The organism is Sinomonas mesophila, from assembly GCF_001999765.1.
Lineage (GTDB): Bacteria > Actinomycetota > Actinomycetes > Actinomycetales > Micrococcaceae > Sinomonas > Sinomonas mesophila.
In genome coordinates this window covers 117,697-173,729 of the sequence record NZ_KV908325.1, presented here as the reverse complement: position 1 = coordinate 173,729, position 56,033 = coordinate 117,697, and the positions used below count along the sequence as shown (strand labels likewise).

The following is a 56,033-nucleotide window of genomic DNA, read 5'->3' as shown; positions in this document are numbered from 1 at the left end:
GCAGTACCCGGTCACGATGGCCGAGCTCGGCGTCCAGGCCATCGTGGACTACGCCAAGAACGGCACGAAGCCGAGCACGTCGGCGGGCCTGGAATTCTACGACACGGGGGTGAAGCTCGTGACCGACACCCCGGTCGAGGGCCTCAAGAGCATCGACACCGCCGCCGCCTCGCAGATCTGCTGGGGCAAGTGAGCGCCATGGTCCAGCAGACCGTCTCCGCTCCCCCCGGGAGCCACGTGGACCTGGGCGAGGAGTTCGCCCACCGGCGCCACCCGCTCGCGGCGATCCGCGACCTCCTCCACCGCTACCCGGCCCTGAGCCCGGCGATCGTGCTCGTCGTCGCCGTTGTCGTCTTCGGGCTGCTCAACGACCGCTTCCTGCGGCCCGAGAACCTCTCCCTCATCACCCAGCAGGTCGCCGTCGTCGGCACCCTCGCGGTCGCCCAGACGCTCATCATCCTCACGGCGGGCATCGACCTCTCGGTCGGCGCCGTCATGGTGCTCGCCTCGGTGGTCATCGCCAAGGCCGCGGTCGACGGCGGGCTGCCGGGCCCCGTGGCGCTGCTCGCCGGGCTCGCCGTCGGCCTCCTCGCCGGGGCCGCGAACGGGCTGCTCGTCACGAGGCTCAAGCTGCCGCCGTTCATCGTCACCCTCGGGACGCTCAACATCTTCATTGCCCTGACCCTGCTCTATTCGGGCGGCGCGACGGTGCGCGGCAGCGCGATGCCGGACCTCCTGCCGTGGCTCGGCGGGACGTTCAAGATCGGCACCGTCGGGGTGAGCTTCGGCGTCGTCGCGATGCTGCTGCTCTACGCGGCCGTGTGGTTCCTGCTCGGCAAGACGGCGTGGGGGCGCCACGTCTACGCGGTCGGGGACGACAAGGAGGCCGCCCGCCTTGCGGGCATCCGGGTGAACCGCGTGCTCATGAGCGTCTACCTCGCGGCGGGCGCGATCCTCGCCGTCGCGGCGTGGACCATCATCGGCCGGACCAACGCGGCGAGCCCCAACGCCGGCGCCGAGCTCAACCTCGACTCGATCACCGCCGTCGTCATCGGCGGCACGAGCCTCTTCGGCGGGCGCGGCTCGATCTGGGGCTCGCTCCTCGGCGCGCTCATCGTGGGCGTGTTCCGCAACGGCCTGGCCCTGGCCGGCCTAGATGTCCTCTACCAGACCCTCGCCGTCGGCATCCTCATCGTGGTGGCCGTCTCGGTGGACCAGTGGATCCGGAAGGTGAAGTCATGACAGCTCCCGCAGCCGAGGCACACGAGACTCACACAGCCTCCGCCTCCCGCACGCCCATCCTCCAGGCCAAGGGCCTCGTGAAGACCTTCGGCAAGGTCGTGGGCCTCGACGGCGCGGACCTCGAGCTCTACCCGGGCGAGGTCCTGGCCGTGATCGGGGACAACGGCGCCGGCAAGTCCACGCTCATCAAGTGCCTCACCGGGGCCGAGGTCCCGGACCGCGGCGAGATCTGGCTCGGCGGCGAGCGCATGGCCTTCCGCCGGCCGCAGGACGCGCGCCAGCACGGCATCGAGACGGTGTACCAGAATCTCGCGGTCTCCCCCGCGCTCGACGTCGCCGAGAACCTCTACCTCGGCCGCGAGGAGCGGAAGAAGGGCCCGCTCGGGTCCGTGTTCCGCGTCCTCGACCGCAAGGGCATGCGCGAGCGGGCCCGGGCCGAGCTGCGCAGCCTCGGCATCTCGACGCTGCAGGACGTGACCGTCCCCGTGGAGAACCTGTCGGGCGGGCAGCGCCAGGCCGTCGCGGTGGCGCGCGCCGCCGCGTTCGGCTCGCGCGTCGTCGTCCTCGACGAGCCGACCGCCGCGCTCGGGGTGCGGGAGTCCAACCAGGTGCTCCAGCTCGTGCGGGATCTGCGCGACCGGGGCCTGCCCGTGATCCTCATCAGCCACAACATGCCGCACGTGTTCGACGTCGCGGACCGGATCCACGTGCAGCGCCTCGGCAAGCGGGCCGCCGTCATCACGCCGCAGACGCACTCGATGACCGACGCCGTCGCGATCATGACCGGCGCGGCGACCGCCTGACCTTCGCGTCATGGGAGGGCGTCAGGTGACCCCTCAAGCCATGGGATGTGACCCCTCAACATTGAGGGGTCACATCCCCCCTCATGAGCGTGCTTGGATGGGGCCATGCCCGCTTCCCCGAGGGTCGCTGTCTGCGGCCCCGCCTCGTGGAACCACCTCATCCTCCTCGACCGCCTCCCGGAGCCCGTCCCGGACATGCAGTTCGCGCGGCGCTCCTGGTACACGGTCGGGGGCACCTCGGCGGGCAAGGCTCTGCACCTCGCGGATCTCGGCCTCGCCGCGCGCCTGTGCTCGCCCCTGGGGGCGGACGACGACGGCGGGCAGGTCCGCCGCGCCCTCACGACGGCCGGGGTCACCATCCAAGCACTGGCGTCTGAGCGCACCGAGCGCCACGTCAATCTCATGACCGACGACGGTGCTCGAGTGTCCCTGTACGTTTCGATGCCGTCGACGCCCGCGGCGGAGGACCTCGACTTAGCCGCGGCGGTCGTGGCCGCGGCGGATCTGGCTGTGATCGACCTGAGCGAGCTGGGCGTGCTCCTGCTGGAGCGCGAGGAGGTCCTGCGGACGCCCCTGTGGGTGGACCTGCACGACTACGACGGGTCGACGGCGTTCCACGAGCCGTTCCTGCGTGCGGCCGACGCCGTCTTCATGAACGACGACAGCACCGGCGATCCCTGGGAGCTCCTGCGCTCCTGCCTGGGCCGGGGGCCTCGCCTGGCGGTGTGCACCCGCGGGGCCGAGGGTGCGATCGCCCTGGAAGCGGACGGGACGCGGCATGAGGTTGCCGCAGTCCCCGCCGACGTCGTGGACACCAACGGCGCCGGCGATGCGTTCATGGCCGGCGCCGTGGCCGCGACCCTTCACGGTGCGCCGATTGCCGATGCCCTCCAGGCAGCGGCCGCGCAGGCCCGCCTTGCGCTCGAGAGTGAGCATCTCCATCCGGTGCTCGCGCGACGTCGGGGAAGACCCGCGTGAGGTGGCGCTCGCTGCGGTGGAAGATCAGTGCACCCTATCGTTGGTCGTCTGCGACCGCTTCTGCGTCGCGGCCCACGCTGCCAGAAGGCTGAGACCGTCAGCGCTGGGCGTCCCGGGATGTGCGGTGTAGGTGGTGATGGAGACCTGCGGGTCGCCCGGCAGCGCGAAGTCGTCATACGCAAGGTCCATCCGTCCGACGATCGGGTGGTTGATGACCTTGCGCCCGCGCAGGTGGCGGTGCACGTTGTGCTTGGCCCAGCGGGCGCTGAAATCGGCGCTGCGTGCGGAGAGCTCGCCGATGAGTTCGGTCACCTTCTGGTCCAGGGGGTCACGCCCGGCGGTCGCGCGGAGTACTGCGACCAAAAGGTCCCTCGCCTCCTCGATATCAGCGTAGAAATCCTCCGCACGCGGGTCGAGGAAGGCATACCTGGCGAAGTTCGGCGGCTGCTTGTCCATCTCGAACAGGTCGGCGTACAGGGCCCGGCCCAGGTCGTTGGCCGCGAGGACGTCGAGGCGGCCGTTCTGCACGACGGCGGGCACGCTCATGGAGTCGAGGACCTGCTGCACCGACGCGGTCATGGGCGAGGTTCGCGTGGGTCGCTTGCGGGGCGAACCGGGTGCGACGTTGCGCGCAAGGGCATGCAGGTGGGCGCGCTCGTCGTCGTCGAGCTGCAGCGCTCGGGCGATCGCGTCGAGGACGCTCTCGGATGCCCCGCCGAGGTTGCCGCGTTCCAAGCGCGTGTAGTACTCGACGCTGAGGCCAGCGAGCATGGCGACTTCCTCGCGCCGCAATCCCTGGACCCGACGGTTGCCTCCGACGTAGGGCAGCCCGGCCTGCTCAGGCGTGATCCTCGCCCTGCGGCTCATGAGGAAGTCCCTGATCTCCTGCTGAAGCTCCACGCCTTCAAGGGTAGGAGGCCTCTTTCCGCGGTGGGGGTCCCTGAGAGGGTCTGGCAGGTGTCGGCGAGGCGACGGACAGTGAAGAGGCACCGCGCTACCGCGGTCCTCTCTGTCCAGCTTTCGATGGGAGCACCATGAACCCCACTTACGACTTCCACGGTCAGGTCGCCTTCGTCACCGGCGCCTCCTCCGGCATGGGATGGGCCACCGCGCGCGCCTTCGCCGAAGCCGGTGCCGCCGTGGCCCTCGCCGACATCGACGAAGCCGCTGCGAAGGCCGCCGCGGAGCACCTCAACGACCAAGGCCACCGAGTCATCGCCGTCGGCTGCGACGTCGCCGACGAGGACCAGGTCGCCGCCGCCATCGACCGCACCGTCGAGACCTTCGGCCGCCTCGACATGGCCTACAACAACGCCGGCGTCCAGGTCCCGCCCTCCGACGCCGCCGATGAGGACGCCGAGATGTTCGACCGCGTCAACGCCGTCAACCTGCGGGGCATGTGGGCCTGCATGAAGCACGAACTGCGCCACATGCGCGCCCAGGGCAGCGGGGCGATCGTCAACTGTTCCTCCCTCGGCGGACTCGTCGGTCTGCCCGAACGCGCCTCCTACCACGCCTCCAAACACGGAGTGATCGGACTGACCAAGAGCGCTGCCGTCGAGTACGCCCCGCGAGGCATCCGCGTCAACGCCATCTGCCCCGGCGTCGTGGAGACCCCGATGGTCACCGGCATGCTCGAGGGCCAGCCTGAGGCAATGGCCGGCATCCTGCAGCAGCAGCCGATCGGTCGCCTCGGCACCGCCGACGAGATCGCCCAGACCGTCCTGTGGCTGTGCAGCCCCGGCGCCAGCTTCCTCATCGGGGTCGCCCTCCCAGTCGACGGGGGCTACACCGCCCACTAGCAACGTGCCGGGCAGGACGAGCGCCTCGGCGGCGCGGGCCGCGCGGCGGGACAGGCGAGTGCCCCCCATCGGGCCCGCCTTCCTCGGCCGCCCCCGCCGCCCCGGCTCTCTGGACGCGCTCCCCGCCCCGGCCCATCATGGAGGCAGGCGCGAGGCCGCGCGCCGGCTGCCCAGCAGTGCGGGCCTCGTGCATGGAGGCGTGGAGGCATGGCGAAGGACGCGGCGCCGGCGGGCAGGCCCGGAACGGCCGGGCCCGCCGAGGATCTCCGCGGCACCGAGGACAGGTTCCTCGCCGACTACTACGGGCACGTCGCGGCCGACGACCTCCTCGCCTACAGCTCCGACACCCTCGCCCGCTGGGCCGACGAGCACCGCTCGGCCGCGCGGATCCGGGCGCCCGGGCACGCCGTCGTCGAGGTCCGCAATGAGCCCGAGTCGACGATCGTCGCGATCGCCGCCGAAGACGTCCCGTACCTCCTGCAGTCCGTCACGGCCGAGCTCGCCCGGCAGGACGCCGTCATCCGCCTCCTCCTCTACCCGACCTTCGACGTCGAGCGGGAAGCCGGCTCGCACGAGCTCCTGAGCCTCCGTCCTGGTGCCGCGCGGGAGGGCCTCGCCGCCGCCTACCCCGGCCTGCAGCCCGCGGCGGCTGTCGCGGAGCCACGGGGGCCGGAGGAGCCCGAGGAACCGGAGCGGCCGGGCGGCACGGCGGGCGGCGCCGTCGTCCGCGGGTCGGCGGGGCACGCGCACGACGGCGGGGTGGTCACCGAGCAGTGGATCGCGGCGGAGATCGGCCGGCTCGCGAGCGCGGAGAGCGCCGCGAGGCTCCGACGCCGGCTCCGCCAGGTCGTGGCCGACGTCCTGACCGTGGCGAAGGACAGCACCGCGATCCAGCGCGACGTCACGCTCGCGGCGGAGCAGGTCGCGTCGCGATCCTCCGGCGGGCACGAGGCGCTCGAGATGCTGCGCTGGCTCGCCGCGGGGAACTTCATCTTCCTCGGCTCCCGCACTCTGGAGGTCAGCGGCTCCGCCGACCCCGCGACCGGGGGCGTGCCCCTCGTGCCGAGGGGCCGCTCGGGCCGAGGCCTGCTGAGGCAGGTGCACGGCGAGCCGACCCTGCGCTCGGTCGCGCCTGGCGCGCGCGCGCTCTCGGTCTACAAGTCGGACATCCGCTCGACGGTGCTGCGCTCCTCCTACCTCGACGAGATCAGTGTCCGCGTCCTCGACGCCGCCGGCGCCGTGACGACCGAGCGCCGGTTCGTCGGCTTCTTCGCCCAGACCTCCTCGGACGTGTCCGTGCTCGGCGTCCCCGTCCTGCGCGAGAAGGTCGCGCGGGTCCTCGCCGAGGTGGGCGCGGGCCCGGGGACGCCGGCCTGGGGCGAGACGCTGCGGGGCCTCGAGGAGCTCCCGCACGACGAGCTCTTCGAGATGGACACGGGCGAGCTGAGCCGGCTCGCGGGCCAGATCCAGCACCTCCAGGAGCGCCGGCACACGCGGCTGTTCCTGCGGCTCGACGCGCGCAACCGCTTCATGTCCGCCGTCCTGTTCCTGCCCCGCCAGCGGTACAGCACCGCGGTGCGGCTGCGCGTCGAGGCCGTCCTGAGGCGCGCGCTCGGGGCCGAGGACATCGAGTTCGATGTCCGCGTGGCCGAGGCCGCGATGGTGCGGGCGTTCTTCCGGATCCTTCTGCCAGAGGGCGGCCCGCCCGCAGGATTCGACGCCGAGGCGGTCGAGCGCCAGGTGGTCGCCGCGACCCGGACCTGGGAGGAGGGCATCGCCGAGGCACTGCGGGAGAACTACCCGACGCGGGAGGCCGCGCGCCTGTCCCGCCAGTGGGCGGCGGCGTTCCCCGCGAGCTACCGCGCCGACTACGACGCCGAGGACGCGATCAGGGACATCGCCCGCTTCGAGTCGCTCGGGCTCGATGACGGCGGCGACGAGGCGGACAAGACGTTCCTCAAGGTCTACGTCGGCTCCGAGCTCGCGCCGTGGCGCGGGGAGATCGCCCGCATCCGCGTCTATGTCACGACGCCGCGCAGCCTCACCCAGATCCTGCCCTTCTTCCACAACTTCGGCCTCGAGGTCCTCGACCAGCGGCCGTACGCGCTCGTGCGCCACTCCCCCACCGGCGCGCCCGGCCTCGGCGTCCGCGAGCTGTATCTCTACGACCTCGGCCTGCGCTACCCACCGCACGTCGACCCGTTGGCGACAAGCGGCCTCCTCGTCGACTCCCTGCGCGCGGCCCTGCGCGGCGACGCCGAGTCGGACCGCTTCGACGCCCTCGTGCTGCTCGAGGGCCTCGACTGGCGCCGCGTGACGATCCTGCGCGCCTATGCGAAGTACCTCCAGCAGCTCGGCACGACAATCTCCTACGGCTTCATGGCCGACGCGCTCCTCCAGAACCCCGAGGCCACGCAGGCGCTCCTGGAGCTGTTCGAGGCGCGGTTCGACCCGGACCTCGAGGGGGTCGGCGGCGATCCCCACAGCGTTCACGACGCCGTGCGGCAGCACCGCATCGCCGCCGCCCGGCGTCGTCTGTCCGCGGCGGTCGACGCCGTCCCCTCCCTCGACGCCGACCGCCTCCTGCGCATGGACGCGGCGCTCGTCGAGGCGACGCTGCGCACGAACTACTACCAGGGCAAGGGCCACCTGAGCCTCAAGCTCCATCCGTCCGCGCTGCCCTTCGCGCCCTCCCCCCGCCCGGCGTACGAGATCTGGGTGTATTCGCCGAGGGTCGAGGGCGTGCACCTGCGCTACGGCCCCGTGGCCCGGGGCGGGCTGCGCTGGTCCGACCGGCGCGAGGACTTCCGCACCGAGGTCCTCGGGCTCGTGCGCGCGCAGGCCGTCAAGAACGCCGTCATCGTGCCGACCGGCGCGAAGGGCGCCTTCTACCCCAAGCGGCTCCCCGACCCCGCCCTCGACCGCGCCGGCTGGCTCGAGGAGGGCCTGGAGGCCTACCGCACCTTCATCCGTGGGCTCCTCGACGTCACGGACAACCTCAGCCAGGCCGACCTCGCGCAGCAGGAGCCGGCCGCGCAGCCCAGACTCGCCATGCCGCTGGCACGCGTCGTCCCACCGGAGCGCGTCGTGAAGCACGACGGCGACGACTCCTACCTCGTCGTCGCGGCGGACAAGGGCACGGCGGCCTTCTCGGACACGGCCAACGCGATCGCGGCAGAGTACGGCTTCTGGCTCGGGGACGCGTTCGCCTCGGGCGGCTCGGTCGGGTACGACCACAAGCGCATGGGCATCACGGCGCGCGGGGCGTGGGAGTCCGTCAGGAGCCACTTCGCCGAGCTCGGCGTCGACGTCCAGCGCGAGGAGGTGACCGTCGTCGGAATCGGGGACATGAGCGGGGACGTCTTCGGCAACGGCATGCTCCTGTCCGAGCACCTGCGGCTCGTCGCCGCGTTCGACCACCGGAACATCTTCCTCGACCCGTCCCCCGACCCGCTGGTGTCGCACCGCGAGCGCCGCCGGCTCTTCGAGCTGCCGCGCTCGTCGTGGGAGGACTACAGCGAATCCCTGATCAGCGCCGGCGGCGGCGTGTACTCGCGCCGGGCCAAGTCCGTCGAGCTGAGCCCGCAGGCCCGCGCGGCCCTCGGGCTGCCGGAGTCCGCCGAGGCCCTGACACCGCCCGAGCTCATCCAGGCGATCCTCCGGGCGCCGGTCGACCTGCTCTACAACGGCGGCATCGGCACGTACGTCAAGGCAACATCGGAGACACACCTGGACGTCGGGGACAAGGCCAACGACGCGGTCCGGATCGACGCCCCCGAGCTGCGCGCGCGGGTCGTCGCCGAGGGCGGCAATCTGGGGCTGACCCCGCTCGCGCGCATCGAGGCGTCCCTCAACGGCGTGCTCGTGAACTCGGACGCGATCGACAATTCGGCGGGCGTCGACTGCTCCGACCACGAGGTCAACATCAAGGTCTTCACCGACCGGATGATCGCCGCCGGCCACCTCCGCGCGGACGAGCGGGCGCCCTTCCTGCACTCCCTCACCGACGAGGTCTCGCGCCTGGTCCTGGCGACGAATGCGCAGCAGAACGTGCTGCTCCTGAACGACCGGGCCCTCGTCAAGGAGTGGAGCCAGGGCTTCGAGCGGACCATGGACTGGCTTGGCGCCACGGCGGGGCTGGATCGGCGGCTCGAGGGGCTGCCGGACGACGACGCCCTGCACGCCCGGCTCCGGGACGGGCACGGCCTGACCTCGCCCGAGCTCGCGATCCTCGCCGCCTACGCCAAGATCGAGCTCGCGGACGAGCTGGCCGCGAGCGACCTCGCCGACGACCCATGGTTCGACCGGGTGCTGGCCTCGTACTTCCCCGCCGCACTCTCTCGGCGCTTCGCGGACGAGCTGCCCACGCACCCGCTGCGCCGCGAGATCATCGCGACCGTCATGGCGAACGAGATCATCAACCTCGGCGGGATCACCTTCGCGTTCCGCGTGCGCGAGGAGACCACGGCCACGGCCGCCGCGATGGCCAGGGCGTTCGTCGTCGTCCGCGATGCCTACGGCCTCGGCGAGCTCGCCGACGCCCTCGCCACGCTCCCGCCCGGCTTCCCCCGCGAACACAGCGCGGCCGCGGCCGTCCACCTGCGCCGGCTCCTCGACCGCGGCGTGCGCTGGTATGTCACCCACGACCACCGGGACCAGCCGGTCGAGCGGGCGTATGCGCGCGTCGCGCCGACGCTCGAGCTGCTGCGCGCCCACACGTCCGACTACCTGCGCGGCACCGACCTCGAGCGCGTGAACGGGCGGCTCGCGCACTGGCGGGAGGTCGGACTCCCCGACCCCATGGCCACGCGCGCGGCGGACTCGCTCGAGAGCTTCGGGCTCCTGGACATCTCCACGATCTCGGAGGCCGTGGATGAGCCCATCCCGACGATCGCCGACGTCTACTACGCCGTCTTCTACTGGATCGGCGCCGCGAGCCTCCTGCTGCGCATCACCGACCTCCCGCGGGAGAGCCACTGGGAGGCCCTCGCACGCGCGGCCCTGCGCGACGACGTCTATGCGGCGGTCACGGACATGACCACGAGAGTGCTCCAGTCGACCCTGCCGCGGGGCGCGGTGGGTGGCCGCGGGGCGACGGCGGAGGAGCGCATCGCCGAGTGGGAGTCGGGCTACGCCGAACAGCTGGGGCGGATCCGGGAGACGTTCGCCGAGGTCATGCGCGAGGGCAGCGTGGACATCGAGTCCATCTCGGTGGCGATCAAGCTCCTGCGGACGCTCCTGCGGAACTAGGTGGCTTCCGGGCCGGCGTCCCGCGCGTCGTCCACCGGGTGGATGTCCGAGGGGTGGTGCGCGAGCGGCGTGACCGAGATGTCCATGTACGGGAACAGCGGCAGCTTCGAGAGGATCTCGTGCAGCTCGTCGTTGCTCGCGACGTCGAAGACGGAGTAGTTCGCGTACTCCCCGGCGACGCGCCAGAGGTGGACCCAGCGCCCGTCGCGCTGGATCTTCTGCGAGTAGGCCTTCTCGCGGGACTTGATGAGGTCGGACTGCGCCGCGGGCATGGACGGCGGGAGGTGGACGTCCATGCGGACGAGGAAGAGCATCATGGTCTCCTGGGACTCGGGGCGGGCGGGGGACGGGACCGGTCAGTCCTGACGGTAGCGGGCGAGCTTGTCTGCGTCGACCACCGCGCCCAGCGACCGCGCCTCATGAGGTGGCGGAAACAGCCATTCGCGCGCGATGGAGACGCGGAGGCAATGTGTTCCTCAGGCCGCCCTGAGCAGCAGCATCCACAGGCCGACGATGATCAGGGGGCCGGTCGCGATGCCTGCGAGGACCTCGCCGAGCGTGTGCGCCCCGAGCGTCACCCTGGCCCAGCCGACGAGCGGCACGACGGCGAGGGCCGCCCACCATCCGGGGCCCAGGAGGAGGGGCAAGACGACGGCCGCCGCGGCAATGGAGGCCGAGTGCCCGCTGATCTTCCACCGCAGGCTCACGACGGCCATGACGGCCACGCCCGCGACGAGCGCCACGGTCATGGCGAGCACCGACGCCGGGGCGCCGAGCGCGGCCAGGAGCACGATGCCCGCCGTGATGCACGCGAGGGACATGACGAGTACCGGGGCGCGCTGGGCCCGCTCGCTGACGTGGTGGTCCACGACCCGCCCCGCCCGCACGAGGGCGAGCAGGATCCCGAAGGGCAGCACGCAGACGAAGAGAACAGCCAGCGCGCCATACCACCACGTCCCCGGCCAGCCGGGGCTCGCGGCCGGGCTCAGGAGGAGCATGGCGCCGACCGTGAAGGGCGGCTGGAACACCTCGCTGACCACACGGGCGACGGCGGTCCGCCCCGTCCGCGCGGGCGGCTCGGCGGGAGTGGGACCGGGGCCCGGGACGGTCGGGCCGGAACTGGCCAGACGGGGACCGATTGGACGGGAACCGCCAAAGCCGGATGTGCCAGGGCGGGAACTGGCAGGGCGGGAACTGGCAGGGCCGGAACTGCCAGGGTGAGGGCCTGGGTCGTTGGGATCCTGGAGAGCTCGCACGATCCCAGTCTGGCAGGAGACGCCCGATCGGGCCCCTCCCCGCACTACCGGACGAACCTCCCCAGCATTGGCCGCCGGACCTCCCCAGCTTTGGGCTTCAACCCGCGTCACGACTGGGCCCGCCCAGCCTGTCGAAGCGGTCGCCGCCCTCAAAGCTGGGGAGGTTCGTCCACGACACCTGAGAAAGAGGACCCATGACGCCTGACGACCTCCGGCCACAGGCACCGGTGGTGGCACGTGCAGGTTTCCCCAGAATGCGGCGGACCACAGGCCCGACACGCCCGCGCCCGGGCGGACACGCCGCACTAGGGGACGTGGTTCTGGGGAAACCTGCACGCCGCCACACGCCGCAATGGGAGTCGGCGATGGGGAACACTGTTGATCCAAGAAGGACGCATCTGGCTGACGCCAACGGCAGCCCTCGCCCAGGGGTCCGGGAAGCCAGCTCCCGTGCGAAGGTAGAGGCATGACCCGTGACCTTCACCTCACCGGCGACGACGCCGCAGACCGGCTCCTCTCCGAGGACGACTTCGCACTCCTGACCGGCATGCTCCTGGACCAGCAGGTGCCCATGGAGACCGCCTTCGCGGGGCCGGAGAAGCTCCGCGAGCGGCTCGGCGGCCTCGACGCCTCCACTGTCGCATCGATGGACCCCGAAGCATTCCAGGCCGCCTTCGCCGAGAGGCCGGCCGTCCACCGCTTCCCCGGCTCGATGGCGAAGCGCGTGCAGCAGCTCGCCTCTGTGATCGTGGACGAGTGGGACGGCGATGCCGGGGCGATCTGGCGGCAGGGCGACCCTGACGGCGCCGAGGTGCTGCGCCGGCTGCGGGGCCTCCCCGGGTTCGGCGAGCAGAAGGCGCGCATCTTCCTCGCCCTGCTGGGCAAGCAGGGCGGCTTCGACGGCGCGGGCTGGCGCGAGGTGGCGGGGCCGTACGGCGAGGAGGGCTGCAAGCGCTCGGTCGCGGACATCGTCGACGCCTCCTCGCTCCTCGAGGTGCGCGCCACGAAGCAGGCAGCCAAGCGCGCCGCCAAGAAGTGACGTCAACTGCTCCGTTGCCGTCGTTCTGACGCCTCAGGACGGCGGCAACGGAGCAGCCGATGAGCAAGCAGCGTCAGTCGAGCAGGAGCGCCGGCTCCTCCATGATCGCGGCGACGTCCGCCATGAAGCGCGCGGACAGGTCGCCGTCGACCACGCGGTGGTCGAAGGAGCCGCCGAGGGTCGTGATCCAGCGCGGGATGACCTCGCCCGAGACGACCCACGGCTTCTGCTTGATCGTGCCGAACGCGACGATGGCGACCTCGCCCGGGTTGATGATCGGCGTGCCGATGTCGATGCCGAGCGCGCCGATGTTCGTGATCGTCAGCGTGCCGTCCTGCATGTCGGCCGGCTTGGTCTTGCCAGCCCGCGCGGTGGTCGCGAGCTCGTTGAGCGCGATCGCGAGCTCCTTGAGCGAGAGGTCCTGCGCGTCCTTGATGTTCGGGACGAGCAGGCCGCGCGGGGTCGCGGCGGCGATGCCGAGGTTCATGAAGTGCTTGACGTGGATCTCGTCGCCGCCTGGCGCCGAGACCCACTGCGAGTTGACGCTCGGGTTCCGCGCGGCGGCCCAGATGACGGCCTTGGCGAGGATGAGCAGCGGCGAGACCTTGATCCCCTCGAAGTCCCGGGACTTCTTGAGCCGCTGGACGAACTCCATGGTCCGCGAGGCGTCGACGTCCACGAAGATGCTCACGTGCGGCGCCGAGAAGGCCGAGTCGACCATGGCCTTGGCCGTGGCCTTGCGGACGCCGCGCACGGGGATGACCTCGACGCGCTGCTGCTGGGCCTTCTTCGCCGGCTCCCAGAAGGTCGGGGCGGCATCCTGCTCGCGCTCACGCTGGGCCTGGTACGACTCGAGGTCCGCCCGCGTCACCTCGCCGCGCGCGCCGGTGGCGGGCACGTCCTCGAGGTTGATCCCGAGCTCCTTCGCGATCCGCCGCACGGGCGGCTTCGCGAGCACGCGGGAGAGCAAGCCGACGACGGCGTTCGGCGCCTGAGCGGGCGCCGTCACCTCCGCGGCGGGCTGGGTGGGGGCGACGGCGGCCGGGGCCTCGGGCTTGTTGAGCGGCGACCACACGGCCTCCGGCTCCCGGGCAGGGACCGGTGGCGGAACCTGCCGCGCGCTCGATGGCGCCGCCCTGCGCGGGCGGCGCTTGGCGGCGTCGGCCTTGGGGCCGGAGCCGACGAGCGGGCCGCTCTCGATGCCTGGCTCGTGCATGACGGGCACCGGGGAGTCCAGCGACTCACCCAGCGCAGAAGGCGACCCGACCACCGAGGCGCTGGAGGCAGCGCCGGAAGGCGCGCCAACGCCGTCGTCCGCGCCCTCGCCGATCGCGATGATCGGCGAGCCGACCTCGATGGTCTGGTGCTCGGGAGCCAGAAGGTCCAGGACCGTGCCCGCGTAGGGGCTGGGCAGCTCGACGAGGCTCTTGGCGGTCTCGATCTCGCAGATGATGTCGTTGATCGCGACCGTGTCCCCGGGCTTGACCTTCCAGGCGACGATCTCGGCCTCGGTCAGCCCCTCGCCGACGTCGGGGAGGGTGAAGATCTGCTTCGTCACGTCGTGCTCCTAGTACGAGAAGGCGCGGTCGAGGGCTTCGAGGATGCGGTCGATGTCCGGGAGGTAGTGCTCCTCGACCTTCGCGACGGGGTACGGCATGTGGAAGCCGCCCACGCGGATGACCGGCGCCTCGAGCGAGAGGAACGCCCGCTCGGAGACGCGCGAGGCGATCTCGCCGCCGATCCCGCCGAAGGTCGGGGCCTCGTGGGCCACGACGAGCCGGCCGGTCTTCTCGACCGAGGCGATGACCGTGTCGAAGTCGATCGGCGAGATCGAGCGCAGGTCGATCACCTCGACGCTTCGCCCGTCCTCGGCGGCGGCCTCGGCCGCGGCGAGCGCGACGGGGACGAGGGGCCCGTAGGCCACGACGGTCGCGTCGGTGCCCTCGCGCAGCACGTGCGCGCGGAACGGGTCGGCGCTCGTGCCCGGATCCTCCGTGTCGACCTCGCCCTTGAGCCAGTAGCGGCGCTTGGGCTCGAAGACGATCACGGGGTCCTCGCTCGCGATCGCCTGCTGGGTCATCCAGTACGCGTCGTGCGCGTTCGACGGCGTGATGATCCGCAGCCCCGCGGTGTGGGCGAAGAGCGCCTCGGGGGACTCGGAGTGGTGCTCGACCGAGCCGATGCCGCCGCCGTAGGGGATGCGGATCGTGACGGGGACCGTGAGCTGGCCCTTGCTGCGGGCGTGGAGCTTCGCGAGCTGGGTCGTGATCTGGTTGAAGCCGGGGAAGACGAACCCATCGAACTGGATCTCCGCGACGGGGCGGTAGCCGCGCAGGGACAGGCCGATGCTCGTGCCGATGATGCCGGACTCTGCGAGCGGGCTGTCGATCACGCGGTCGCCGCCGAACTCGGACTTGAGCCCCTCGGTCACGCGATACACGCCGCCGAGGGTGCCGATGTCCTCGCCCATGAGCAGGACGGACTCGTCGCCCGCGAGGGCGGTCCGCAGGCCGGCGTTGATGGCCTTCGCGATGGTCATCGTGGGCATCAGCGGCCGCCTTCCTGGGCGCGGTCGGCGTCGACTGCGCTCTCGGTGTCTGCGAATCCGGCCTCGTATTCGCGATGCCAGGCGAGCTCCTCCGCGACGAGGGGGTGGGGTTCGGCGTAGACGTTCGCGAAGGCGTCCTCGAGGCTCGGGGCCTCGAAGGAGAGGATGTCCGCGCGGGCCTTCGCGGCGAGCGCGTCTCCGGCGGCCGCGACGTCGGCGAAGAACGCGTCGTCGGCGATCCCCTCGGCGCGGAGGTAGGCCTCGAACCGCGACACCGGGTCCCGCTCGAGCCACATCCGCTCCTCGTCGCTGAGGCGGTACTTGGTGGGGTCGTCGGCCGTCGTGTGAGCGCCCTGGCGGTAGGTGTACGCCTCGATGAGCACGGGCCCCTTGCCGGCCCGCGCCCGGGCGAGCGCCCACTGCGTCACGGCGTAGACGGCGAGGACGTCGTTGCCGTCCACGCGCACGCCCGGGAAGCCGTAGCCCTTGGCGCGGTTGAACAGCGGGATGCGGGACTGGACCTCGGCGGGCACGGAGATGGCCCACTGGTTGTTCTGGCAGAAGAACACCACCGGGGCCTTGAAGCTCGCGGCGAAGACCATCGACTCGTGCACGTCGCCCTCGGAGCTTGCGCCATCGCCGAAGTAGGCGACGACGGCGCCCGGGTCGCCGGGATCCTCGCCGCGGGCCTCCGCGCGGGCGGCGTCGCGCTGGATCCCCATCGCGTAGCCGACGGCGTGCGGGACCTGGGCGGCCAGCACGAGCGTGTACAGGTGGAAGCCGGTCTCGCGCGGGTCCCACCCGCCGTTGGAGAGCCCGCGGAACAGGCGGAGGAGCTCGCCGAGCTCGACCCCGCGGGTCAGCGCGACGCCGTGTTCGCGATACGTCGGGAAGAGGTAGTCCTGGGGCTGCGTGGCGCGGCCGGACCCGATCTGCGCGGCCTCCTGGCCGCGCAGCGGGACCCACAGGGACAGCTGGCCCTGGCGCTGGAGGGCCGTGGCCTCGATGTCGAAGCGCCGGATCATCGCCATGTCGCGGTACATGGCGCGCAGGTCCTCGGGGTTCAGGGCGCGCACCGCGTCGGCGAGCTTCGAGCCGGCGGCGAAGCCGCCCTTCTCGTCCAGGAGCCGAACCACGGCGGAGTGGCCCTCCGCGGCCTCGTGGGCATGTGCCTCGAGCTCAAGCCAGAGCTCATCCGGGATGTCGCTGAATTCGGTAGTGGGTAGTTCGACTCCCATACCGCCTCCTCGCCTGCCGTCGGGTCACCGGCCCGGGGCCCCGGGCAGGGGGTTCCGCCTTGTATATTCCCGCCGGGGAATGCATTCCCCTTGCGGAATATAGCGGCGGCCCAGCAGCAACTCTACCCAGTCGCGCCCGGCCACCGCGCGGTGGATTACCTCAGGAAGCCCTGAGGGACCTTTGTGAATGTCCTACAGAGCTCGAGGAATCGCGTGTTGGCCTCGGGCTCGCCGATGCTCACGCGCACACCCTCCGCTCCGAAGGCTCGGACTGAGAGCGCCTTCGCCTGCGCATGGGCCGCGAAGTCGGACGCCGCGTCGCCGAGCGCGAGCCACACGAAGTTGCCCTGCGCGTCAGGGACGTCCCAGCCGAGCTCCCGCAGCCCGGCCGTGACGCGGTCCCGCTCGTCCACGAGGCTTTGTACCCTTCCTACAACCTCGTCGAAGTGGGCGAGGGATGCGATGGCAGCCGCCTCCGCGATGGATGAGACCGCGAACGGCACGGCCGCGACACGCAGGTATTGGGTGATCCCGGGCTGGGAGATCGAGTAGCCCACGCGGAGGCCGGCGAGGCCGTGCGCCTTCGAGAACGTGCGCAGCACCACGACGTTGGCGTGGTTCCGGTACATCTCGAGACCGTCCACGGCCTCAGGGTCGCGGACGAACTCCTGATAGGCCTCGTCGATGACCACGACGACGCCAGAAGGCACCGAGGCGATGAACCTCTCGACCTCGTCCCTGCGCAGCGCCGGGCCCGTGGGGTTGTTGGGCGTGCACAGGAGCACGACGGTAGTGCGGTCCGTGACGGCGGCCGCCATCGCGTCGAGGTCGTGGCGCCCGTCGGCCTTGACCGGGATCTGGATGCTCTTGGCCCCGGCGAGGCCGACCGAGATCGGGTAGGCCTCGAAGGAGCGCCAGGCGTAGACGACCTCGTCCTGCGTCCCGTCCTCACGGTGGCCGGCGAAGGCCGCGAGCAGCTGATTCAGCGCGCCGAGGCTCCCGGCGCCGGCCACGATGTCCTCCTCCGGCACGCCGAGGAAGCCACCGAGCGCCGCGCGCAGCCGGCCCGAGACCGGGTCGGGGTAGCGGTTGACGGCGGTCTCGCGGGCCATGGCCTCGAGCACGCCCGGGATCGGCGGGAGCGGGTTCTCGTTCGAGGAGAGCTTGTAGCTCGTGAGCCCCTCGACGGGCACCGGGGGCTTCCCGGCCGCGTACTTGGGGAGCCGGTCCACGACTGGGCGGGGGGTGACGCCTGCGGGGCCGGGGACGACGGCGGCGTCGTTGGCGCCGTCGTTCTGGTTCAGCGGTGAGGTCATGGGGTCTAGCGTAGCCGCGGGCCGCTGCACAGCTTGCTGTGCAAGCATGGCCCCATGAAGCAGTTCCTGCTCCGGGTCCTCGTCAACGCCCTTGCCCTGTGGGTGGCCGCATGGCTCCTTCCGGGCATGGATATCACCTCCACTGCAACCACCCAGGCGGCCGCGGAGGCCGGTGCGGGCGATGCGAGCGGGACGGTGGGGACTGTCCTTGCCTATCTGTTCGTCGGGATCATCTTCGGCCTCGTCAACGCCCTCATCCGGCCGATCGTCTCCCTCCTCTCGCTCCCGATCACGTGCCTCACGCTCGGGCTGTTCGCCCTTGTGATCAACGCGGCCATGCTCGCCCTCACGGCCTGGCTCTCGACCTACACGCCAGTGCAGCTGACCATCGACTCCTTCTTCTGGACAGCCATCCTGGGAGCTCTCATCACCTCGATCGTCGCCGCCCTCGCGGGCAAGATCGCCGGCGCGGACCGCTAGGCAGCCCGCCGGCACGACGACCGCCTCGGCTGGACGCGCCCCGTCTCGGCTGGACGCGCCCGTCTCGGCTGGATCAGCGGAGCCCATTGGCGTCCAGGCCTTGGCGCTCTCGCGCCCGCGGCTTCGTGGTGGTGTCCGAGGCCGTGTAGACGTATCGCTCCCGCGGCCCCGCCGCGGCGCCGCCGAGGAAGACTCCAAGGCCTGCTGCGTAGGCGATGACTGACGGATCGGTCGAGCGGTCCAAGGCGTTGGCGTCGATGGCGTACCGGTCGATGGCGTGGGCCTTGACGACCGTCTCGGGGATGGGCTGCCAGGGTTCGCGGTCTGCATGTGCGGGCGTCACGACGTCGACGATGTTGGGCCGCGGCGCGGGGACGTCCGCCGAGATCGAGGGCAGGACGTCGTCGACGTTGGAGATATGGAGCACCGCGATGTCGTCGGGCACGTCGAACTGCCGCGGTGCGCCGCCCAGGACCGTCACGGCCACGATCGGATAGCGGGCGCGGAATCCTTCGTCCTCGAGGAGCCCAAAGAGGTGCAGGGCGCCCTGGCTGTGGGCGTTGACGATGACGACGTCATCCTCGCCGAGCTCCTGGTCCGCGAGCGCACGTTCAATCAGCTGCCGCGCGTGGCTGTCGGCGCCCGCGAGCGCGTCCAGGTTCCCCTCCGAGTCGAAGACATTCCCTGACGTGTCATCCGGGTCCCACGACTGGGTTCCGGGCACGGTGAGCATGACGGCCGTGGATCCGTCCGGCCGCGGGACACGCTCGACGATGACCGACGAAGGCGGAACCCTCGTGCCATCCTCGAGGGGTGCGGTCCCCTGGGCCTGGCGCAGGCTCTCGCCGGCGTAGGAGAAGGTCGCAGGGTTTGCCGCTCCTGGCCGGACCGAGCTCCGCACGACACTCACTCGGTCAGTGGCCGATCCCGCGATGAGCCCCAGCGCGTCGCCCGCGTCACGGACCGCCCTCGACACGTCCCTGGCCGGGTTGCCCCGAAGGAACAAGGCCCATGCCTGCGGGGACGAAGCGAGAAGCACGGGCAGGCCGTTGAGCACCCCCAGCCCTGCGAGCTGCAGCCCTGCAGTTGCGGTAGCGCGCCAGGTCTCTTCCGCTTCGTAGGCCTCGCGGGCCCCGGCCGTGGCCTGTGCGATCTTGCTGGCCTCACGTCCAGCTCGGGCGGCCTCGCCCACGAGGCCCGCTGCATCCAGGTCGAAGCGGGCGGCCGCCGTCGAGGCCGCGCAGGCTCCACGCCACACGGCCCGCCGCGCCGACTCGAGCCGTGCCCGGGTGGACTCGATGTCCCTCGCCGCGGCTTCGAGCTCGCCCGTGGCAGCGTCCAGGGCCTCGGTGTTGACCGCGAAGGCCGCGCCTCCCGTCACGATGAACGTCGAAGGGTCACGCTCCTTCCGCCAATCATCGTCTGCACCGGCGGCTCTCACCGGCACGCCTCCCATGATGCGGGCGGTGCCCCAGAGGGCCCTGTGGGGACCGGCGTGGGGGCGATCCGCGCAAAGATCGGCGCCTGCGAGGCCAAGGGCAACAGCGGGGTGCTCCGGCCGGGCACCAGCGGCGTCGTCGGGTCGCGGAAGAGAGGCAGCGTCGGCGCCCCTGCCGCGGCGCCAGGGCAGGCCGAGGTCTCAGCCTGCATGTTCGACAACGTGATGGCGAGGCCGGCAAGACCGCCTGCGAGAAGGCCGAGCTGGAGCGTCAGGGCGAGGGTCGAGCGCCGAAAGGCAGCCGCCGCGGGACCGGACCAGGGGACACCATTGGCCCGGGCGATGGCCCTCTTGGCCCGCTCGACGTCCTCGCCCGCTGCCGAAACTTCGGTTGCCGCAACGCGGAGCGCGGTCTCGTCATGCCCGCAGCGCGGCCTCGGATCATCCAAGCTCGAAGAGCTGCCGTCCATGGTGTTCTCCCCCCTGAAGCGGGGTCCTCCGCCCCGCCTGCCACCACGCTAGGGGCGCCTCGAGCACCCACCGCGGCCGTCGCCGTCGTATGTGGACAACCCGGCCCAAGGGCGCCTGTGGAGGGAGAATGACAGGCCCGTGGAAGGCCGCCCTGAGGGCTCATGGAAGAATGGAGGCCATGGCTGACTCCCCTTCGCGCACCCCCTCCGGACGTCTGTCCCTCGCCGCCGCCGGCGCGGCCACCGGGCAGCACATCGCCCTCGGCCCGCTCGACGGCCGCTACCAGGCCGCGACCGCTCCCCTCGTCGACTACCTGTCCGAGGCGGCGCTCAACCGGGACCGCGTCGCCGTCGAGGTCGAGTGGCTCATCCATCTGACCCGCAACAGCGTCCTGCCGGGCGCCGGGCCGCTCACGGCGGAGCAAGAGGAGGGCCTGCGGAAGGTCGTCACGGAGTTCGACGCCGCCTCGGTAAAGGAACTTGCGGACATCGAGGCCGTCACGGTCCACGACGTCAAGGCCGTCGAGTACTACATCGGCCGCCGCCTCGAGTCCCTCGGCATTGCCAGCCTCACCGCGATGGTGCACTTCGGCTGCACGTCCGAGGACATCAACAACCTCTCGTACGCGCTCGGGGTCAAGGGCGCCGTCGAGGACGTGTGGCTGCCGGCGGCCCGCTCGCTCGTGGAGCAGGTCGCGGAGATGGCCCGCGCCAACAAGGACGTGCCGATGCTCTCCCGCACCCACGGCCAGCCCGCCACCCCGACCTCCCTCGGCAAGGAGCTCGCGGTCATCGCCCACCGCCTCGGCCGCCAGCTCGACCGGATCACGCGCACCGAGTACCTCGGCAAGATCAACGGCGCGACCGGCACCTACGCCGCCCACTACGCCTCGGTCCCCACGGCGGACTGGCAGGAGGTCTCCAAGACCTTCGTCGAGGGCCTCGGCCTCACGTGGAACCCGCTGACCACCCAGATCGAGAGCCACGACTGGCAGGCCGAGCTGTATGCCGACATCGCCCGCTTCAACCGGATCCTGCACAACGTGTGCACGGACATCTGGAGCTACATCTCGATCGGCTACTTCGCGCAGATCCCCGTCGCGGGCGCCACCGGCTCCTCGACCATGCCGCACAAGGTCAACCCGATCCGCTTCGAGAACGCCGAGGCCAACCTCGAAATCTCGGCGGCCCTGCTCGACACCCTCGGCGCGACGCTCGTGACCTCGCGCTGGCAGCGCGATCTCACGGACTCCTCGAGCCAGCGCAACATCGGCGTCGCCTTCGGCCACTCGCTCCTGGCCATCTCCAACGTCGCGAAGGGCCTCGAGCGGCTCGACGTCGCCGAGGACGTGCTCGCCGCCGACCTCGACGAGAACTGGGAGGTCCTCGCCGAGGCGATCCAGATGGTCATGCGCGCCGAGGCGATCGCGGGCGTGCCGGGCATGGACAACCCCTACGAGCGCCTCAAGGACCTCACCCGCGGCCACCGCGTGGACGCGGCCCGCATGAAGGAGTTCGTCTCGGGGCTCGGCCTCTCCGCCGAAGCGGAGGCGCGCCTCCTCGCCCTGACCCCGGGCAGCTACAACGGCATCGCGGGGCAGCTCGTCGACCACCTCGGCTGACGCCCATCTCGGCCGAGGCTGCTTGCCTGGCGTGCACCACGCACGACGGCGGGCCGGAACCAACGGGTTCCGGCCCGCCGTCCGCCTCTCACCAGCACCCCTTGGGCTGGTGAGACTCGCAGAACAGCTTGCGCTCCCAGTAGATGCACGGCTGGACACTGCCGGGGCGCACGCCTCGGCAGTGGGGAGGTTCGAGATCGCCGCGACGCGCGGCCGCAACAAAAAGCTCCTTGAAGGCGGGACGAATGTCGTAGACCCAGGCGAACACCTGGCACTCGCAGCAGCACGCGCCCAGATCCGAGAGCATCCGGCGGAGCCTCACGGCGTTCGGCGCCGCCATACGGCGCCAGTGGTCCGTGACGGTATGGCCCCGGCAGCCGTCGCCGACGATCCGCAGGAGGTAGCACGGCAGGCACTCCCCCGACCTCGGCGCCATCATCAGGTGAGAGAGCTCCCGCAGCTCGGCCTCGAGCGACTCCACGGTGCCCGGGCTCGTCGCGCAGTGGTCCATCGGTTCGTCCTTCCGTCGGCCAACGTGTCCCTCGCCCAGCCTTCCGGCGACGGGCCCACAGCGGCAGGCGGCGGAGGCGCCATGTGGAGGACACGCCGTCCTGCGTACCTGTGGAGGACCAACCGCCAGACCAGACGAGTCCCGATGGCACTGTTTGACGGGATTTGAGGCTGATTGGCGTCGGGAGCTCCGACCGTGTATCGTTGATCAAGCGCCGCGGGGTGGAGCAGTTCGGTAGCTCGCTGGGCTCATAACCCAGAGGTCGCAGGTTCAAATCCTGTCCCCGCAACCAAAGGCCCCGGGATCGAGTGGTTCTCCACCGGTCCCGGGGCTATCTCTTTGCCCGCATTCAGGGAGGCGTCCGGCTCAGATGACGGCGCCGCCCAGGAGGATGAGCCCGGTCGTGGTCCCCAGCAGGAGGGCGAGCGGCTTCCAGGGCACGGGGCGGTTCAGCGGCCATCGCTGGCTGAGCAGGAAGCCCAGCAGGACCCCGACGGCCGCGACCGCGTGGCCAAACAGGCTGTAGCCGTTCATGGTCCCTCCTCGCCCCTCGAGCCAGGTGACTCGCCGGTGGGTGGAACAGATGATCCACCCGAGGTCCGGATGAGGCAAGGGTGCTGCGCGATCGCGGCCGGAGGCGTATCATCTGCCCGCCGCCTACGCCCCCGAAACGCGAACCCGGCATACTGGTGGCATGGCCGGCTGCTGCGGACCCCAGGACCCCCCCGACGACTCCGACCCCGACCGCTACAACGCCATCTTCACCTCCCGCTTCTCGCGCAGCGTCTCGCGCAGGTATGAGCGGCGGGGACTCACGGGCGTCGAGCGGCGCCTCGTCGGCTTCCTCGAGGACCTGCCGGGCGGCCTCGCGGGCGCGAGCGTCCTCGAGGTCGGCGGCGGAGCGGGCGAGATCCAGCTCGAGCTCCTCGCCCGCGGCGCGGCGACCGCCACGAACCTCGAGCTCTCCCGCGCCTACGAGGCGGACGCCGCCCGCCTCATCGAGCGGGCGGGCCTCGTCGGCCGCGTCCGGCGGCGCCTCGGCGTGGATCTCGCGGCGGCGCCCGACGCCGTCGAGCCGGCCGACGCCGTCGTCCTCCACCGCGTCGTGTGCTGCTACCCGGACTACGAGGCGCTCCTCGGCGCCGCCGCCGACCACGCGCGGCGGGCCCTCGTGTTCAGCCACCCGCCGCGGAACCCGCCCACGCGGGCGATGGTCGGCCTCGGCAACCTGATCCTGAAGCTCCTGGGCCGCAGCTACCGCGGCTTCGTCCACCCGCCCGAGGCGATGCTCGCCGTCGTGCGCGCCCACGGCCTCGAGCCGGTCATTCTGCACCGCGGGCCCGCGTGGCACGTGGTCGGCGCGGTCCGGACCTGAGCCGCGCCGGGCGCGCTCCCGGACCTCGTCCCGCCTGTCCCAGCTCCCGGCAGCGGCGCATACTTGACGCATGTCCGGGTGCTGCAGCCCGGGGAACGCGCCCCGCGATCCCAGGGTTGACCTGTCGCGGTACAACGAGGTCTTCACCGCGCGGTTCGCGCACGGTGTCGCCGTCCGATACGAGCGGCGCGGCCTGACCAGGATCGAGGGGCGCCTCATCTCCTTCCTCGAGGACTCGCTCCCGGGCGGCCTCGAGCGCGTGAGCGTCCTGGAGATCGGCGGCGGCACAGGCGTGATCCAGCTCGAACTGCTCAAGCGCGGGGCGGCCCGCACGACCAACCTCGAGCTCTCCCCCGAATACGAGGCCGACGCGGCCCGGCTCATCGCGCAGGCCGGCGTCGGCGCACGGGTCCGGCGGCGCGTCGGCGTGAACATCGCCGAGGCGCCCGACGCCGTCGAGCCGGCCGACGTCGTCGTCCTCCACCAGGTGGTGTGCTGCTACCCCGACTACGAGGGACTGCTCAGCGCGGCCGCCGGGCATGCGCGCCGCGCGATCGTCTTCAGCTACCCGCCGCGGAACCTGCTCACGCGGCTCCTGCTGGCCTGGGACACCGCCAGCATGGTGCTCCAGAGGCGCGCCTTCCGCGGCTTCGTCCACCCGCCCGAGGCGATGGCCGACGTCGTGCGCCGCGAGGGCCTCACGCCCGTCTACCACAGCCCGGGCGCCGTGTGGAGCGTCCTCGGAGCCGTGCGCGTCACTTGACCGCCCCGCGCGTGACCCCGGAGATGACCCACCGCTGGGCGAAGACGTAGACGATGAGCAGCGGGGCCATGGCCATGAGGTAGGACGCGAAGGCCACCGTGTAATTGGTCTGGAACTGGGACTGGAAGACGTACTGGACCAGCGGGAGCGTGGCGCGCTCGGGGTCCGAGACGATCACGAGCGGGAGGAGGAAGTCGTTCCAGGCCCAGAGGCACGTCAGGATGCCGACGGTCGCGTTCATGGGCGTGAGCAGCGGGAACACGACGCGCCAGAACACGCCCCACGTGCCCGCGCCGTCCATCCGCGCAGCCTCCTCGAGCTCGATCGGGATGGAGCGGATGTACGCCGTGAAGATGAAGATGTTGAAGGACAGGCCGTACACGACGTACAGGAGGATCAGCCCGAGCTGGCTGTCCAGGCCGAGGATGGCCGTCTGCTTGGCCACCGGCAGCATGAGGATCGGGAACGGCACGAAGAGCGCCGAGATGAAGTAGAAGAAGAGGGCCTTGAACAGCCGCCGGTGCATGTTCCGCGCGATCGCGTAGGCGACCATCGAGTTCGTGAGGATGGTCAGCGCCACGGCGCCCACCGTGATGAGCGCGCTGTTGAGCGCCGCCCGCGGGAAGTTGGTGAGCGTCCAGGCGTCGGCGAAGTTCTCCCAGCGCACCTCCGTGGGCAGGTCGAAGCCGCTCCCGCCGAGCTGGTCCGGCGTCTTGAGGGCCGTGACCACGGTGAAGTAGAGCGGGATCAGGATGGTCAGGGACAGCACGAGCAGGAGGGCCGTGAGCCACCAGTTGACCCGGCGGTCCAACGGACGACGGCGGGCGGCACCCGGGCGGGCGGGCCCGGTCCGCGGGACCGGCTGGGACGTCACGCGGTCACCTCGTCACGCCTGAGGACCCGGAACTGGACCAGGGCGAACACGACGAGCACGACCATGAAGACGACCGCGTTGGCGATCTGGTAGCCGTACTCGCCGCCCTGGAAGCCGCCCCTGAAGATCACGAGGGAGACGGACTCGGTGGACGTGCCGGGACCGCCGTTGGTCATGACCACGATGTGGTCGAAGACCTGCAGGAAGTTCTTGAGTGACAGGACCATGTTCAGCGTGAAGAACGGCCCGATGAGCGGGAACGTGACGGACCAGAACCGGCGCCACGGCCCGCTGCCGTCGATGGCCGCGGCCTCGTAGAGCTCGGCCGGGATGGTCTGCAGACCGGCGATATAGATGATGATGTTGAACGCGACGGCCTGCCACACGGCCAGGACGACGACGCCGATCCACGCGAGCTCGGGGTCGGCGAGGATCGACCTGGACAGACGCTGGATGCCCAGGGCCGAGGCGATCTCGGGAAGCGAGTTGGTCAACAGGTAGTTGAACACGTAGCCGATCACGAGGACGGCCAAGACGTTCGGGACGAAGTAGAGGCCCCGGAGCGCGCTCCTGAACCTGATGCGCCCCGTGAGCCCGACGGCCAGGGCCAGCGCGAAGACGTTGACGAGGACCGTGGACACGATCGCGAACTGGAACGTGAACAGATAGGCCGAGCGGATGCGCTCGTCGGTGAACAGTGCCGCATAGTTGGACAGCCCCACGAAGCTCCAGTCGCCGTACCCGGGCGAGTCCGTGAGGCTGTAGAACATGCCCTGCAGGACGGGCAGCGTGTGGAACACGAAGAAGAGCCCCGCGGCCGGCAGGACCATCCAGTAGATGGCGCTCCCGCTCCGGGGCGGGCGCCGGCGTGCCCCCGCGGCCCGAGCGGCCGCCGCCTCCGGGGCGCCCCTGACTGTCCTCACGGCCATCAGGACTCCACCGCCCCGAGGCCCCACGTGCGGCGCCGGGCGATCTTGTCCCACGCGTCGTCGAGCGCCCGCGTGAACTTCAGCGTGCCCCGGTCGATGAGGAACTGCTGGAGCAGGGCCCCGAGCGGGATCGCCGGGATGAACTGGTGGTCGAAGAAGCCCACGATCCGCTCCTGGTCGAGGTACGGCTGCATCCCGGCCAGCGCCGGATCGTCGTTCGAGATGCCCTCGAGGGCGGGAACGGCCACCTGCGCGTCGGCGTAGGCGCGGACGGTCGCCGGCTGCATGAGGAAGTCGATGAAGCGGCGGACCTCCTCCGGGTGCCTGCCCTGGGCCCCGGCGGTGATGACGACGTCGACACCCGAGACGACCGTCGTCGCCTGCGGATCGTTGGTGGCCGGGAGCGCGAAGCTCCCGACCTCGAACGCTGGCTTGAACGAGCGGATCTGCGGCACGGCGTAGCTGCCCAGGAGCAGCATCGCCGACTCCCCCCGGGCGAACGCGGCCGTGCCGTCCTCGTAGCCGGTGGCGACGGGGTCCGGCTGGGTGTGCTCGAACAGCGCGGCGAGCTTGCCCGCCGCCTCCCGGAAGCCCTCCTCGAAGGTGGCCTCGCCGGCGAAGCGGCGGCGGAAGAAGTCCTCCGGAATGGTCTGGGACACGAGCGGCGAGAGCGCCGCCTGCGCCGTCCAGGCGTCGGCGAGCATGCCGTAAAACGGGGTGACGCCCGCGTCCTCGAAGGCGCGGGCCGCCGCGAGGAGCGCGTCCCACGTCTCGGGGACCGCCACGCCGTGGCGGGCGAAGAGCTCCTCGTTGTACAGGACCCCGCTCGTATTGGCCGCGAAGGGGACGCCGTTCACCGCGCCCGACGAGCCGGCCCCCAGCTCGCGGATGACGTCGACGTACGCCGGCTTCACGCCGTCGAGCACGGGCTCCTCGGCGAAGTCCGCGAAGACCCCGGCCGAGGCGAACTCCCCGAAGGTCCCGTTGGCATTGAGGGTCAGGACGTCGGGCATGTCGTCCTTGACGAGGCGCGTGCGCAGGGCCGTCTCGGGGTCCGGCACGGTGTCGACGACGATCCTGAGGTCCGGGTTGAGGGCCTCGAACTCGCGGGCCAGGCCCTGGAAGTGCTGCTTCGCTTCCGGCTTGAACTGGAAGAACGTCAGGGTGGTGCGGCCGTCCTCGTGGCCGCAGCCCCCGAGCGCCGCCGCGCCGAACGCAGCCCCGACGAGCTGAAGGACGGCGCGGCGGCTCGGCGTGCTCATCGTCACTCCTTCGGTCACAGTCCATCGTGCGACGGCGGGCCGCCCGTGGGAAGGACACGCCGGGGTGGCGAGGCAGCGACGGCGCCGGGCACGCGCCGTCGTGCCCCCGCCGCCCCGGGGCGTTACGCCGTCGTCCGCGTCCGCATTTCTGCGAGCACCTCCTCGGCCGCCTTCTGGCCGACGCGGAGGGCGCCGTCGACGTGCTGGTAGCCCTCGGCCGCGAGGTCGGAGCAGGCCCAGTGGATCGGGCCGACGGGCGTGCGCTGGTCCGCGCCGTAGCGGGAGAGGCCGCCGAGGTCGAAGCTCGCGGCGTAGGCGCCGCGGGTCCATTCCTCCGAGCCCCAGTCGGACTCGTAGTAGACCTCCGGCGCGAGGGCCTCGGGGCCGAGGTAGTCGGCGATCGAGGCGAGGATCTTCTCCTTTCGCTCCCCGGCGGGGAGGGCGAAGAGGGCGTCCGCCTTCTCGTCGGAGACGAAGCCGACGAGGGTGCCGCGCTCGTCGCCGTGGTTCGTGTTGTCGTAGACCTCCTGGACGAGCTGGCCGGCGCCGAAGCTCGTGCCGGAGAGGCCGGCCTCGCGCCAGAACGGGCGGTCGTAGACGGCGTGGACCTTGATCACGAAGCCCATCGAGAGGTGCTGGTGGAGCTGATGCTGGCGGCGCGGGAGCGGCGGCTCGTAGGAGATGCGCGAGTAGAGCGTCGGGGGCACGGCGAGGATGACGCGGCGGGCGGCGACGGTCACGCCGTCGGCCGTCACGCGGACTCCGTCCTCGCCCCATGCGATGGCGCGGACGGGCGCGCCGAGCTTCACGGCGGCGCCGAGCTCGGCGGCCATGGCCTCGCTCACGGACTGCATGCCGCCGACCACGCGGCGGTCGAGGATGAAGTCCTCGTCGAGGAGGTTGCTGAACGAGCCGGCCGAGGCGGCCATGAGCACGGCCTGCAGGGCCGAGAACGAGTGCGCGGGCTTGGTGAGCATGCCGCCGGCGATGAAGAGCCCGATGAGGTGGCAGGCCTCCTCGTCCGCGGACTGCGCGCGGAGCCACTGCTGGAAGGAGACCGTGTCGAGCTCGCGGGCCTGGGGGTGGGCCCACGGCTCCTCGGCGCCGATCTCGGCGGCGAGGCTGTCGAGGATCGCGGTGAGCCGATCGACCTCCGCCAGGGTGCCGGGCGCGACCGGGAAGTCCTCGCCCTCGTAGACGGTGCGGGTGCCGTCGGTCGCGATGTAGACCGAGGCGCCCTTGCGGTAGCGGGGGTAGGTCTCCTTGCCCAGCTCCTCGAGGAGGCCGAGCAGGGCCGTCTGGTCCGGGCTGACCCACTGGCCGCCGATCTCGAGGAAGGCGCCCTCGATCGTGTCGCTCCAGGTGCGGCCGCCGACGCGGTCGCGGGCCTCGAGGACCACGACCTTCTCGCCCGCGCGGGTGAGGGTGCGGGCGGCCATGAGGCCGGAGGGGCCGGCGCCGACGACGACGACGTCGACGTCGGCCTGGAGGGACTGCGGCGTCTGCTGCTCGCCTGACATGGGGTGTTCCTTTCGAAGGGTGTGGGGAGTCTCTAAAATGAATATAGTTCATTTACTGCGGCCGCGGAAACCCCCGGCCACGTTCCGGGGTCACCTCCCTGCGTTCCGGGGTCACCTCCCAGCATTCCGGGGTCACCTCCCAGCGATGCGGGGTCTCGAATCAGCCGCGGGCCGCAAGAGTGGCAGCCAGAGTGGCCCGGAGGCCCGCGATGAGGGAGTTGAGGCCGAGGGCGAAGGCGTCGTCGGCAGCGCTGGTCCCGCGGCCGTGCCGCGCGGCGACCGCGGCGGCGAAGGTCGGCGCAAGGTGCCCCTCGGCGCCGACGTCGAAGATCCACTCGGGGGCCGCGACGTCCATGGCGGAGCCGAGCACGAACGACTCGACCGCGACGATGGCGTCCACGACCAGGTCCTCCGGCCACCCGCCGCGGCGCAGGCCTTCCGCGACCGTGTCGTACATGGTGAGCGTGTGCGGCGCACCGGTGATCGGCAGGACGGCGATGACGGGGATGAGCGGCGCGTGCTCGGCGAAGGCGTCACGGTAGGAACGCGCCCAGCGCGCAATGGCCTGGTCCCACGGGTCGGTGGCGAAGCGCGAGACATCGATGGTCTGGTTGACGTCGTCCTGGACCCAGTTCAGGACCTCGTCCTTGGACTTCACGTGGTTGTAGAGGGCCGAGGGCGCCGTCTTGAGTTCGCGGGCGAGCGCCGCCATCGTGAGCCCGTCGTACCCGGCGCGGCCGATCACGGCGAGCGCCGCCGAGGTGATCTTCCCGCGCGACAGGAGGGGCGTCGTCGGCCGACCCCTGCGTCGCGGCTCTGGTGGCGTCACGGCCCCGCCTCTTTCCGCGGGGACCCTCGCCCCGACTCGCAGAAGTCTAGGCGCACGTGTGACCCCGGATCTCTAAGAGGTGACCCAGCAACGTTGAGAGGTGACCCCACATCGCAGGGACATGACCCCGCAACGCTGGGAGGTGACCCCGCATCTTGGGAGGCGGGGGTTGACCAGTGGCCTGCGCCACTGCTCTAATAAACGAACGTCATTCATTTATCACCAAAGGACTTCCCCATGCACGAGATCCTTGCCCTGCAGCCCCCGGTGTCGTGGGCCCGCACCGAGGAGAACGCCGACAGCGCAGCCCGCCGCGCCCCGCTGCGCGTCGCGCTCGTCCAGCACCGCTGGCACGAGGACCCGGCCGAGACCGAGGCCGAGCTCGAGGACGGCATCCGCCGGGCCGCCGAGCGCGGCGCGAAGGTCGTCTTCCTCCCCGAGCTCACGCTCTCCCGCTACCCCGCGGACACCCTCCCCGACTACACCCCGAGCAGCCTCGCCGAGGACCTCGAGACTGGCCGCACGCTCGCCTTCGCCCGCCGAACCGCGGCCGCGCACGGCCTCTGCGTCCACGCGAGCCTCTACCGCAAGGGCGAGGCCGGCGACGAGCTCGGCTACAACACCGCGATCCTCGTCGGGCCGGACGGCACGCTCCTCGCCGCGACGGACAAGCTGCACATCCCCGTCACCGAGGGCTACTACGAGGACAGGTTCTTCCGCCCCGGACCCCAACAGCCTGGCCCGCACCCGGCCACGCCGCAGATCGAGAACAACGGATACCTCGTCCACTCCCCCGCCGAGCTCGGAGGCGCCCGCATCGGCCTCCCGACCTGCTGGGACGAGTGGTTCCCCGAGCTCGCCCGCGTCTACTCGCTCGCCGGCGCCGAGATCCTCGCCTACCCCACGGCGATCGGCTCCGAGCCCGGCCACCCCGACTTCGACACCGAGCCGCTCTGGCGCCAGGTGATCGTGGGCAACGGGATCGCGAACGGGACCTTCATGGTCGTCCCGAACCGCTGGGGCTCCGAGGGCCTCGTGACCTTCTACGGCTCCTCGTTCATCTCCGACCCGTACGGCCGCATCCTCGCCCGCGCCCCGCGCGAAGGCTCGTGCGTGCTCGTCGCGGACCTCGACCTCGACGCGCGCCGCGACTGGCTCACGCTCTTCCCCTTCCTCACGACCCGCCGCCCCGAGACCTACGCCGCGCTCACCGCGCCCGTGGACCCGTCGCAGCCTTTCGGGACCGCCTCAGCTGTGCGGCACGAAGGTGAGGCGCGCGACGCCGGCCGCGCGCCGTCGTCGTCCGCCTCGCCGGGGGCAGCAGAGACACCAGCACAGGAGCCCGCGCTGGAAGGCGCGAGCGCATGAGCTGGCACATGCCCGCGGAGACGGACCCGCACGAGCGACTCTGGATGGCGTGGCCGTCCCAGGGCTACACGCTCGGCGAGACGGACGAGGACGCGCACGAGGCCCGCGCGGCCTGGGCCGCCGTCGCCCATGCGGCGCGCCGGTTCGAGCCGGTCACGATGGTGGTCCGGCGCGAGGACCGCGAGATCGCCCGGGCCTACCTCGACCCGCGCGTGGACCTGCTCGAGGCCGAGCTCGACGACGCGTGGATGCGGGACATCGGGCCGAGCTTCGTGCTGGGCACGGGCGAGGACGCGGCGGCCGACGGCGGCCCCGGGCTCGGCGCCGTCGACTGGGTCTTCAACGGCTGGGGCCAGCAGGACTGGGCCACGTGGGGGCACGACGCCGAGATCGGCCGGACGGTGTCCGAGGCCGCGGGCGCCGAGCACGTCCCGAGCCGGCTCGTGAACGAGGGCGGCGGCTTCCACGTCGACGGCCTCGGCACCGTGCTGCTGACCGAGACCGTCCAGCTGGACCCGGGCCGGAACCCCGGGATCACGAAGGCCGAGGTCGAGGCGGAGCTCGCCCTGACCATCGGGGCGCGCCACGCGATCTGGCTCCCCCGGGGCCTCACCCGCGACTCGCAGCGCTTCGGCACTCGCGGCCACGTCGACCTCGTCGCGGCGATCCCGCGGCCCGGCACGCTCCTGGTCCACGTCCAGCACCACCCCGAGCACCCGGACCACGAGGTCACGGGCGAGATCCTCGAGGCCCTGCACGCCTCGCGGACGGCGGACGGACGGCCGTGGGAGATCATCGAGGTCCCCGCCCCGGCCCAGCTGCACGACGGCGAGGACTGGGTGGACTGGAGCTACCTCAACCACGTCGCGGTGAACGGCGGCCTCGTGGCCTGCTCGTTCAACGACGCGCACGACGAGAAGGCGCTGCGCCTCCTCGCGGACGCCTACCGCGGGCGGCACGTGAGCGCCGTCGACGCCCGCGCCATCTTCTCCCGTGGGGGCGGGATCCACTGCATCACCCAGCAGCAGCCCCGCGCTGACGCGCGGGCTGTGGGAAGGATCTGACATGGCCCTGCACACTACGGATGTGACGGTCGGAAAACACGAGCTCGGGGGCAAGGGCCTCCGCGGCGGGCAGGTGGGCCTCCTGGCGATCATCGTCATGGGCGTCGCGACCGTCGCGCCGGCCTACGCCATCACCTCGAGCCTCGGCCCAACGGCCGGCTCGGTCGGCCCGCAGGTGCCGATCGTGCTCCTGCTCGGGTTCATCCCGATGTTCATGGTGGCCCTCGCCTACAAGAAGCTCAACGCGGCCCTTCCCGACTCGGGCACCACGTTCACGTGGGCGTCCAAGGCCTTCGGGCCGTGGGTCGGCTGGATGGGTGGCTGGGGCTTCCTCGCCGCGAACATCATCGTCCTGTCCAACCTGGCCGGCGTCGCGGTGGACTTCTTCTACCTCTTCCTCGCCGACGTCACGGGCGACGCGGCACTCGCGGACCTCGGCCAGGACAAGCTCGTGAACATCCTCACGTGCCTCGCGTTCATGGCGGTGGCCGTGTGGGTCAGCGCCCGCGGCCTCGAGACCGCGCGCAACGTCCAGATCGTGCTGCTCGTCTTCCAGGTCGGCGTCCTGCTGCTCTACTCGGGCATGGCGATCGCGAAGGCCACCGGCGGCGCGTCCGAGACGGCCATCCCGTTCGACTGGTCCTGGTTCGACGTCACCCAGATCCCCGACTTCGGCGCGTTCGCGGCCGGCATGAGCCTGTCCATCTTCCTCTTCTGGGGCTGGGACATGTGCCTGACCATGAACGAGGAGACGAAGGGCGGGCACCGCACGGCCGGCGTCGGCGCGACCGTCACCGCCGTCGCGATCCTCGTCATCTACCTCGCGACGTCGATCGCCTCGCTCATGTTCGCCGGCGTCGGCACCGAGGGCCTCGGCCTGGGCAACGAGGAGATCTCGGAGAATGTGCTGACCTCGCTCGCCGGCCCCGTCATGGGCCCGCTCGCGATCCTGCTCTCGCTCGCCGTCCTGACCTCCTCAGCGTCGTCGCTGCAGGCGACGATGATCGGACCGGCCCGCACCTTCCAGGCGATGAGCTTCTACGAGGCCCTGCCGGAGCCGCTGCGCCGCACCGACTCCAAGGGCGTCCCGCGCGTCGCGGTCCTGGCCGCGGGCGGCCTCTCGGCCGCGTTCTACGTGGCCATGCGGCTCCTGAGCGACAATGTGCTCAACGACACGATCATGGCCCTGGGCATGATGGTCTGCTTCTACTACTCCGTGACGGCGTTCGCCTGCGTGTGGTACTTCCGCCACACGTGGTTCGCCTCGGCGCGCCACACCGTCCTGCGCCTCGTCCTGCCGCTCCTGGGCGGGATCGGCCTCGCGGTCGTGTTCGTCCAGACCGCCGTGGACTCGATCGACCCGGCCTTCGGCTCCGGCTCCGAGATCGGCGGGGTGGGGCTCGTGTTCATCGTGGGCGTCGGCATCCTCGCCCTCGGCGTGGTGCTCATGCTCGCCTACCGTGCGAAGAACCCGGAGTTCTTCCGCGGCGCGACGGTCCCGGTGGCGGCGGCCGCGGACTGATTCGCCTCCCAACGCCGCATCGCGACACGCCGCTATTCGGTCCGGATAGCAGCGTGTCGCGATGCGGCGTTGCGGTGGGGGGCGCTGGGTAGGGTGGCCCCATGACTTCGCCCCGGACCGAGATCCTGCCGTACCGCCACCTCTTCGGGCCCGGGCCGGGCAACGCGTACCCAGAGGTCATGGCGGCGCTCTCGCATCCCGTCATCGGGCACCTCGACCCGGCGTTCATCGACCGGCTGGACCGCGTCTCGGACGGCCTGCGGCGGGTATGGGGCACCGCGAACGCGCGCACGTGGCCGGTCTCGGCGACGGGCTCGGGCGGCATGGAGGCCGCGTTCGTGAACATGGTCGACGACGGCGACGTCGCCGTCGTCGCGGTCAACGGCCTGTTCGGCGAGCGCATGTGCGAGGTCGCGCGGCGGTGCGGGGCCGACGTCGTGCGCGTGGACCACACGTGGGGCGAGCCGGTCGACGCCGAGCGGGTCCTCGCGGCGCATCCGCACCCCAAGGTCATCGCCGCGGTGCACGCCGAGACGTCCACGGGCGTGCGCTCGGACATCGCCGCGCTCGGCGCCGGCAAGGGCGACGCGCTCCTGCTCGTCGACGCCGTCACGAGCATCGGCGGGCTCGAGCTCCGGGCCGACGACTGGGGCATCGACGTCGGCTACGCCGGGACGCAGAAGTGCCTCGGCGTCCCGCCGGGGCTCGCGCCGTTCACGGTCTCGGAGCGGGCGTTCGCCCGGCGCGTCAGGGACCCGCGGTCCTGGTACTTCGACATCGGCCTGCTCGGCGGGTACGTCGGCGCGGCCGAGGGGCACACACGCACCTACCACCACACGGCGCCCGTGACGATGGTCGCGGGCCTCGAGGCAGGCCTCGGCCGGATCCTCGCCGAGGGGCTCGACGCCGTGTGGGCGCGGCACGAGGCGGCCGGCGCCGCGCTGCGGGACGGGCTCGAGGCGCTCGGGCTCGAGCTCTTCGCCGCGGACGGCCATCGCCTGCCGAGCCTCACCACCGTGAAGGTGCCCGACGGCGTCTCCTCCGCGCGTGTGCGCGAGCACCTCCTCGAGCGGTACGGGATCGAGATCGGCTCGGGCGTCGGCGCATTCTCGGACACCGTGTGGCGAATCGGGACCATGGGGCCGAACGCCTCCCCGGCGGCGGTCGCGCTCATCCTCGGCGCGCTCGAGGAGACGCTGAAGAAGGTCAGGTAGGGCCGCTACCTGACGGTGAGGCGCATTTCCCGGTCGGAGTCGGCGAACGTGAGGCGCACGTGCAGCGGGTGCGCGACGGCGGAGGTTGGCAGGGCGATGACGCTCGTCGTCGGCGCGAGGTCGTCCGTGCAGGGCCCGACTCCCGGGGTGTCGAGCAGGATCTCGAGGTCCCCCACGGGCCCCGTCTGGATGACGGCGGGCGTGTAGGGGCAGCTCGAGCTGCCGTACGTGACGAGGGACAGCTCCGAGGGGCCAGTCCACACGGCTACCGGCGTGAAGTCCGTGGGCGTGGCCCCGACGCCGGGAGGGGCGCCCCGGTAGGTCGTCACGAGACCGCCCGTCGGCGGGGCGCACCCCGACGACAGGAACGCTCCGACCACCAGCACCACCCCACAGGCCACCCGCCCCCACGACGCCATGGCACGGACGCTAGCGCCGCGAGGCGGCCGGGGCAAGCATGAGGGGATGCGGCGGGCACCCATGTCCCAGTACCTACCGACCGCCGATAGTGTCAACGCCGTATGGGCTGTCCTGCACCAGTTCGGGGGCGCCTCCCGGCCGGGGAACTCGGGACCCGGGGACCGCTTCGAGGAGCTCAAGCCGGTCCGGCTGCCGTAGTCCTCGAGTCTCGCGACGCACGACGGCGCAGACCGACTCCGGAGGTGAGCTCTCCTCCCGCCCCCGAGTCGAGGTCCTTCGAGTGCAGACCCCCTCCATGCCAGACGGGCCCGCCGCCGTTGGCGCCCGGCTTGCCTCCGAGTTCCTGTGTGATCTGACTGCCGTCAATCACATCATCCGAACCGGGCCTCCCAGAGCCTTAGCTCTGACTCGAAGTCACCGTGCAGTCCCGGTGTCAGTGGGAGAAGTCTGCTGAGATCTCGGCGAGGGTGCGCCCCTTCGTCTCAGGCGCGAGCCATTGCGAGAGGACTGCGCCGAGTAATGCGACGGCGGCGGCTACGACCATGCTTGGGCCCATGCCGATGTTGCTGATCGCCCATGGCAGGGCGAAGGTGCCGAGTGCGGCTCCGATGCGGCTGAAGGCCGCGGCGAAGCCCATGCCGATGCCGCGCAGGTGGCCGGGGAATACCTCGGCCGGATAGACCTGGGTCATCGTGGTGTAGCCGGCATTGAAGAAGGAGAAGGCGAGAAACAGGACGAGCACCAGGATCGCTGGTGCGTTCGCCCAGACTCCGATGATCAGCAGGATGCCTGCGCAGAGCCACTGCCCGGGCACGGTGAGGATTCGGCGGCCGAGCCTGTCAATCAGAAGCACGGTGGTGACAACGCCCGCGGCCGCAAGTGCGGACAGGCCGACTCCACCGGCCCAGCCGCCGCCGAAGCCGAATTGGTGGAGCACTTCGTCGGCGAAGGTCGCGATCGCGAAGTACGGAGTGACCGCGCAGAACCAAAAACCTGAGGTGAAGAGGGTGGTGCGCCAGTACTGCCTCGAGAACAGCATTCCGAAGGAGGCGCCCTTGATTTTGGTCCTACTCTGTGCGGCTTGGGCCTCCTGGAGCATCCTCAGATCGATCTCTTCGGTGATGCTCTTGTGCATCTGGGGCGATTCGACGTATCTGCGTGCGATCGCCAGTGCTTCCTCACCCCGTCCCTTCGTAATGAGCCAGCTCGGCGATTCCGGGAGGCCCAAGCGGGCGAGGAACAGGACGAATGCGATGATCGTGCTCGTGCCGATGACGAGGCGCCATGGGGTGCCGGCGTCGTGCAGGAGCGTGCCGATGATGAATGCCATCATGAAACCGACGTACCAGGCGATCAGAGTCAGCCCGAGCAATCGCCCGCGGAGCTTTGGAGGGGAGAACTCTGACAGCAATGGCCCACCGATTGAGTACTCGCCGCCGATCGCGACGCCCATGAAGAACCGGATGATGACCAGCTGGATCACGGCCCCGTCTCCGGAGGTTACGAAGAACTGGGCCGCTGAGGTGACCAGGAACAGGCCCATGTCCACGAGGAACATGGGCTTGCGTCCGAACTTGTCAGTAGCCCAGCCGGCCAGCGGGGAGCCGACGAAGATGCCAGCCAGCGGGCCTGCAGCGATCATGCCCAGAGATAGTGCGTCGAGCTGGAGATCTGACCGCATGAGACCAGTGACGGGGCCGATGATTCCGAGGATGTAGCCGTCGAGAAACATCCCGCCGATGAAGACAGCGACAAGCCGCACCATGAAGCGGCGTTTGAACTTGGAGCTGGTCTCTTCTGATATGGAGGTGTCGACGGCGGCCGTCGTCCTGGTCAATTGGATCATTGAGATTTGTTCCCTTCTGGCTTCAGCGCAAACCGCTCACGGCACCAGAGCGCCGTTTCCTAGACGCACGGACAGCCGCAGCCCTTAGCGACCGTAGACGATGCCGGCTGGCTCGATGCCAGCCGAAATGGCCGCGCAGGGCTCGCGAGATGATGTCGGCGTCGTCATGTATCACTGCTCTCCGAGATGGAACGGGAAGGCCTTCGCTTCCGGCACACTGGCGTCCACCCATCGAGAGCAAAACCTCGATTCGGGGCCGAATGTGACATATGACTCATATATCAGCACTCTAAGGGTGCGATCCATCCCGGTCAAGAGCTTGACAAGCGTCCATGGCCCCTGCCCAGGACGCTGCGTCGCAGTGACGAGCGCACCCCGGCACAGTGAGCCGACGGACATGAGCGTCGATTTCGGTGGGGCTGTTCCCGTAGGCGAAGCCCTCGGGTACGGGGACTGCGTCCTCACCGAACGCGAGGAGAAGGCCTTCGCATCTAGCGCAGGCTTCTCCGACTGGACCCACACCTTCACCGACCCCCGACTCAGCGCCGCCATCGTCGACCGCCTCACCTTGCAAGGCACCGTCATCGAAACCGGCACCGACTCCTACCGCCTCAACCACACCAGAGCCACAACCACCCGAAGGGCGAAAGGGGTGGGTTTCGTTTTGATTGCGAAGGTCGGTCCGGCCTAAGTTGACACAATCAGCGGTCGGCGGTTGGCCTCCTGGGTGCTGAAGCACTGGGTTAGCGGGGTTAGCGGACACCGGCCACTTGAGCAGGAAGGGTGGTCTGGCTGGAACCGGTGCCGGTGGATTTGTTGTGGATCGCAGCGCGAAGTGGCGCCGTTCTGTGATCGCTCAGTGGCGGTCTCGTCAGCCCGCTTGGTGATCCTCGTCCGGGCGGTGCACGGTGTAAGACGTTGGTGCTCTTGGTTTTGGAGGCATCTCGCTACCGCTAGACGCAGGCGGACCGATAGACCAAGGTGGCTGCTGGTGAGCACGAGGCGACTCCGCCGAACGTCTCGTTGCGTCCTTCTACGCCACTTCATCGGAGGCTTGCAGCATGACCTTGACCACGGCCGGCTCCATCGAGCTTCTCCTCTCAGCACAGAACGCTACGGGCGCCATTCCGGCGAGCCCGGTCCACGACGTCTACCAGTACGGCTGGCTGCGGGATGGCTCCTGGTGCGCCTATGCGCTGCAGCGCGCCGGGCAGGCAGATGCAGCGTCGCGTTGGCACCACTGGGTCGCGGCAACCCTGCTTTCGCACCGCCACCGATTCGCCGAGGCGACGGACGCCGTCCGGAACGGCGTCATAACCGGGCGGTCGATGCTGCCCGCGCGGTTCACGCTCGAGGGCAGCGAAGAACCGCAGGGCGAGTCGGAAGAGGAGTGGCCGAACTTCCAGACGGACTGCTACGGCTTCTGGCTCTGGGCACTGGCCGATCACCTCACCCATGGGGGCGAATTGGACGATGTCCTGCGTGATGCTTCGGAGCTCGTGGTCGGATACCTGCTCGTCGCCGGGGAGACGCCCTGCTTCGACTGCTGGGAAGAACATCCCGGCAACGTGCATACCTCCAGTCTCGCAGCGGTCGCTGCCGGTCTCCGTGACATGGGCGCCCTGCTCCAGGACGAGGCCGCGCAACGTTACGCACTCCAGCTCCTCCAGCGCATCACCGGGCCCGAGCACGTCCTCGGCGGGGCCTTCATCCGCTTCCCCGGTGACACCTGTGTCGACGGTTCGCTCCTCTGGCTGGCCATTCCGTTCAACCTGGTCACGGTCGACGACCCGCTCTTCCAGAACACTCTCAGCCGTATCCGCGACGAACTCCTCGTCCCAGACGGCGGCCTGCGCCGATACCTCGGCGACACCTTCTACGGTGGCAGTGAATGGATCCTTCTCGCCGCGACCTACGGGTGGGTCGCCGTCGCCTCCGGAGACCGCGCGACCGCTGGACGCATGCTCGACTGGATCGAGGCGGCGGCGACACCGGAGGGGCTTCTCCCGGAGCAGGTGCAGAACCACGTGCAGTCGCCCTACATGCTTGAGTTCTGGCGGCGACGCTGGGGTGCGACGGCCACGCCCCTCCTGTGGTCGCATGCCATGCACATTGTTCTCAGGGAGGAACTGGGTTCCAAACGCTGACTCTCCTCCCAAGCGGGACAAGGCAGTTGGGGCCTGGACAGAACCTGGTGGATCAGCTCGGTTGCCCTCTGCCGGCGATCGTCGCTGCGATTCCGCCGCTGCTACCAACGGCCCCGCGTCCTCCCGGAATCTGCCCAGGACGCTCCCCACCAGGCCTTCTCTCCGGGCCGCACCGACGAGGAATCCTGCACGGGTGCCCACCCATCCCAAATGTCCGTCAGTTGGTGCCAGCCCTTCTCTCTCCCCGCCCTGAGGTCTAAAATGGCCTAACACAATTTTAGATTTGGGAGGGCACCATGGCACCCGAGAGCAGACCCGTCTCCCTGTGGCTCGCCCTGCCGGAGGCCGCCGGCTATCCGCACCTCGAGGGAGAGGTCGAGGTCGACGTCGCCGTCATCGGCGGCGGCATCGCGGGTCTGACGGCGGCGCTTGCCCTCAAGCGCCGGGGCCTGACGGTCGCGGTCGTCGAGGGCGCCCGGATCGCCACTGGGGTCACGGGGAACACGCCGGCAAGGTGACCTCGCTCCACCGCCTCGCCTACTCGCAGCTCGCGGCGGACCACGGCGAGGACGCCGCGCGCGCCTACGGCGAGGCCAACGAGGCCGCCATCGAGCACATCGCGAAGACGGTCTCGACGGAGGGTATCGAGTGCGGCTTCCGCCGGGTCGCCAACTACACCTATGCCCAGGGCGAGGAGCAGCTGGCCCGGGTCCGCGCCGAGGCCGAGCTGGCCCGCCGGCTCGGCCTGCCGGCGTCATTCGTGACCGACGTCCCCCTGCCCTTCGCGACACGGGTCGCGGTCCGCTTCGACGAGCAGGCGCAGTTCCATCCGGTGCGGTACCTGCTCGGGCTGGCCCGGGCCATTGACGGCGGCGGCAGCGCGGTCTTCGAGCGATCCATGGTCCACGCGCGTCGCGAGCCCCGCGGCGGGCCCCGCCCCTACGAGCGTGGCCGACGGCACCTTCATCAGCGCCGACGAGCCCCTGCGCTCGATCCTGACCACGCGCCACAGCGGCACCGACTACGTGCTCGTGGGCGGCGAGGGCCACGCGGTCCCCGCCGGCGGAAACTCCGGGGATTCAGGGGACCGCTTCACCCGGCTCGCGGCCTTCTCGCGCGAGCGTCTCGGCACCTGCGAGCCAGCCTACCGCTGGTCCACCCAGGACACCCTCCCTGCGGACGGGCTGCCCCTAGCGGGACCGCTGTTCCCCGCGACCGCCCACCACTCCCCTCACCTCTACGCCATCACCGGCCTGCGCAAATGGGGCCTCACCAACGGAACGGCCGCCGCGCTCGTCGTCGCCGACGCGATCACGGGAGCAGACACTCCGTGGGCGCGGCTCTTCGACAGCACGCGGGAGATCGCGGCGTCCCGCCTCCCGCAGGGGCAGCGCACGACGGCGGCCGGGCCGGCTCCGCTGCCGGGCGGGCCCCCGCGCCCGCGGCCGGGTCATGGGACGGTCGTCGAGATCGACGGCAAGGCCGTAGCCCTATACTCCGACCACTCGGGGGAAGTCCACGCCCTCTCGGCGCGCTGCACCCACCTGGGCTGCACGGTCGAGTTCAACGGCGGCGAGTCCACGTGGGACTGCCCCTGCCACGGCTCGCGCTTCGCCCTCGACGGCACGGTGATCCAGGGCCCCGCGGAGACGGACCTCCCGGCCAGGCCCCTGCCTGGGCCGTTCGGAAAGGACTGATCGCGCTCAGGCCCGCTCCTCGAACACGTCGACCTTGGCCGGGTCCCGCTCGATGACAGGCTCGAGGACCTCGTCGATCGCGGCGAGCAGGTCGTCGTCGAGCGTCACGCCCGAGGCCGCGGCGTTCTGCGTGACCTGCTCCGGCCGGGACGCGCCGATGATGGCCGCGGAGACGTTCTGGTTCTGCAGGACCCACGCGAGCGCCATGATCGGGAGGGTCAGCCCGGCCTCCTCGGCGAGGGGGACGAGCTGCTGGACGCGCTCGAGGACGTCGTCTCGCATCCACCGCTCGACGACGTGCTGGCCGTGCGCGTCCGCGGCGCGCGATCCCGTGGGGGCCGGCTGCCCGGGGAGGTACTTCCCGGTGAGCACGCCCTGGGCGAGCGGCGACCACACGATCTGGCCGAGCCCGAGCTCCTCCGAGACCGGGACGATCTCGGGCTCGATCACGCGCCACAGCATGCTGTACTGCGGCTGGCTCGAGACGAGCTGGATCTTGAGCTCGGACGCGAGCGCGGCCGCCTCGCGGATCTCCTCGGGCCGCCACTCGGAGACGCCGATGTAGTGCGCCTTGCCCGCGTGCACGACGTCGGCGAACGCCGCCATCGTCTCCTCGAGGGGCGTCTCGTAGTCGTACCGGTGGGCCTGGTAGAGGTCCACGTAGTCCGTGCGGAGCCGGCGGAGGGAGCCGTCGATCGACTCCATGATGTGCTTGCGCGAGAGCCCGCGGTCGTTCTTCCCCTCCCCCGTGGGGAAGAAGACCTTGGTGAAGACCTCCACGGACTCGCGCCGCACGCCGTCGAGCGCCTCCCCCAGCGCGCTCTCGGCGCGCGTCTTGGCGTACGCGTCCGCGGTGTCGAAGGTCGTGATGCCGGCGTCGAGGGCCGCGCGCACGCACGCCACCGCCGTCTCGACGCCGACCTGGGCGCCGTGCGTGATCCAGTTGCCGTACGCGATCTCCGAGATGTACATGCCGCTCCTGCCGAGGCGACGGTATTCCATGGGGGTTCCTCCCGGGCGGCTTCGATAGCTCGGTGACTCAGGTCACGCACCAGCATAGAGTCGTCCCCATGGCAGCCGAGGCGACAGTCCTGTCCGTAGAAGGCCCCCACGGAACCCGCGAGGTGCGCATCTCGAGTCCGGGACGCGTGATGTGGCCCGAGCTCGGGATCACCAAGCTGGACCTGGCCAGGTACCTCGTGGAGGTCGGCGAGGCGTTCATCGCGGCGAACGGAGACCGCCCGCTCGCCCTGCAGCGGTTCTCGGACACCATCGACGGCGAGCAGTTCTTCTCCAAGAACCCGCCCAAGGGAGCCCCCGACTTCATCCGCTCGGTCATGGTCACCTATCCCAGCGCGCGGTCCCATCCGCAGCTCGTGCTGGACGAGCCCGCGGCGGCGGTCTGGGCCGCGCAGATGAACACGGTCGTCTTCCACCCGTGGCCCTCCCGGGCGGACAACTCGGACAACCCGGACCAGCTGCGCATCGACCTGGACCCGCAGCCGGGCACGGACTTCGACGACGCCGTCCCAGCTGCCCTCGAGCTGCGGAACGTCCTGCGCGAGGCCGGGCTCACGGCCTTCCTCAAGACCTCGGGCAACCGCGGCCTGCACGTCTACGCTCCGATCGAGCCCGTGCGGGAGTTCCTCGACGTCAGGCATGCCGTGATCACCGCGGCCCGCGAGCTCGAACGGCGCATGCCGGAGAAGGTGACGACGTCCTGGTGGAAGGAGGAGCGCGGGCAGAAGGTCTTCGTCGACTTCAACCAGGCCAACCGCGACCGGACGATCGCCGGCGCCTACAGCCCGCGGGCCCTCCCCCACGCACCCGTGTCATGCCCGATCGAATGGGAGGAGCTCGGGTCCGTGAGCCCGAGGGACTTCACCCTCCTGACCGTCCCCGACCGGCTGCGATCCGTCGGGGACCCCTGGGCCAGATTCCACGAGAGGCCGGGCTCGATCGACACGCTGCTCGCGTGGTGGCAGCGCGATCTGGACTCCGGGCTCGGCGAGCTGCCCTTCCCCCCGGACTACCCCAAGATGCCGGGGGAACCGCCCCGGGTCCAGCCCAGCCGGGCGAAGAAGAACGGCAAGGACTGAGCCCGGCCACGCCTCTGGCGTGCGGGTTTCCAGCGGGAGCATAGTGGGCAGTGCGACGGGGACGGGGCATCCGCCCCGGGCACGAGGAATCTGGAGGGAGAAGACCATGGGAACCGGACCGCAGGAGCGGGAACCCCTGAACGAGAGTCCCCAGAAGGCGAAACCAACCGGCTCTACCATCCCGGGCCGCGAGGACGGCGTGGGCCTCGGCGCGTCCGAGGATGCCAATACGTTCGAGCCGGAGGAGGATCCCGAGGCCACCGCGGACCAGGAGTGAGTCCCGCGGACGCGGAGCGAGCCGCCGCCTGGCGTCGCCGATGACATGCCAGCCGACTGTTCCTGAAGTCCTCACAGGACCGTAACGCCGCGGAAATCCCGGCTCCGTAGGGTGTTGGCGCATACCCTTCGATCAAGGAGGCGCCATGCAGACCCATCCGAAGCTGACCATCCGCCGCGTCCCGTGGTCCAACCCCGTCGGCCGCGACCTCCGCGCCGCGCAGCAGGCGGAGCTGGACGCTCGCTACGGGCACCCCGAGCACGAGGCGGGCGGCCCGCCGTCGGCCGCGGACCTCGCCGTCTTCCTCATCGCCTACGAGCGCGCGACGGGGCAGCCGCTCGGCTGCGGCGGCCTGCGCTGGGTGGACAGGACGACGGCGGAGGTCAAGCGGGTCTACGTCCTCCCCTACGCTCGAGGCGCGGGGATCGCGAGCTCGATCCTGCTCGCCCTCGAGGCCGAGGCGCATGACGCCCGCATCACGCTCGTCCTGGCCGAGGCCGGCTCGGCGCAGCCCGAGGGCAAGATGTTCTACGAGGCGGCGGGTTACCGGCAGGTGCCGAACTTCGGCCCCTACCAGGAGGTCGACGAGTCGGTCTGCTACGCCAAGCCGGTCATGGCCCCGGTGCGCGTGCACGCCGTTGTCAGCTGAGGTAGTGGCCGCGTCAGCATTCCGGTTCCCATGCCCTGCCCACGACGAAGCCCTCCGGGAACGGGTCCGACGGGTCGAAGGTCTGGCCGGCGGCGAGCTCCCCGCGCGCGTGCAGGGCTCCTTTGGACCTGCAGAGACCGCCGAGGGTGTCGGCTCGGGCCGTCGCCGGTTGGCGCATGTGGAGTGATGCCACGTGGAGTGGTCCCTTCAGCCTGCGACGGTGCCCTGCCTCGGGCGGTTCGGCACCTCGTGGCGGTTGTGGGGGAGGAGGAAGCCGACGGCGGCGAGCCACAGCAACCCGCCGAAGCGGACCACCGGCAGCACAAAGACCATGCCCGGCACGAGCAGGACGAGGAACGAGAGCTCGCCCAGGGCCGCGAGCGCCAGTCCCGTCCACGCGAGCCACCGCGGCGTGAGCCGGAGGATGAGCGCGGGCACGGCGATGCCGGCGATGAGCAGCCCCAGACCGGTGGCGAAGCCGACGCCGCCGAGGGCGAAGGCGATGGTGGCGACGAGGCGGACGACGGCGGCAGGTGCCTCCGCTGCCGTCTGGCCGAGGGCCCAGATGAGGAGAGCCGACGCGGCGAGGGCGATCGAGGCTGCGGTTCCGCCGAAGAAGCCAATGCTCGGGCCAGGCACGCGGATGCCGAGCCGGAGCAGGCGTGAATAGGTGGTCGCGCCGTAGATCCCCAGGGGAACCGAGGCGCCGAATGCGAGGAATCCGGTTAGGGTTGCTGAGAACGCATGGTCCCCGAAGTAGCGCGCGAGGGCGTCCGACGGCGACGACGGTGACGGGTAGGGAGTGCCCGAGACGACGAGTGGGACGACCACCGAGGCGATCGACAGGCCGAAGACGACGATCCCAAGGATCCCCGCGTTCGGCCCATTGGGCCGGCCGCCCCGAGGTGAGGCCTCGGAGCCAGAAGCAGGAGCTGATAGATCGGTCATGGAGATAATTATTCACTCGGTGAATGATGCAGTCAATGCTGTATTCTGGAGCCATGCAAGCCCAGGGGCGACCGGCCCGCATCGGATTCCTGCTCTCCCAGCTGGGTGCCCATGCGGCCGAGCTTTTCGCTGCCCAGACGCGGGATCTGGGCGTCACCCCTTCAGAGGCCGGGGTCATCCGGATCATTGGCCGGTCCCCGGGCATCAGCCAGCGCGAGCTCGCCGACGTTCTCGGCTCGGTGCAGAGCCGCGTGGTCGCGCTCATCGACAGGCTCGAGCAGGCCGATCTGGTCGCGCGAGCGCGTAGCTCCGCCGATCGCAGGGTTCAGGAGTTGCGGCTGACCGAGTCCGGGAAGGCCATGCTCAAGGCGCTGCGTCGTGCGGCGGAGGCGCAGGAAGCCGCGATCACCGACGGCCTGACGCCCGAACAGGCAAACGAGCTCTTGGGGCTCCTGTCGAAAGTCAGCTCTCTGCGCGGCCTCGACGCAGACGTCCACGTGGGCTACCGCGATGGCCTTCGCGGACGGCCGCAAGAGCCCGCTGCAGACCGGGCGTGATCGGCTAAGCTATCCGACCTCGTGCGCCGAGAATTGCACGCGCCCCGGCAGCAAACATCGACACCGAAGTGGTCCTGGCCCGCAAGAGGATGGCAAGGCCAGGAAGGGATCCTCGCCAAGGCCGCCCAGGACCCCGACAGGCGCATCCTCGCCGACGGCTTCTCCTGCCGCACCCAGGTCCGCGACCTCGCGGGCCTCGACAGCCGGCACCTCGTCCAGATCCTCGCCGAAGCCATCCGGGGCGGGCACGACGGCGAGTGACCCGCCCAGGGGGCGGCGCCGTCGTCCACCGTTCTGCCCCTATTCTGCTGCAGCCAGCTGCCCGCAGGCGCCGTCGATCTCCTTGCCGCGAGTGTCGCGCAGGGTGGTGGGGACGCCGGCGGCGCGGAGGCGCTCGATGAACTCCTGCGCGACCTCGCGCTCGGACGCGGTCCAGATCGAGCCCGGCGTCGGGTTGAGCGGGATCGGGTTGACGTGCACCCAGCCGCGGCCGCGCTGGTTGAGCTTCTTCGCCAGGAGGTCGGCGCGCCAGCCGTGGTCGTTCATGTCCTTGATGAGCGCGTACTCGATGCTCACGCGGCGGCCGGTCCTGCGGAAGTAGTCGTAGGCGGCGTCGAGCGCCTCGTCGACCTTCCAGCGCGTGTTGACGGGGATGAGCTCGTCGCGGAGCTCGTCGTCGGGCGCGTGCAGGGAGAGCGCGAAGGTGACGGGCAGGTCCTCGTCGGCGAGCTTGCGGATCGCGGGCACGAGGCCGACCGTCGAGACGGTGATGTTGCGCGCGCTCATGCCCAAGCCCTCGGGGGCCGGGTCGACGAAGCGGTGGACGGCGGCCATGACGCGCTTGTAGTTCGCGAGCGGCTCGCCCATGCCCATGAAGACGATGTTGGTGACGCGCTCGTCGTCGTGCTCCCGCTCCCCCAGCTCGCCCGCCGCGATGAGCCTGTTCGCCGCGACGACCTGGTCCACGATCTCCGCCGTGGACATGTTGCGGGTCAGGCCGGCCTGGCCGGTCGCGCAGAAGGGGCAGTTCATGCCGCAGCCGGCCTGCGAGGAGACGCAGAGCGTGATGCGCCCCGGGTAGCGCATGAGCACGGACTCGACGAGCGCGCCGTCGAAGAGGCGCCAGAGGAACTTGATGGTGTTGCCGTCGTCGGTCTTGAGGCGGCGGACCTCTGTGAGCAGCGGCGGGAAGAGCCCGGCGACGAGCTCCTCGCGGCCGGCCTTGGGCAGGTCGCTCATGCGCTCCGGGTCGGTGGTCCAGTGCTGGAAGTAGTGGGTGCTCAGCTGCTTCGCGCGGAACGCCGGGAGGCCGAGCTCCTTGAGCTTGGCCTGACGCTCCGGCAGGCTCAGGTCCGCGAGGTGCTGCGGCGGCTGCGTGACGCGCGGGGACGCGAACTGCAGGAGCGGGCGGCCCTCCGGAGTGCGCTGCTGCTCCCAGCCCTCGGTCGCGGGCTGCACTTGGGGGCGCGCCTGGGCACGGGTGGCCTCGGACTGGGTGTCGGGAGTGCTGGGGCGAGAAGTCATCCTGTCCATCATCCCATGGCCATTTGTTGATACCGGAATCGGGGCACTAGGATTCCCCTCTCCCACCCGTCTCGGGTACGTATCTCGTCACGTTCTCGGCGTTCCGGGTACGTATCTCGCCGCCCTTTCCGCGTTCCGGGTGCGCACGACGCCGGGTGCGCGCCGCCCGCGGGCCGGGAACCCGCCGTCCTGCGCGCCGCTCGTTCCGCGCCCGGGGCGCACCGTGTCCCCCGGACCCTGCGTACCCGAAAGCCCGATTCGGTGACGAGATGTACACCCGGAACGCTGGGAACGCGTCGAGATATGTACCCGAAAGCCTGGTGCCGAAGGCGTCGGGCGGCCCGACCGGCGCTACGTCGGCATGGCGAGGCCCGGCGTCGGCTGGGACTGCTCGGCGTACAGCCGGGCGTACGCGCCCCCGGCGGCGAGGAGCTCGGCGTGCGTGCCGTGCTCGACGATCCGGCCCCTGTCCACGACGTAGATGACGTCCGCCCCCACGACGGTCGAGAGCCGGTGCGCGATCGCGATCGTCGTGCGCCCGTGGGACGCGGCGTCGAGGGCCCGCTGCACGACCCGCTCGGAGATCGTGTCGAGAGCGCTCGTGGCCTCGTCGAGCACGAGCACCTCGGGGTCCTTGAGCAGAACGCGCGCGATCGCGATCCGCTGCTTCTCGCCCCCGGAGAGCCGGTACCCCCGCTCGCCCACCACGGTGTCGTAGCCGTCGGGGAAGGACGCGATCGTGTCGTGGATGTGCGCCGCGCGGGCGGCGGCCTCGAGCTCCTCGGCCGTCGCGTCGGCCTTCGCGTAGCGCAGGTTCTCGGCGATCGTCGCGTGGAACAGGTACGTCTCCTGGCTCACGACGCCGATGTGCCGCACGAGCGAATCGTGGGCGACGTCTCGCACGTCGTGCCCCGCGAACCGCACGGCGCCCTGGCTCACCTCGTAGAACCGCGGGATGAGGTACGAGACGGTCGTCTTGCCCGCGCCGCTCGGCCCGACGAACGCGGCGAACTGCCCGGGGCGGATGGTGAACGAGACGTCGTCGAGGGTCGCCCGCTCGGTGCCGCGCGCATCGGGGTACCGGAACGTCACATGGTCAAACTCGACCTCGCCGAGGCGCGGGGCGTCGGCGGGCAGCGAGGGCGCGCCGTCGGCGTCGGCAATCGCGGGCCTGAGGTCGAGGTACTCGAAGATGCGCGCGAAGAGGGCGCCGGAGGTCTGCAGGTCCAGGGCCACGCGCATGAGGCCGATGAGCGGGAACAGCAGGCGCGCCTGGACGTTGGTGAACGCCACGATCGTGCCGGCCGTGATCGCCCCGGCCCCGCCGAACAGGAGCCAGCCGGCCACGAGGTAGACGATCGCGGGGATGGAGGACATGAAGATCGTCACGAGCGCGAAGAAGTACTGGCCGCTCATGGTCTGGCGCACCTGCAGCCTGACGAGGTTCTCGTTCTCCGCGGAGTACCGCGAGATCTCGTTGGGCTGCCGGTTGAAGCTCTTGGAGAGCAGGATGCCGGAGACGCTCAGGGACTCCTGGGTGATCGCCGTCATGTCCGAGAGCGACTCCTGCGTCTTGGTCGCGATCCGCGCCCGCACCTGGCCCACGCGCCGCTGCGCGACGACGAGGAACGGCATGAGGACGACGGCGATGAGGGTCAGCTGCCAGTTGAGCAGCACCATCGCGACGAACGCCGCGATGACCGTGACGACGTTCCCGACGACGCTCGAGACCGTGTTGGTCAAAACGCTCGCGACGCCGCCGACGTCGTTCTGCAGCCGCGACTGGATGACGCCGGTCTTGGTGCGGGTGAAGAAGCTCAGCTCCATGGACTGCAGGTGGCTGAACAGCCGCACGCGCAGCGCGCCCATGACGGCGTTGCCGACCGTCGCCGTCAGGTACGTCTGCCAGACGCCGAGCAGCGCGGACACGACGTACGCGGCGACCATGAGCCCCACGAGCTCGGCGAGCCGGGGAAGGTCCACGCCGCCGCCGGGCGGGAACAGCCCCTCGTCGAAGATGCGCTGCGTCAGCAGGGGCGGGGCCACGGAGAGGGCTGCCCCGGCGAGGACGAGGGCCACCGTGAGCCCGAGGGCGAACCGGTGCGGCCGGAACAGCTCCACGATGCGAGCCAGGAGGTGCGGGATCTTGGGCGCCTCGGCGTTGAGCTTGCGCTGGGCTTCGGCGTCGCCAGTTCCAATGCGCCCGCCGCGCACGACGGCGGGGGGTCGCCCGGGTGGGTGCATGGACATGGGCTTCTCCTGACTCGGGGCTATTCCGCAAGGATCAGGTAGAGGGCCTTGCGGGCCTCGTCGATTTTCGCGGCCGCCTGGGCGCGCTGCTCGTCCGTCGCGGCAGCACGGAACTGGTGCAGGACGCCCATGAGCTTGCCGACACTCTCCATGAACGCCTCCGTGTCCTCACTTCTTCCGGGGGCCGCGTCCCACGCCTTCTGGAGTTCCTCGGCGTGGTCAGCGGCGTACTTCCGCCCCGCCTCGGTGAGCGTGAATTCGGTGCGCTTGCCCTCTCCCGCCTGCTCGACGAGCTCTTCGTCGACGAGTTGCTGGAGAGTGGGGTAGACCGAGCCGGGGCTGGGGCGCCACATGCCATTGGTCTTGGCGCTCGCAGCCTGGATGATCCCGTAGCCCGTGAGCGGCTGATCCGTCAGGAGCGAGAGGATCATGGCCCGGACGTCCCCCCGGCTGGCCCGGCGCCCTCCGCGTGGCCCGAAGCCCGGCGGGAATCCGCGCCCGTGGCCGAAGCCCGGGCCGAAGCCGGGGCCGAATCCCGGGCCCATGCCCCGGCCGGGGCCGAACTCACCCATCGGGAAGCCGCGCCCGGGAGGGCCGTCGTGGTGGAACTGCTGGTCGTGCGGATGGTGCCCGTGGGGCGGGCAATGGTCTGGGTGCCTGCGCATGGGTTCTCCTGGTCCGATGGACGTATCAGTCGATCCCCGAGCGGAACCGACAATTAACGATATATCGCTGAACATCGGAGAACAAGACCCCCTTCGTTGTCGCCTCGGCGTCGGCGCCGTGTCGGGAGCGGAGCGGCGCCGCTACAGCGTGACCTTGTGCCGGCTCACGATCGAGAGGCGGTTGAAGGCGTTCATCGAGATCGCGGCCCAGGAGAGCGCGGAGAACCGCTCGTCCCCGAGCTCCGCGCGGGCGCGGGCCAGCGCCTCGATCCGCACCTCGTCGTCGGGCAGGAGCGTGACCGCCTCGGCGATGTCGAGCGCGGCCCGCTCGAGCACCGTGAAGATGCCCGTCTCGCGCCACGCGGGCAGGACGTGCAGCTTGCGCTCGGGCACGCCCGCCTCGACCGCGAGCCGGCCGTGCATGTCCAGGCAGTACGCGCAGCCGTTGATCTGCGAGATGCGCACGCTGGCGAGTTCGACGACGTCGCGCGGCAGGCCGGCGTCGTCCGTCGCCTTCCGCACCGCGAGCGCGAGTGAGTTCAGCGCCTTCCAGATCGGAGGGTTGGCCTTGTCGAGGTAGAAGGCGTGGGCGTCGTCGGGCTCGGCGGCGGAGTTCGTCATGCACCCATCATGTCCTGCACCCACGCCCGGAACCCCCTCCCCGCCCCAACGCCGCATCGCAACACGCCGTTGTCCGGTCGGGACAACAGCGTGTTGCGATGCGGGGTTGCAAGGGGGCGGGCGCTACTTCGTCTGCCAGCCCGTGTAGCACTCGGCGATATAGGCGCGGCCGTGCTCGGACTCGAGGAGGGAGCGCAGCTCGCCGAGCTGGCGGGCGCGGAAGAACGCGTGGTTCTCCTCGGTCGGGACGGTGTGCAGGAGCGTCGTCATCCAGTAGGAGAAGTTCTGCGCCTTCCACACCCGGTCCAGGGCCCGGCCCGAGTAGGAGTCCAGGAGCGCGGACGAGCCGGTCGTGAAGAAGGAGTCGAGGCCCTCGAAGAGCAGCTTCACGTCATGCAGCGCGAGGTTGAGGCCCTTGGCCCCGGTCGGCGGCACGGTGTGCGCGGCGTCGCCCGCGAGGAAGAGGTTCCCGTACCGCATCGGGGCGTTCACGAACGAGCGGAACGGCAGGACCATCTTGTCGAGGACCGGCCCCTCCTTGAGCTCGAAGCCGTTGCCGTTGACGCGGGCGCGCAGCTGCTCCCAGATCTGCTCGTCGGTCCAGTCCGCGGCGTTGGTCGTGGGGTCGCACTGGAAGTACATGCGCTGGACGGTGTCGGTGCGCTGGCTGATGAGCGCGAAGCCGGCGTCCGAGGTGGCGTAGATGAGCTCGGGGGCGCTGCGCGGGGCCTCGGCGAGGATGCCGAACCACGCGAAGGGGTACTCGTTGAAGTACCAGGTCCGCTCGCCCTCGGGGATCTGGAAGCGGCAGTGGCTGCGCGAGCCGTCGGCGCCGACGAGGATCTGCGCGCGCAGCTCGAACCGCTCGCCGTTCGGGTCGGTGAAGAGGACCTTCGGCTGGCCGGCGAGGTCCTCCGTCGAGACGTCGGAGCACGAGTAGCGCACGTCCCCGCCGTCGGCCTCGCGGCGCGCGGAGAGGTCGTCGAACACGTCGTTCTGCGGGTAGAGCCACACGGACTGGCCCACGAGGCTCGTGAAGTCGATGCGGTGGCCCTCGCCGTTGACGCGGAACTCGGTGCCCTCGTGCTTGTGACCGTCGCGGAGCACGTTGTCCACGCCCGAGTCGACGAGGAGGTCCACGCTGCCGGCCTCGAGGATGCCGGCGCGGATGGTGTGGGAGATGTCCCGGCGGCTGCGGATCTCGACCACCGTGTTCTCGATGCCGGACTGCGCGAGGAGGTGGGACAGCATGAGGCCCGCCGGGCCTGCGCCCATGATGGCCACCTGCGTGGTGATGACGGTGCGATCGCCCATGATCGTTCCTTACATTGCTCGAGGGGTTCTCGCCGGCTCCGGACGCGGAGCGGCGCGGCTGCTTCGAGTGTGGCGCGGCCCGCGCGCGCCGAGTACCTGGATTCCGTTGAACGGAATTCCAAGCCGACAGCGGGGGAGGCGACGCGCCGTCGTGCGCGGCTGCCGCAGCCCGCCCTACTCCGGCCCCCCGAGCTGGCGCCCGATCCCCCGCGCCGCCGTCCGCAGCGCGGGCACGATCTGCGGGATCCGCACCTCGGCGAGGGGGACGACGACGCCGATCGCCGCCACCGGGCGGCGCTGGCGGTCGTGCACGGGGACGGCGATGCCCCACGTGTCCGGATCGACGACGCCCGCCAGCTCCGCGTAGCCCTGCGCCGAGGCGGCGGCGAGGAGCTGGCGGACGTGATCGGTCGTCGTCTTGCCCGCGGGGTCGCGGAAGCGCGAGAGGTAGGCGGCCTGGACGTGGGCGGGCTGGGCGGACATGAGCGCGATGCCGGCCGAGGAGATGTGCACGGGCATGCGGCCCGCGACCTTCGCGCGGTTGGCCACGGATCCGCGGCGAGAGAACCGCTCGACGAAGAGCACGTCGTCGCCCTGGAGCACCCCGAGGTTGACGTTCTGGTTGAGCACCTGGTGGATGTCGTCCATGAATGGCAGCGCGGCCTGGCGCAGGACGAGCGTGGGCGAGTTCCGGTTCACGAGCTCCCACAGGCGGAGCCCGAGCTGGACCTTCCCGCCCGGCGCCTGCTCGAGGAGCCGGTGCTCGGCGAGCTGCTTGACGAGCCGGTGCGCGCTCGTGAGCGGCAGGCCCGCGCGCTCGGCGAGCTCCCCGAGCGGCAGCGAGCTGATGCCCTCGGGGAACGCCTCGAGGATCCGCACGATCCGGTCCACGACCGAATCGCCGGAGGCGGAGTTGGCCATGGAGCTTCCTCACTTTCCGGTCCCCCAATTCCATTCAATGGTGCCATGTGTCGCGGACCATAGGCGCCGGTGGTACAAATCTCACATGCCCGGCGCCGCAGCGCCCCGGCTTCCCAGCCCCATCCCAATCCCCGAGGTCACGATGTCGACGACGACTCCCCTGCCCGCCTTGCAACGATCCCAGTGGCCCGTGTGGCTGTGCTGGTTCGCGATGGTCCTCGACGGCTTCGACCTCGTGGTCCTCGGCACCGTCATCCCCACGCTCATCAAGTCCCAGGACCTCGGCTTCGACGCCGTCGGCGCGACCTTCGCCGCGACGATCTCCCTCGTCGGAGTCGGCCTCGGGGCGCTCTTCATCGCCCCGCTCTCGGACCGGTTCGGCCGGCGCCGGCTGCTCATCGCGTGCGTCGCGTGGTTCTCGGTCTTCACCCTCGCGGTGGTCGTGGCCCCGAACGTGGCCGTCTTCGGCGTCTTCCGCCTTCTCGCGGGCACCGGCCTCGGCGCGTGCCTCCCCGCCGCCCTCGCCTACATGAACGACTACGCCCACCCCGGCTCCGGCGCGAGCGCCACGACCCGCACGATGACCGGCTACCACGTGGGCGCCGTCGCGACGGCGTTCCTCGCCCTCCTCGTCATCCCCGACTGGCGCGTCATGTTCATCATCGGCGGAGTCGCGGGTCTGGCCCTGCTCCCGGTCCTGTGGATCAAGCTGCCCGAGTCGCTGCCCTCCAAGGGAGCCCCGGAAGGCACCCTCGAGCCGGCCGAGGTCGCCGAGGAAGCCCAGCCCATCGGGTTCCGCAGCCTCCTGCAGAAGCCATACCCGCTCGTGGCTCTGGGCATCGCGGTCGCGTCCTTCATGGGCCTCCTGCTCGTGTATGGGCTCAACACGTGGCTGCCCACGCTCATGGCCTCGGCCGGCTACTCGCTCAGCTCGTCCCTGACGCTGCTGCTCGTGCTCAACGTCGGCGCTGTCGCGGGCCTGTTCCTCGCCGGCTGGCTCGCGGACAAACACGGCGCGAAGCGGGTGGTGCTGCTGTGGTTCGGGCTGTCTGCCCTGCTCTTGGCGGTGCTGAGCATCAAGATGCAGAACGAGCTCCTGCTCAACGCGGCCGTCTTCGTCACGGGCGTGTTCGTGTTCAGCGCGCAGGTGCTCGTGTATGCGTGGGTCTCGCAGATCTTCCCGGCGTACCTGCGCGGGACGGCGCTCGGGTTCTCCGCGGGCGTGGGCCGTCTCGGCGCAATCCTGGGCCCGGCCGTGACGGGAACGCTCGTCGCGCTCGGCATCGCCTACCCGTGGGGCTTCTACGTCTTCGCCGCCGCGGCGGTGCTCGCGGTCCTGGCCCTCGTGGCCGTGCCGCACGTCGTACCGGGGCGCAAGGACCTCTGAGGAGCGTTCGGGCGTCGCACCCGACGTCCGGAGATCCCTTCCGCCCGAACGGCCAGCACTCGCATTAAAGTGGCCGCAAGACGTGGGGAGGCGCGATGGCGGGCGGCAGCAACGCTCCGGCTCGGGGCGTGGGGCGCAGGCCTCGCCGTCCGCGCTGGCTTACCCGCAACGTTGCGGCGCTCTCCGGCGTGAGCTTCCTCCAGGACACCGCGAGCGAGCTCCTGTATCCGGTCCTGCCGATCTTCCTCACCGCTGTCCTCGGGGCGCCAGCCGCGGTGGTCGGGGCCGTCGAGGGTGCGGCCGAGGGCGCCGCGTCCCTCACGAAGATCGTCGCTGGCCGGCTCGCGGACCGCTCCTCGAAGCGGCGCCTCATCGGCCTCGGCTACGGGCTCGCGGCGTTCGGGAAGCTCATCATCGCCCTCGCCTCCGCATGGCCGGTGGTTCTCGCGGGCCGCTGCGTCGACCGCCTGGGCAAGGGCATCCGCGGCGCACCGCGCGACGCACTCCTCACCGAGGCCGCCGACCCCGTCAGCCGCGGCCGGATCTTCGGCTTCCACCGCATGGCGGACACGGCCGGCGCCGTAGTCGGCCCCGCCATCGGGCTCGGGCTGCTCGCCCTCTTCGGCGGGCAGATCCAGCCACTCCTCGCGATCGCCGTCGTGCCCGCGGTCCTCTCGGTGCTCCTGGTCGCGGTCGTGCGGGAGAAGCGCGCGGCCCCCGCCGCCGTCGTTCGCTCGGCGACCGCCCCGCCATCGGACGCCACACGCACGACGGCGGGCGCCCCGCCGGGCGCGCCGGCCCGCCTCCGGCCCGCCCTCCCCAGGCGCCTGCGCATCCTCATCGCAGTGCTCACCGTGTTCTCGCTCGTGAACTTCCCCGACGCGCTCCTGCTGCTGCGCGCGCACGAGCTCGGGCTGCCCACCGAGGGAGTCGTCGCGGCGTACATCCTGTTCAACATCGCATACGCGGCGCTGTCCTACCCAGCGGGGGCACTCTCGGACAGGATCCCCCGGCACCTCGTGTTCGCGGCGGGGCTCGTGTTCTTCGCGGCCGGATATCTCGGGCTCGGGCTCATCGACGACCCGGCCTGGGTGTTCCCCATCCTGCTCGCGTACGGCGGCTTCGCCGCGTGCACGGACGGCGTGGGCAAGGCGTGGGTCTCGAGTCTCGCGCCGGAGGCGCTGCAGGGGCGGGCGCAGGGCCTCTTCCAGGGGCTCACGGGCGGCGGGATCCTGACGGCGGGCCTCTGGGCAGGCCTCGCGTGGGGTGATGCGGGGCAGGTGCCGCTGCTCGTGAGTGGGGTGGCGGGGCTCGTGCTGGCTATTGCGCTCGTGGTCGCTGGACGACGGCTCGCCGTGACCGCGATACAGCGATCCAACCAGAGCTGAGAAGCCAGCCCCGAAGACCTGCGCTTCCAGGATGCTCTCCGCTCGCAAGGTCTGATTCGCTGCACCGTTCGGCGGGCGAGACGACTCGGGGGCCTCTGGACCGGGATGAGCGAGGCCTGGAAGCCGTAAGACGGTCCTCAGAGGTAGACCATGGTGAGGTCGAATTCGTCCTTGAACGCCGCGCCGACGCACTGGACAAGCGCAGGCGGGACCCTGATGTGCTCGTCCATCTCAAGGAGGCCCACGTCTGTGAGCCACAGTAGGTCGGCAAGTGCGGAATGCACCACGTAGCGGGCCATGAACCTCTCCTCCTCGGGTGCGTGGTCTGGGACAGCGCGGAGGCGGGCCATCTCGGGAGGCGTCTCGGAGGCCGCAGCCGCGAGAATACCGACCTTCATCGCCGCGACGGCAGCCTCCCCCGGCGTCGCGCCGAGGTCCGATTCCACAACTCTGGAGAAGTACTCGGTCGCCAGGGCACGGCTCTGTTCAAGCTGCTCGCTGGCGGTCCCCGTCAGGAACCTCTCCGCGGTCGCCCGCGGCACCGCCTTGGTGGCGCGGATCTGGACCATGTCCGCGGCAGCGAGTGCAGTCCACAGTCGGCTCAGGAGAG

General features: G+C 70.8%; 53 protein-coding genes, 1 tRNA gene and 2 pseudogenes (2 of these 56 only partly in view). 29 read left to right on the top strand and 27 right to left on the bottom strand.

All coding sequences use genetic code 11. The annotated features are described in order from the left end of the window. The 4 genes from BV907_RS06010 to BV907_RS05995 form a co-directional block, all read left to right on the top strand. Positions 1-193: the final stretch of a substrate-binding domain-containing protein gene (locus BV907_RS06010; protein WP_077488822.1), read on the top strand. The gene continues 920 nt to the left of window position 1, outside the view; only the last 193 of its 1,113 coding nucleotides appear in the window; its start codon lies beyond the left edge, outside the window; it ends in the stop codon at positions 191-193. Between the two features lie 5 nt (positions 194-198). Then, positions 199-1,242, top strand: a complete 1,044-nt coding sequence (locus BV907_RS06005) for an ABC transporter permease (RefSeq protein ID WP_077488821.1) — start codon at positions 199-201, stop codon at positions 1,240-1,242. Then, complete coding sequence (locus BV907_RS06000) at positions 1,239-2,045, top strand: ATP-binding cassette domain-containing protein (RefSeq protein WP_077488820.1); 807 nt, start codon at positions 1,239-1,241, stop codon at positions 2,043-2,045. Before BV907_RS06005 ends, BV907_RS06000 begins: the two co-directional genes overlap by 4 nt. 105 nt (positions 2,046-2,150) lie before the next feature. Further along, positions 2,151-3,023: a carbohydrate kinase family protein gene (locus BV907_RS05995; RefSeq protein WP_077488819.1), complete on the top strand. Its 873-nt coding sequence runs from the start codon at positions 2,151-2,153 to the stop codon at positions 3,021-3,023. 24 nt (positions 3,024-3,047) lie between these two features. Here the strand turns inward: BV907_RS05995 and BV907_RS05990 are convergent, their stop codons facing one another. Further along, complete coding sequence (locus tag BV907_RS05990) at positions 3,048-3,923, bottom strand: helix-turn-helix transcriptional regulator (RefSeq protein ID WP_077488818.1); 876 nt, start codon at positions 3,921-3,923, stop codon at positions 3,048-3,050. A gap of 134 nt (positions 3,924-4,057) precedes the next feature. Here BV907_RS05990 and BV907_RS05985 point away from each other — a divergent pair, with 134 nt between their 5' ends. Together BV907_RS05985 and BV907_RS05980 are read left to right on the top strand one after the other, a co-directional pair. Next, entirely contained in the window at positions 4,058-4,825 is a 768-nt protein-coding gene (locus BV907_RS05985) for a glucose 1-dehydrogenase (protein ID WP_077488817.1), read from the top strand. A gap of 207 nt (positions 4,826-5,032) precedes the next feature. Then, on the top strand, positions 5,033-10,075 hold the full coding sequence (locus BV907_RS05980) for an NAD-glutamate dehydrogenase (RefSeq protein ID WP_077488816.1): 5,043 nt from the start codon (positions 5,033-5,035) through the stop codon (positions 10,073-10,075). Here the strand turns inward: BV907_RS05980 and catC are convergent. Further along, positions 10,072-10,389, bottom strand: a complete 318-nt coding sequence (catC, locus tag BV907_RS05975) for a muconolactone Delta-isomerase (RefSeq protein WP_077488899.1) — start codon at positions 10,387-10,389, stop codon at positions 10,072-10,074. The two genes, BV907_RS05980 and catC, sit on opposite strands and share 4 nt — an antisense overlap. Positions 10,390-10,551: 162 nt before the next feature. Continuing rightward, on the bottom strand, positions 10,552-11,115 hold the full coding sequence (locus BV907_RS05970; RefSeq protein ID WP_077488815.1) for a phosphatase PAP2 family protein: 564 nt from the start codon (positions 11,113-11,115) through the stop codon (positions 10,552-10,554). 682 nt (positions 11,116-11,797) lie between these two features. Here BV907_RS05970 and BV907_RS05965 point away from each other — a divergent pair. Further along, positions 11,798-12,370, top strand: coding sequence for an HhH-GPD-type base excision DNA repair protein (locus tag BV907_RS05965; protein WP_077488814.1), 573 nt, complete (start codon positions 11,798-11,800; stop codon positions 12,368-12,370). Between the two features lie 73 nt (positions 12,371-12,443). Here the strand turns inward: BV907_RS05965 and BV907_RS05960 are convergent, their stop codons facing one another. The 4 genes from BV907_RS05960 to BV907_RS05945 form a co-directional block, all read right to left on the bottom strand. Beyond that, positions 12,444-13,928, bottom strand: coding sequence for a dihydrolipoamide acetyltransferase family protein (locus tag BV907_RS05960; RefSeq protein WP_077488813.1), 1,485 nt, complete (start codon positions 13,926-13,928; stop codon positions 12,444-12,446). Positions 13,929-13,937: 9 nt separating this feature from the next. Continuing rightward, positions 13,938-14,918, bottom strand: a complete 981-nt coding sequence (locus BV907_RS05955) for an alpha-ketoacid dehydrogenase subunit beta (protein ID WP_077488812.1) — start codon at positions 14,916-14,918, stop codon at positions 13,938-13,940. Next, entirely contained in the window at positions 14,918-16,156 is a 1,239-nt protein-coding gene (gene pdhA, locus BV907_RS05950) for a pyruvate dehydrogenase (acetyl-transferring) E1 component subunit alpha (RefSeq protein WP_077488811.1), read from the bottom strand. Before pdhA ends, BV907_RS05955 begins: the two co-directional genes overlap by 1 nt. Before the next feature lie 155 nt (positions 16,157-16,311). Beyond that, positions 16,312-17,472 carry a histidinol-phosphate transaminase gene (locus tag BV907_RS05945; RefSeq protein WP_077488810.1) on the bottom strand — a complete coding sequence of 387 codons (1,161 nt, stop codon included), beginning with the start codon at positions 17,470-17,472 and terminating at the stop codon, positions 16,312-16,314. Positions 17,473-17,526: 54 nt separating this feature from the next. Here BV907_RS05945 and BV907_RS05940 point away from each other — a divergent pair, with 54 nt between their 5' ends. Beyond that, complete coding sequence (locus BV907_RS05940) at positions 17,527-17,952, top strand: phage holin family protein (RefSeq protein WP_077488809.1); 426 nt, start codon at positions 17,527-17,529, stop codon at positions 17,950-17,952. A gap of 73 nt (positions 17,953-18,025) precedes the next feature. Here the strand turns inward: BV907_RS05940 and BV907_RS05935 are convergent, their stop codons facing one another. Beyond that, a complete protein-coding gene (locus BV907_RS05935; RefSeq protein WP_139346631.1) occupies positions 18,026-19,399 on the bottom strand; it encodes a hypothetical protein in 1,374 nt (457 codons plus the stop codon). Positions 19,400-20,030: 631 nt separating this feature from the next. Between BV907_RS05935 and purB the strand changes: the two genes are divergently transcribed. Further along, a complete protein-coding gene (purB, locus tag BV907_RS05925) occupies positions 20,031-21,482 on the top strand; it encodes an adenylosuccinate lyase (protein WP_139346630.1) in 1,452 nt (483 codons plus the stop codon). An 88-nt stretch (positions 21,483-21,570) separates the two neighbouring features. Here purB and BV907_RS05920 read toward each other — a convergent pair whose 3' ends face one another. Continuing rightward, positions 21,571-21,993, bottom strand: coding sequence for a hypothetical protein (locus BV907_RS05920; RefSeq protein ID WP_077488806.1), 423 nt, complete (start codon positions 21,991-21,993; stop codon positions 21,571-21,573). 215 nt (positions 21,994-22,208) lie between these two features. On the opposite strand from BV907_RS05920, the gene BV907_RS05915 reads away from it, so the two are divergent. After that, positions 22,209-22,285 (top strand) — tRNA-Met (locus BV907_RS05915). Positions 22,286-22,359: 74 nt separating this feature from the next. Here the strand turns inward: BV907_RS05915 and BV907_RS18750 are convergent. Continuing rightward, a complete protein-coding gene (locus BV907_RS18750) occupies positions 22,360-22,527 on the bottom strand; it encodes a hypothetical protein (protein ID WP_175637383.1) in 168 nt (55 codons plus the stop codon). A 160-nt stretch (positions 22,528-22,687) separates the two neighbouring features. Between BV907_RS18750 and BV907_RS05910 the strand changes: the two genes are divergently transcribed. Together BV907_RS05910 and BV907_RS05905 are read left to right on the top strand one after the other, a co-directional pair. Then, positions 22,688-23,368: a class I SAM-dependent methyltransferase gene (locus BV907_RS05910; protein ID WP_077488805.1), complete on the top strand. Its 681-nt coding sequence runs from the start codon at positions 22,688-22,690 to the stop codon at positions 23,366-23,368. 70 nt (positions 23,369-23,438) lie between these two features. Beyond that, the gene (locus tag BV907_RS05905; protein WP_077488804.1) at positions 23,439-24,131 is read left to right on the top strand and encodes a class I SAM-dependent methyltransferase; all 693 of its coding nucleotides are present in this window, start codon (positions 23,439-23,441) and stop codon (positions 24,129-24,131) included. On the opposite strand, the gene BV907_RS05900 is transcribed toward BV907_RS05905, so the two are convergent. The 5 genes from BV907_RS05900 to BV907_RS05880 all read right to left on the bottom strand — a co-directional run bounded on the left by BV907_RS05900 (position 24,124) and on the right by BV907_RS05880 (position 29,545). Continuing rightward, positions 24,124-25,005, bottom strand: a complete 882-nt coding sequence (locus BV907_RS05900) for a carbohydrate ABC transporter permease (protein WP_077488803.1) — start codon at positions 25,003-25,005, stop codon at positions 24,124-24,126. The genes BV907_RS05905 and BV907_RS05900 overlap by 8 nt on opposite strands. Continuing rightward, entirely contained in the window at positions 25,002-25,934 is a 933-nt protein-coding gene (locus BV907_RS05895; protein WP_077488802.1) for a carbohydrate ABC transporter permease, read from the bottom strand. Before BV907_RS05895 ends, BV907_RS05900 begins: the two co-directional genes overlap by 4 nt. Next, complete coding sequence (locus tag BV907_RS05890) at positions 25,934-27,196, bottom strand: ABC transporter substrate-binding protein (RefSeq protein ID WP_077488801.1); 1,263 nt, start codon at positions 27,194-27,196, stop codon at positions 25,934-25,936. Before BV907_RS05890 ends, BV907_RS05895 begins: the two co-directional genes overlap by 1 nt. Positions 27,197-27,318: 122 nt before the next feature. Then, positions 27,319-28,716 (bottom strand): flavin monoamine oxidase family protein, encoded by a 1,398-nt coding sequence (locus tag BV907_RS05885; RefSeq protein WP_077488800.1) that lies wholly within the window; start codon positions 28,714-28,716, stop codon positions 27,319-27,321. 160 nt (positions 28,717-28,876) lie between these two features. After that, positions 28,877-29,545, bottom strand: coding sequence for a TetR/AcrR family transcriptional regulator (locus BV907_RS05880; protein WP_077488799.1), 669 nt, complete (start codon positions 29,543-29,545; stop codon positions 28,877-28,879). A gap of 237 nt (positions 29,546-29,782) precedes the next feature. On the opposite strand from BV907_RS05880, the gene BV907_RS05875 reads away from it, so the two are divergent. The 4 genes from BV907_RS05875 (at position 29,783) to BV907_RS05860 (ending at position 34,713) form a co-directional block, all read left to right on the top strand. Further along, the gene (locus BV907_RS05875; protein ID WP_077488798.1) at positions 29,783-30,913 is read left to right on the top strand and encodes a nitrilase-related carbon-nitrogen hydrolase; all 1,131 of its coding nucleotides are present in this window, start codon (positions 29,783-29,785) and stop codon (positions 30,911-30,913) included. Then, positions 30,910-31,977, top strand: a complete 1,068-nt coding sequence (locus BV907_RS05870) for an agmatine deiminase family protein (RefSeq protein WP_077488797.1) — start codon at positions 30,910-30,912, stop codon at positions 31,975-31,977. Before BV907_RS05875 ends, BV907_RS05870 begins: the two co-directional genes overlap by 4 nt. 1 nt (position 31,978) lies before the next feature. Then, a complete protein-coding gene (locus BV907_RS05865) occupies positions 31,979-33,499 on the top strand; it encodes an APC family permease (protein WP_077488796.1) in 1,521 nt (506 codons plus the stop codon). A gap of 101 nt (positions 33,500-33,600) precedes the next feature. Continuing rightward, complete coding sequence (locus BV907_RS05860) at positions 33,601-34,713, top strand: pyridoxal-phosphate-dependent aminotransferase family protein (RefSeq protein ID WP_077488795.1); 1,113 nt, start codon at positions 33,601-33,603, stop codon at positions 34,711-34,713. A 5-nt stretch (positions 34,714-34,718) separates the two neighbouring features. Here BV907_RS05860 and BV907_RS05855 read toward each other — a convergent pair whose 3' ends face one another. Continuing rightward, complete coding sequence (locus BV907_RS05855) at positions 34,719-35,132, bottom strand: hypothetical protein (RefSeq protein ID WP_139346629.1); 414 nt, start codon at positions 35,130-35,132, stop codon at positions 34,719-34,721. Positions 35,133-35,178: 46 nt separating this feature from the next. Here BV907_RS05855 and BV907_RS19085 point away from each other — a divergent pair, with 46 nt between their 5' ends. Further along, a complete protein-coding gene (locus BV907_RS19085; protein ID WP_217697886.1) occupies positions 35,179-35,331 on the top strand; it encodes a hypothetical protein in 153 nt (50 codons plus the stop codon). A 235-nt stretch (positions 35,332-35,566) separates the two neighbouring features. Here the strand turns inward: BV907_RS19085 and BV907_RS05850 are convergent, their stop codons facing one another. Further along, the gene (locus tag BV907_RS05850) at positions 35,567-36,979 is read right to left on the bottom strand and encodes an MFS transporter (RefSeq protein ID WP_077488793.1); all 1,413 of its coding nucleotides are present in this window, start codon (positions 36,977-36,979) and stop codon (positions 35,567-35,569) included. A gap of 457 nt (positions 36,980-37,436) precedes the next feature. Here BV907_RS05850 and BV907_RS05845 point away from each other — a divergent pair. The 5 genes and pseudogenes from BV907_RS05845 to BV907_RS19295 form a co-directional block, all read left to right on the top strand. Beyond that, positions 37,437-37,670, top strand: a pseudogene (locus BV907_RS05845) (ATP-binding protein); the annotation flags it as partial. A gap of 370 nt (positions 37,671-38,040) precedes the next feature. Beyond that, positions 38,041-39,126, top strand: a complete 1,086-nt coding sequence (locus BV907_RS05840; protein ID WP_077488792.1) for a glycoside hydrolase family 15 protein — start codon at positions 38,041-38,043, stop codon at positions 39,124-39,126. Positions 39,127-39,422: 296 nt separating this feature from the next. Continuing rightward, the gene (locus tag BV907_RS19565; RefSeq protein ID WP_281250845.1) at positions 39,423-39,644 is read left to right on the top strand and encodes an FAD-dependent oxidoreductase; all 222 of its coding nucleotides are present in this window, start codon (positions 39,423-39,425) and stop codon (positions 39,642-39,644) included. Next, positions 39,641-39,997, top strand: a pseudogene (locus tag BV907_RS19560) (FAD-dependent oxidoreductase); the annotation flags it as partial. The gene BV907_RS19565 and the pseudogene BV907_RS19560, both read left to right, overlap by 4 nt. Positions 39,998-40,073: 76 nt before the next feature. Further along, a complete protein-coding gene (locus tag BV907_RS19295) occupies positions 40,074-40,823 on the top strand; it encodes a Rieske 2Fe-2S domain-containing protein (protein ID WP_245827814.1) in 750 nt (249 codons plus the stop codon). A gap of 6 nt (positions 40,824-40,829) precedes the next feature. On the opposite strand, the gene BV907_RS05830 is transcribed toward BV907_RS19295, so the two are convergent. Beyond that, a complete protein-coding gene (locus BV907_RS05830) occupies positions 40,830-41,825 on the bottom strand; it encodes an aldo/keto reductase family protein (protein ID WP_077488791.1) in 996 nt (331 codons plus the stop codon). Positions 41,826-41,893: 68 nt separating this feature from the next. On the opposite strand from BV907_RS05830, the gene ligD reads away from it, so the two are divergent. The 3 genes from ligD to BV907_RS05820 all read left to right on the top strand — a co-directional run bounded on the left by ligD (position 41,894) and on the right by BV907_RS05820 (position 43,848). Beyond that, on the top strand, positions 41,894-42,922 hold the full coding sequence (ligD, locus tag BV907_RS05825; protein ID WP_175637382.1) for a non-homologous end-joining DNA ligase: 1,029 nt from the start codon (positions 41,894-41,896) through the stop codon (positions 42,920-42,922). A gap of 106 nt (positions 42,923-43,028) precedes the next feature. After that, on the top strand, positions 43,029-43,199 hold the full coding sequence (locus BV907_RS18745) for a hypothetical protein (RefSeq protein WP_175637381.1): 171 nt from the start codon (positions 43,029-43,031) through the stop codon (positions 43,197-43,199). A gap of 145 nt (positions 43,200-43,344) precedes the next feature. Further along, complete coding sequence (locus tag BV907_RS05820; RefSeq protein ID WP_077488789.1) at positions 43,345-43,848, top strand: GNAT family N-acetyltransferase; 504 nt, start codon at positions 43,345-43,347, stop codon at positions 43,846-43,848. 13 nt (positions 43,849-43,861) lie between these two features. On the opposite strand, the gene BV907_RS18235 is transcribed toward BV907_RS05820, so the two are convergent. Both BV907_RS18235 and BV907_RS05815 read right to left on the bottom strand, forming a co-directional pair. Then, positions 43,862-44,041 (bottom strand): hypothetical protein, encoded by a 180-nt coding sequence (locus tag BV907_RS18235; RefSeq protein ID WP_139346628.1) that lies wholly within the window; start codon positions 44,039-44,041, stop codon positions 43,862-43,864. A 14-nt stretch (positions 44,042-44,055) separates the two neighbouring features. After that, entirely contained in the window at positions 44,056-44,796 is a 741-nt protein-coding gene (locus tag BV907_RS05815) for a hypothetical protein (RefSeq protein WP_077488788.1), read from the bottom strand. 53 nt (positions 44,797-44,849) lie between these two features. Here BV907_RS05815 and BV907_RS05810 point away from each other — a divergent pair, with 53 nt between their 5' ends. Together BV907_RS05810 and BV907_RS05805 are read left to right on the top strand one after the other, a co-directional pair. After that, positions 44,850-45,353: a MarR family winged helix-turn-helix transcriptional regulator gene (locus BV907_RS05810; RefSeq protein WP_077488897.1), complete on the top strand. Its 504-nt coding sequence runs from the start codon at positions 44,850-44,852 to the stop codon at positions 45,351-45,353. Positions 45,354-45,374: 21 nt separating this feature from the next. Then, a complete protein-coding gene (locus tag BV907_RS05805; RefSeq protein ID WP_139346627.1) occupies positions 45,375-45,614 on the top strand; it encodes a hypothetical protein in 240 nt (79 codons plus the stop codon). Positions 45,615-45,653: 39 nt separating this feature from the next. Here the strand turns inward: BV907_RS05805 and rlmN are convergent, their stop codons facing one another. The 6 genes from rlmN to BV907_RS05775 all read right to left on the bottom strand — a co-directional run bounded on the left by rlmN (position 45,654) and on the right by BV907_RS05775 (position 52,648). Next, positions 45,654-46,877, bottom strand: coding sequence for a dual-specificity RNA methyltransferase RlmN (gene rlmN / locus BV907_RS05800; RefSeq protein WP_077488786.1), 1,224 nt, complete (start codon positions 46,875-46,877; stop codon positions 45,654-45,656). A gap of 351 nt (positions 46,878-47,228) precedes the next feature. Continuing rightward, complete coding sequence (locus BV907_RS05795) at positions 47,229-49,127, bottom strand: ABC transporter ATP-binding protein (protein WP_425441608.1); 1,899 nt, start codon at positions 49,125-49,127, stop codon at positions 47,229-47,231. A 20-nt stretch (positions 49,128-49,147) separates the two neighbouring features. After that, positions 49,148-49,792, bottom strand: coding sequence for a PadR family transcriptional regulator (locus BV907_RS05790; protein WP_077488785.1), 645 nt, complete (start codon positions 49,790-49,792; stop codon positions 49,148-49,150). Between the two features lie 141 nt (positions 49,793-49,933). Then, a complete protein-coding gene (locus BV907_RS05785) occupies positions 49,934-50,413 on the bottom strand; it encodes a carboxymuconolactone decarboxylase family protein (protein ID WP_077488784.1) in 480 nt (159 codons plus the stop codon). 123 nt (positions 50,414-50,536) lie between these two features. Then, a complete protein-coding gene (locus BV907_RS05780) occupies positions 50,537-51,727 on the bottom strand; it encodes a 4-hydroxybenzoate 3-monooxygenase (protein ID WP_077488783.1) in 1,191 nt (396 codons plus the stop codon). 174 nt (positions 51,728-51,901) lie between these two features. Further along, the gene (locus BV907_RS05775) at positions 51,902-52,648 is read right to left on the bottom strand and encodes an IclR family transcriptional regulator (RefSeq protein ID WP_077488782.1); all 747 of its coding nucleotides are present in this window, start codon (positions 52,646-52,648) and stop codon (positions 51,902-51,904) included. 142 nt (positions 52,649-52,790) lie between these two features. Here BV907_RS05775 and BV907_RS05770 point away from each other — a divergent pair, with 142 nt between their 5' ends. Then, positions 52,791-54,035, top strand: a complete 1,245-nt coding sequence (locus tag BV907_RS05770; RefSeq protein WP_077488895.1) for an MFS transporter — start codon at positions 52,791-52,793, stop codon at positions 54,033-54,035. 188 nt (positions 54,036-54,223) lie between these two features. Next, a complete protein-coding gene (locus BV907_RS05765) occupies positions 54,224-55,423 on the top strand; it encodes an MFS transporter (RefSeq protein ID WP_217697885.1) in 1,200 nt (399 codons plus the stop codon). Between the two features lie 137 nt (positions 55,424-55,560). On the opposite strand, the gene BV907_RS05760 is transcribed toward BV907_RS05765, so the two are convergent. Next, positions 55,561-56,033: the end of a hypothetical protein gene (locus BV907_RS05760; protein WP_077488780.1), read on the bottom strand. The gene runs 784 nt beyond the window's last position; the window shows 473 of its 1,257 coding nt (coding positions 785-1,257); the start codon falls outside the window, past its right edge; it ends in the stop codon at positions 55,561-55,563.

Coding starts and splice junctions, on each gene's coding strand:
- BV907_RS05780 (WP_077488783.1), bottom strand. CDS start 51,727: ATGGGCGATCGCACCGTCATCACCACGCAGGTGGCCATCATGGGCGCA.
- BV907_RS05945 (WP_077488810.1), bottom strand. CDS start 17,472: ATGACCTCACCGCTGAACCAGAACGACGGCGCCAACGACGCCGCCGTC.
- BV907_RS05830 (WP_077488791.1), bottom strand. CDS start 41,825: ATGGAATACCGTCGCCTCGGCAGGAGCGGCATGTACATCTCGGAGATC.
- BV907_RS05905 (WP_077488804.1), top strand. CDS start 23,439: ATGTCCGGGTGCTGCAGCCCGGGGAACGCGCCCCGCGATCCCAGGGTT.
- BV907_RS05985 (WP_077488817.1), top strand. CDS start 4,058: ATGAACCCCACTTACGACTTCCACGGTCAGGTCGCCTTCGTCACCGGC.
- BV907_RS05870 (WP_077488797.1), top strand. CDS start 30,910: ATGAGCTGGCACATGCCCGCGGAGACGGACCCGCACGAGCGACTCTGG.
- BV907_RS18745 (WP_175637381.1), top strand. CDS start 43,029: ATGGGAACCGGACCGCAGGAGCGGGAACCCCTGAACGAGAGTCCCCAG.
- BV907_RS05795 (WP_425441608.1), bottom strand. CDS start 49,127: ATGTCCATGCACCCACCCGGGCGACCCCCCGCCGTCGTGCGCGGCGGG.
- BV907_RS05820 (WP_077488789.1), top strand. CDS start 43,345: ATGCAGACCCATCCGAAGCTGACCATCCGCCGCGTCCCGTGGTCCAAC.
- BV907_RS05965 (WP_077488814.1), top strand. CDS start 11,798: ATGACCCGTGACCTTCACCTCACCGGCGACGACGCCGCAGACCGGCTC.
- BV907_RS05785 (WP_077488784.1), bottom strand. CDS start 50,413: ATGACGAACTCCGCCGCCGAGCCCGACGACGCCCACGCCTTCTACCTC.
- BV907_RS05850 (WP_077488793.1), bottom strand. CDS start 36,979: ATGATCCAATTGACCAGGACGACGGCCGCCGTCGACACCTCCATATCA.
- BV907_RS05860 (WP_077488795.1), top strand. CDS start 33,601: ATGACTTCGCCCCGGACCGAGATCCTGCCGTACCGCCACCTCTTCGGG.
- BV907_RS05910 (WP_077488805.1), top strand. CDS start 22,688: ATGGCCGGCTGCTGCGGACCCCAGGACCCCCCCGACGACTCCGACCCC.
- BV907_RS18750 (WP_175637383.1), bottom strand. CDS start 22,527: ATGAACGGCTACAGCCTGTTTGGCCACGCGGTCGCGGCCGTCGGGGTC.
- BV907_RS05920 (WP_077488806.1), bottom strand. CDS start 21,993: ATGGACCACTGCGCGACGAGCCCGGGCACCGTGGAGTCGCTCGAGGCC.
- BV907_RS05995 (WP_077488819.1), top strand. CDS start 2,151: ATGCCCGCTTCCCCGAGGGTCGCTGTCTGCGGCCCCGCCTCGTGGAAC.
- BV907_RS05885 (WP_077488800.1), bottom strand. CDS start 28,716: ATGTCAGGCGAGCAGCAGACGCCGCAGTCCCTCCAGGCCGACGTCGAC.
- BV907_RS05770 (WP_077488895.1), top strand. CDS start 52,791: ATGTCGACGACGACTCCCCTGCCCGCCTTGCAACGATCCCAGTGGCCC.
- BV907_RS05855 (WP_139346629.1), bottom strand. CDS start 35,132: ATGGCGTCGTGGGGGCGGGTGGCCTGTGGGGTGGTGCTGGTGGTCGGA.
- catC (WP_077488899.1), bottom strand. CDS start 10,389: ATGCTCTTCCTCGTCCGCATGGACGTCCACCTCCCGCCGTCCATGCCC.
- rlmN (WP_077488786.1), bottom strand. CDS start 46,877: ATGACTTCTCGCCCCAGCACTCCCGACACCCAGTCCGAGGCCACCCGT.
- BV907_RS05840 (WP_077488792.1), top strand. CDS start 38,041: ATGACCTTGACCACGGCCGGCTCCATCGAGCTTCTCCTCTCAGCACAG.
- BV907_RS05955 (WP_077488812.1), bottom strand. CDS start 14,918: ATGCCCACGATGACCATCGCGAAGGCCATCAACGCCGGCCTGCGGACC.
- BV907_RS05810 (WP_077488897.1), top strand. CDS start 44,850: ATGCAAGCCCAGGGGCGACCGGCCCGCATCGGATTCCTGCTCTCCCAG.
- BV907_RS06000 (WP_077488820.1), top strand. CDS start 1,239: ATGACAGCTCCCGCAGCCGAGGCACACGAGACTCACACAGCCTCCGCC.
- BV907_RS19565 (WP_281250845.1), top strand. CDS start 39,423: ATGGCACCCGAGAGCAGACCCGTCTCCCTGTGGCTCGCCCTGCCGGAG.
- BV907_RS05875 (WP_077488798.1), top strand. CDS start 29,783: ATGCACGAGATCCTTGCCCTGCAGCCCCCGGTGTCGTGGGCCCGCACC.
- BV907_RS05940 (WP_077488809.1), top strand. CDS start 17,527: ATGAAGCAGTTCCTGCTCCGGGTCCTCGTCAACGCCCTTGCCCTGTGG.
- pdhA (WP_077488811.1), bottom strand. CDS start 16,156: ATGGGAGTCGAACTACCCACTACCGAATTCAGCGACATCCCGGATGAG.
- BV907_RS05980 (WP_077488816.1), top strand. CDS start 5,033: ATGGCGAAGGACGCGGCGCCGGCGGGCAGGCCCGGAACGGCCGGGCCC.
- BV907_RS05865 (WP_077488796.1), top strand. CDS start 31,979: ATGGCCCTGCACACTACGGATGTGACGGTCGGAAAACACGAGCTCGGG.
- BV907_RS05890 (WP_077488801.1), bottom strand. CDS start 27,196: ATGAGCACGCCGAGCCGCCGCGCCGTCCTTCAGCTCGTCGGGGCTGCG.
- BV907_RS06005 (WP_077488821.1), top strand. CDS start 199: ATGGTCCAGCAGACCGTCTCCGCTCCCCCCGGGAGCCACGTGGACCTG.
- BV907_RS05775 (WP_077488782.1), bottom strand. CDS start 52,648: ATGGCCAACTCCGCCTCCGGCGATTCGGTCGTGGACCGGATCGTGCGG.
- purB (WP_139346630.1), top strand. CDS start 20,031: ATGGAGGCCATGGCTGACTCCCCTTCGCGCACCCCCTCCGGACGTCTG.
- BV907_RS05790 (WP_077488785.1), bottom strand. CDS start 49,792: ATGCGCAGGCACCCAGACCATTGCCCGCCCCACGGGCACCATCCGCAC.
- BV907_RS05895 (WP_077488802.1), bottom strand. CDS start 25,934: ATGGCCGTGAGGACAGTCAGGGGCGCCCCGGAGGCGGCGGCCGCTCGG.
- ligD (WP_175637382.1), top strand. CDS start 41,894: ATGGCAGCCGAGGCGACAGTCCTGTCCGTAGAAGGCCCCCACGGAACC.
- BV907_RS19085 (WP_217697886.1), top strand. CDS start 35,179: ATGCGGCGGGCACCCATGTCCCAGTACCTACCGACCGCCGATAGTGTC.
- BV907_RS05815 (WP_077488788.1), bottom strand. CDS start 44,796: ATGACCGATCTATCAGCTCCTGCTTCTGGCTCCGAGGCCTCACCTCGG.